Genomic DNA, 56443 nt, shown 5'->3' with positions numbered 1-56443 from the left:
TGGCCATCGCGTTCGACATGGACCTCAAGATCCGGTTCCTCATCAAGGACTCCTGGTTCAAGGGCCCCATCGCTGGACTGATGCGCTCCCTTGGCGGCATCCCGGTCGACCGGAAGGACCCGGCGAGCATCGTCGAGGAGATCCTCACGGCCGTCGAACGGGGCGAGGAGTTCCACCTGGTCGTGACGCCGGAGGGCACGCGCGGCGCCGGCTCGGGCTACTGGAAGTCGGGGTTCTACCGGATCGCGCTCAAGTCCGGATTCCCGGTGACGCTCGGATACGTCGACGGCGTGGCCAAGGTTGCCGGGCTCGGGCCGAGCATCCAGCTCACCGGCGACGTCAGCGCCGACATGGACGCGATCCGCGCGTTCTACGCGGACAAGTCGGGAGTCAACCCGGCCAACCGCACCGAGCCGCGCCTCCGCTCGGAGGACGAACCCGTCTGAGTGCTGGATATTTGTCGATTCCTGTCCGGTATGTCGACAAATACCCAGCACTCAACGTGCTCACGGGGGTGGGGCTGGGGTCAGCGAGTCGAGCACGCGAGCCAGTCCGAACTCCCAGGCGTGCTCGGGGCTGGACGCCGCGTTCATCTCCTCGCCCGCGGCGCCGCCCACCCGCTGGGCCAGCGGGTAGGCGGCGCCCAGGTACTCGGCGAGCCGTCCGGCCCACCGCGCCCAGACCTGCGGCATCTCGTCGGCCCGCGGGTCGCGTCGGCGCGCGCGGGCGGCGGCCCGCACGAAGTCGAGCACGAAGGTGAGCGCGGCGTCGCGGGCGACGTCGTCCAGGGGTAGCGCGTCCAGGGCGTGCAGCTCGTGGTCGTACTTGGCGATGGTGCCGGGACCGAACGCCGTGCGTTCGTCGTCGATCTCCAGCAGCCAGGGGTGCTCGAGGTGGAGGGCCAGGTTCGCGTCGGCGACCCGGCGCACGCGGGTACGCCAGTCGGCGTTGCCATAGGTGGGCAGCGGCATGCGCGCGTAGACGGCGTCGGCCATCAGGACGAGCAGGTCGTCGCGCTCGTTCACGTGCGTGTACACCGACATGGTCGAGATGCCCAGGGCTTCGCCGAGGCGCCGGACCGTGACGGTGGCGAGGCCTTCGGCGTCCGCCAGGGTGCACGCCGCGTCGACGACCGCACCTGTCGTGACGCGCGATCGCGGGCCGCGCGTGCCGCCCTGCGGGGCGGCCGGATGATCGCGCCAGAGCAGGTCGATCAGCTCGCGGGGCATGGGTCTCCAGAATCGGTGTGACAGGCCGGGAACATTCTGCAATCATCCTACGTTGTACGCCGTACAGAGTTAACCCCGACGGAGGAGTCCGCTTGAAGATCACCGAGACCGCCCTGTCCCTCAACGTGCCCGACGTCGCCGCTTCGGCAGAGTTCGCCAAGCAGCACCTCGGCTTTACCGAGACGATGTCGGCGGACGGGTTCGTGGCGCTCACGCACCCCACGGCCGGCGTCAACATCGTGTTCCTGCGGGTCGGCCTGGGCACCTTCAAGCCCGAACGCATCGCCGGGCCGGCCGGCCAGGGCCTGCTCGTCGCGTTCGTCGTGGAGGACGTCGACACCGAGTTCGCCCGCATCTCCGCCGCCGGGGCGGAGGTCGTCACGCCGCCCGAGACCGAACCCTGGGGCGAGCGCTACTGCCAGTTCGCCGACCCCAACGGGATCGTGTGGCAGCTCGTCCACTGGGTGTGACGGACTAGCCCTTTCCCACCCCCCTTTGAGGTCAAGGTTGCTCCGCTCTGAAACGCTTCAGAGCGGAGCAACCTTGACCTCGAAGGAGGGGAAGGGACCGGTGAGGGGGGCGGGCCGGTTAGCCGGGCGCCCAGCCGGACCAGTGGGTCACCCGCACCCTGATCAGCGGGCCGTCCGGCCTGTGCTCGCGGTACTGCGAGTACCGCGCGGCGAGCGCGTCCAGCGCCGCCGCGCGGGGCTCGCCCTCGTGCTCGACGGTCGCGGTGCCGTCGGCCCGCACCCACCACAGCTGCGCCCAGTCGTCGTCGTACCGGTCCACGAGGAGCGCGACCCGCGGGTTCGCGGCGAGGTTCCGCAGGCGCTTCAGGTCGCGCGTGGTCTTTGGCTTGTGGTCGATGGCGACCACGAGCTCGTCACCCGTCGGTGCGTCCGCTCCGGCGTCGGACGGCGCATCGTCCGTGGTGCGGTTCGCCAGGCTGAGCAGGGCGAACGTCACTGGCACAAGGTGCGGCGCACCGTCGGTGTCGGCGGTGGCGAGGTACGCGTGCCGGGCCGCGGCGAACCGGGACCGGCAGGCGTCGAGATCAAGGCGCACGGTCTCATTCTGCCGAAGTGGCCGTCGACCTGGCGCTGGGCGTCGGTCCGATCAGCGATGCTGGGGGCATGAGCGACAACGGACAGCGCCCGCGCCGGGCACGCGACCTCGGCATCGTCGTCGGCCCGCTGGCGACCGGCACCCTGAACGCGATCACCGACGTGCCCGGCGTGCGCGTCGGGCACACGACGATCGTCGACGCGCCGCGCCTCCACACCGGGGTCACCGCGATCGTCCCCGACGCCCTCGGCCCGGACCGGCGCACCCTGCCGTGCGGGCTGTTCGTCGGCAACGGGTTCGGCAAGCTGGTCGGCGCCACACAGGTCGCGGAGCTCGGCGCGATCGAGACGCCGATCCTGCTGACCGCCACCCTCAGCGCGTTCCGGGCGGCAGACGCCCTGGTCACGTACGTGCTCGCGAGCCCGGGCCACGAGGAGACCCGCACCCTCAACCCCGTGGTCGGCGAGACCAACGACGGCCGCCTCAGCGATATCCGCGTCCGGCCCCTCACGGAGGCGCGCGTGCTCGCTGCCCTCGATGGCGCGACGGCCGGCGCGCCCGACGAGGGTTGCGTCGGCGCTGGAACGGGGACCATGGCGCTCGGGTTCAAGGGCGGGATCGGCACCTCCTCGCGGCTGGTTGGCGGCTGGACCGTGGGCGCCCTGGTGCAGTCCAACTTCTCGGGCACGCTCACCGTCCGTGGCGTCCCGATCCCGGCCGACGGCGCGCGGGTGCCGCCGTCCGCTGACGAGCCCGAGGGCAACTCGTGCATGATCGTCGTCGCCACGGACGCGCCGCTGGACGCCCGGCAGCTCGGCCGGGTGGCACGCCGGGCGGTGTTCGCGATGGCGCGCGTGGGCTCGGACTTCGCGAGTGGCAGCGGCGACTACGCGCTGGCGTTCAGCACGCCGCCGGGTGTCTCGTCGTCGGGCAGCGCGGTGGACGCGGCCGAAGGCAGCGTGGCCGAACGCGACCTGGACCCTTTCTTCGCCGCGACCATGGACGCGGTGGAGGAGGCCCTGCTGAACTCGCTGCTGACGGCCACCACGACCGTGGGGCACCGCGGTACGGCGACCGCCGTGCCCCACGACCTGGTCGTGAACCGCCTGCGCGCAGCAGGCGTGCTGCCTCAGCCCTCGGCGGGCGCGCCCGCCTCGTAGTCGGCGGACAGCGTCACGTCGACGTCGATGTCCCGGGGCTGGAGCTCGACCTGCGCGCCGCCGTCGCCGTCGGACATCATCCCTGCGCGCATCGCGTACATCGGGACGTGCCCGCCGCCGCCGTTGCCGCCGCCGCGCAGGCCCGCCTCGAAGATCGCGACGGGCGCGACCGGGCCGAGGCCCAGGGCGTCCGCGTACGACTGCGCGCGCACCGCGGTCTCCTCGGCGGCCTCGATGCGGGCCTCGGCAAGGAGCGCCTTGCGGGTCTCGTCGGTCAGGTTCCAGGTGATCCGGTCGACCTCCACGCCTTCGACGTCCATGACGTCGGCGAGCCAGGTCGACAGCACCTCGAAGTCGCGGAACGTGACCGACAGCCGTGCCGAGGCGCGGAACCGGCGGATCCGCTGCTTGCCGCCCGTCTGGGAGTTCTTGACCCGGTCGTCGTAGACGTACGAGTGCACCGAGTCCGCGTCCCACCGCTCGGCGGCGCCCGTCGAGACGTGCGCCTTGACCTGGTCCACGAGGATGGTGTGGGTCCTGGCCACCTGGTCCACCACGTCGTTCCGGAGGGTGCCCGAGAACGCGACGTGCAGGTTGACGGTGCCCCGCTCCGCGGGATGGGTACGGGTGGCCTGACCTTCGACGGCGATGCGAGTCATACGCGGAGTCTGCCGACTACGCCGCCTCCCGCGCTACCCGTCAGCCGATGGTGCCCTTGCCCACCGCGCCACGGGCCAGGGTCGGCTCGAGTCCGCAGAACTCCCCGTACCGCGCCGCCTCGGCCTCGATCGCGGCCCAGATCCTGGGGGTCGGCTCGTCGGTGAGCTCGACCGTGATCTCCACGCTCTGCGCCTTGAGGACCCGTGACCAGCCGCCGGCGATCATCCCGTCCACCGTCACGAGCCCCATGTACAGCCAGCGGCTCGGCATCTCTTCCCGGGTCAGCGGGGGCCAGCCCTTGAAGTCGTGGCAGAACAGCTCGTCGAACACGGACAGCAGGCGGACCGTGCCCTCCGGAGCGGGTTCCGGCAGGTCGCCGTCGGTCCAGAGGGTCAGGCCGGCCAGCTCGTGGCGTGTCAGCCCGGCGTCGGCCACCGCCGCGCGAGCCGCGGTCTTGGCGAGAGTGGCCCACCATGCGGCGTCCTCCGCGCGGCACGGGCCGTGCCCGCGCACGTACGCGCGCACCAGGTGGATGCGCGCCTCGTCCTCGTCCCAGACCTTCTGCTCCGGGAGCAGCCGGTAGGTGGCCTGCTTGCCCCGCATGGGGCCGCTCGCGACGAGCAGGTCGAGCTCGGCGTGCATCATGATCTGTCCCAGGTGCCAGCTGTCCACCGGCGCGCCCTCTGCCTCGGCGAGCACCACGCCGATCTCCTTGCGGGTCAGCGGGCCGTCCGCCAGGGTGTCGGCGACCACCGCGTGGCGGCGGGGGAGCAGCGAGTGGTCGAAGTCGCGCGGTCGCTCCGCCGACAGCATCGCCCGGCGCACCCGGGGCGCCGTGACGGTCATCAGGGGTGCGAGGTCGCCGGGGGTGACGTAGTGCCAGGTGGGGCGCAGGATGTGCGTGCGCAGTATCGATCCGTCGGCCAGCGCGGCCTGCACCCCGGCGAGCGTTGCCGGTTGCGCCAGCCGCTGCGCCACGCCCCACGCGGAGGAGTGCAGCTCCTGCGACTGGACGGCGCCCAGCCGGGCGACGACGCCGGGGACGCCGCCTCCGTCGTCGGGCGGCCGCAGCACGCCCAGGCCCACCGAGGTGAGCCGGGCGCGCTGGATCTCGCGGATGTCAGACGTAGTAGGCATCGTCGCCACCGTGGCCGGCCGCCCGGGCCCGTCGATGCTTCACCAGGCTTCGGATCAGCAGGATCGCACCGATCACGAACAGGATCATCACGGGGATGATCGCGAGCGGGGCGAGCACGGACAGGAAGCCGAGGCCGATGCTCGTCACGTCCTCCGCGGCGCTGACCACCGGCGCCGCGGTGCCACCGGAGACGGTGTTGGCCACGACCCGGCCACCAGCCTTCGCGGCATGCGTGCCGAGTGCCAGGACGATGCCCGAGACGATCGGGATCCACTGGCCCGACTGCACGAACGTGCTCGGGTCCGTGACCGTCGCCGTCTCCGACATGGAGCCGGCACCGAAGGCGATACCACCGGCGGTGGGCCTGATGACCGTCTGCACCACGTCGTTGATGGAGTCCAGCACGGGGATCTTGTCCGCGACGAACTCCAGCACCAGGAGGACGGTCAGGATCGCCAGGACCCAGCCGTTCTCCAGCCACGCCCAGCTGCCCGGCAGCGTCACGAGGTCCGTGAAGCGTGAGAGCACGCCGAGGAAGATGAGGGGGATCCATGCGTTGAGGCCCGCCGACAGGGCGAGTCCGGTTCCGGTGGCAAGTTCGAGCATGACTCGAAGTGTTCCACGGCACACCGACACTCCGGGGCTCGAAAGTGTCCGGTGTGCCCGATCTGTTATCACAGCGTGTCTGTGAACTGGTGTTCACGGGCACCGCCCTTCTCGGGCGCCCACCCGTTCAGGCCGCTGGTGCGGCCTGAACGGGGGTTCCTGCGTCGTCCGGGCTGGTTTCACCCACACGGGTGTGTGGGCCAGAGCCGTCCCGTCGGCAGGCGTTGTTCACGGGGCCGGCTGCTTGACGGTCCCCGATCCGGACTCCACCACTACCCCCGCCGTCTGTGACGGTGGGGGTGTGGTCCTCGGCCCAGGCGGCGAGGTTGACGGCGGCATTCAGATCCCGGTCTATGACGTGACCACACTCGCGGCACTCGAACGTGCGGTCCTTGAGCGTGAGGTCCTTGCGCAGGCTGCCGCAGGACGAGCAGGTCTTGGACGACGGAAACCACCGGTCCGCGACCACGACCTGTCCGCCGTGCCAGGCCTGTTTGTAGGTGATCTGCCGTTCCAGCTCACCCCACGCCGCGTCACTGACGGCTCGGGCGAGCCGGTGGTTGGCCATGATGCCGGTGATGTTCAGGTCTTCCAGGACCAGCTTGTCGTGGGTCTGGACGAGCTGGTGGGAGACCTGGTGCAGGAAGTGCTGCCGGGTGTCCCGCACCCGGACGTGATGCCGCGCCAGACGCGCGGAAGCCTTGCGGCGGTTCGCGGACCCGCGCTGCTTGCGCGAGACGGCACGGGCCAGACGACGCTGCCGGCGCAGCCTCATGGCCAGCGTCCTCGGCGCCTGGACGCGCAGCGTCTCGGTCCCGTCCCGGGTACCGGCCACGACCAGAGCACGCAGACCCCGGTCCACACCGACCCACCCGGTCTTGTCGTCGGCCGCGTGAGGCGCGTGCTGGACGGCGGGATGCAGGTCGGCAGCCTCTACCGTGATCGAGATCCACCAGCGGTGCACGCCGCGGGTGACGGTGGCCTGCAGGATCCGAGCCCGCCCCATAGCGATCATGCGGCGCAGGCGGCGTGTGTCCTCCCGGACCCCGATGCTGCCGATTTTCGGCAGGGTCACCGACCGTGGACGTGCCTCGGTCCCGACACGGATCGAGGACCGGGTGCCCTTGGTCTTGTTCCGCATCCGGAACGACCCGCCCGTGCGGGACTTCTTCTTGAACCGGGGGTGCTTGATCGGGCGGCCCTTGCGTTTCCCGGACCGGGAGGCGGTCCACGCGGCCAGGCCACGACCGACGTCGACGGCGCCTTCCTCGAGTACCTCCGCCGATACCTCGCCCCGCCAGACCAGCCCGGTCACCTCCTCGGCGACACCCTCACCGGTGACGAGGAACCGCCGTCCGGCCGCCTCCGACCTCTTCCACTCGTTGAGCGCGTTGATCAGGCCGAACCGCGACCACGGCACCGCGTCCCGGGCCTGGTCCACGGCGTCCGTGCCAGCACCGCGACCACTGAGCGCGCGGTGGCGTTCGCGGGCGTCCAGGTGCAGGCGCAGGCACTGGTTGTATGCAAACCTCGCCGCGCCCACGTGCCGCGCGAGCACCACCGACTGCTCGACCGACGGGTCGAGAGCGAACCGGAAAGTGGTGTGCCGAGCCATGACCCGAACGCTACGCGGCACCACTGACATCGACCCGAGCGAGGACACCTGCGAAGTTCACAAACACTCTCTCAGAGTGCAGCACGGGGCGGTGTACCCGGACAGGAGCGCATCACTGATGTCCGTGCGTAACACCTGGAAGATGCAGGCCCCTCGTGCGAGAGTTGCTGCCTTCACCGCACTGGTGCGCTGCCCGGGAGGCACTTGATGGTATGGACGATCTTCGCCGTGGCTTCGGTGGTGCTGCTGGGGCTCTCGGCGGGCGTGTTCTACGGGTTCTCGTCGTTCATCATGAGCGGCCTCGCCCGCGCCTCGGACGAGGCCGCCGGAGCCGGCATGAGCGGAATCAACGAGACGGCACTCCTGCCCGCGTTCATGAGCGTCTTCTTCGGCGCGCTCCTCGTCCCGGCGGGCACCGGCATCTGGGGCCTCGTCGAGGGGCGCGACGGCGGCGCGTGGGTCCTCGCGGGCGCCGCCGTCTACCTGGTGGGCACCTTCGGCGTCACCATGGCCCTGAACGTGCCCCTCAACAACCGGCTCCTCGCCGACCACGACAAGGCTGCGGGCTGGCGCGCCTACTGGCGGCTGTGGACCACCTGGAACCACGTTCGCACGTTCGCGGGCGTCGTGGCGACGGTGCTCGCGGCGGTCGGCCTGCTCTGACCGGTCGGCCTCCGGTGGGGGCGTCGGGGACAATCGAGCACATGCCCGCCATCGACTTTCACCGCACCCTGCCCGGATACCAGCCGACACCGTTGCGGGACGTGCCAGCGCTCGCGAAGGAGCTCGGTGTCGGACGGGTGCTGGTCAAGGAGGAGTCGAGCCGGCTCGGGCTGCCGTCGTTCAAGGTGCTCGGCGCCTCCTACGCGACGGCGTGCGCCCTGGCCGAGCGGTTCGGGCTGCCCGTGGCCACCCTGGACGCGGTGCGTTCCGCCGTCCGAGGCAGCGCCGTCCGGCTGTACGCGGCGACGGACGGCAACCACGGCCGCGCCGTCGCGCACGTGGCGGCCCTGGTCGGTGCCGCAGCGACCATCTATTACCCGCCGGGCATCACGGAGGCCGCCAAGAAGGCGATAGGTGCGGAGGGTGCACAGGCGGTCGAGGTGGACGGAACGTACGACGACGTGGTGGCTCGCGCGGCCGCCGATGCGGACGCGGACCCCGACGCGGTGCTGGTGCAGGACACCTCCTGGCCCGGATACACGACAGTCCCGCAGTGGATAGTCGACGGCTACTCCACGCTGTGCCTCGAGACCGACGACCAGCTCGCCGCCCTCGGCGTCACCGGGCCCGACCTGGTGGTCGTGCCGGTAGGAGTCGGCTCGTTCGCCCAGGCGGTGGTGAGCCACTACCGCAGGTCAGGGGCCGACGGCGGCACGCTGCTCGCGGTCGAGCCCGACCGGGCCGCCGGGCTGGTCGCGTCTCTGCGCAAGGGCAAGCCGGTCACGGCCCCGCCCGGCGAGACGATCATGACCGGCCTCAACTGCGGCACCGTCTCGGCGCTCGCGTGGCCGGTGCTGCGGGACGGACTGGACGGCGCGGTCACCGTCTCCGACGACCAGGCGGCCGCCGCCGTCGACGACCTGGCGCGCCTCGGCGTCGACTCGGGACCCTGCGGCGCGGCGACCCTCGCGGCGGCTCGCCTGGTGCTCGGCCGGTCCGGCTGGCGCGAGGCCATCGGCCTGCGGTCCGACGCCGTGGTGCTGCTCCTGTCGACGGAGGGACGGGCGGCGAACCCCGTTCCCGAGGGCCGGGTCTGACCCCGGTCCGCCCCGACATCACTGCCAGATCGCTGCCAGGAGTGTGCTCGTGTCCGTTCCCCTTCCCGCCGCCCTCGAACCGATCCTGCCGCTGCTGCGCTGTCCGTCCTGCGGAGCCGAGCTGTCGCCCGCCGACGGGGCGCTGCGCTGCCCGCGGCGCCACAGCTTCGACCTCGCCCGGCACGGGTACGTCGGTCTGCTGACCGGCGCACGTGCGACCAGCGGGGACGACGGGCCGATGGCGCGCGCCCGGCGGGACTTCCTGGCGGCCGGGCTGTATGCGCCGGTCCGCGACGCGGTCGCGGAACTCGCCGCCGAGGCGGATCTCTCCGGTCGCCCGGGACGCCGGGGGCGGCCGGCCACGGTGGTCGACGTCGGCTGCGGCACCGGCTACTACCTCGCGGGAGTGCTCGACGCGCTGCCCGACGCCGTCGGCCTGGGCCTGGACACCTCGGCCCACGCGCTGCGCGTGGCGGCCAAGGCGCACGAGCGGGCCGCGGCGGCGACGTGGGACGTCTTCCGGCCGTTCCCGATCGCGTCCGAGCAGGTCGACGTGGTGCTCGACGTGTTCGCGCCGCGCAACCCGGCCGAGTTCCACCGGGTGCTGCGCCCAGGCGGCGTCCTCGTCGTGGTGCGGCCCTTCGGCGGGCACCTGGCCGAGCTGCGCAGCCAGGTCACGCAGATGGTGACCGTGGACCCGGACAAGGAGCGGCGCCTGCACCAGGCCCTGGACCCGCACTTCGAGCCCGCGCGCACGGTGGAGGTCGAGTACGCGACGCCATTGACCCGGCAGGAAGCGGTCGATCTGGTGCTGATGACGCCGAGCGCGCGCCACGTCACGGAGGAGGAGCTGGCCGACGACGGCGAGCTGCCCGAGCAGGTCACGGTGTCGGTGCTGGCCACTGCCTATCGCAGACGGTGACGGCCAGCATCACTCTGGCGAGACTATCCTACTTCAAGTAGGATAAGAGCATGTCTGCTGCAGCTGGTATCGAGAAGCACTCTGTCTCCATGCCTGTGACCACCTCGGAGGGCGTCCGCGCCCGTGCGGGGTCCCGTGGCTTTTCCGCATACGTTGCCGGAGCGGTCGCCCGTCAGCTTGAGCGGGACGCTCTCGACGACGTGCTGCAGAGCATGGAGGCTGAGCACGGTGCGGTCGATGAGGACGAGGTCGCGGTGATCATGGCCAGGCTCGCGCGGTGATCGTTGGCCCGCACTCGATCTTGCTTGACTCCGAAGCGCTCTCCGCCCTGGCCGACGACGGGCGGCAGATGCAAGCCTGGGCAACCGTCGCACGTCGCACGGACTCGACGCTGCACACGTCAGCTGTGACGCTCGCAGAGGTCACCGACGGCACCGCGCGCGACGCTCGGGTCCGCCGTGCTGCTAAGGCCTTGCGAGTGGAGGAAGTCACCGCGGAGATCGGCTACAGCGCGGGTCGTTTGCGTGCAGGTGCAGCTTCATCGCGTCGGAAGGCTCGCGACATGACCGTCGATGCCGTGGTCGCGGCAACGGCGCTAGCCCTTCATGGACCGGTCGTCGTACTGACCACGGACGACGGCGATCTGGACCTCCTCCTCACTGACACCCATGTGAAGGTTGAAAGGGTCGGCAAGAGACAAGCGATGTAAAGCTTTCACTCGGTCAGGCCCAGCTCATTCTGAAGCTCGGCCAGCTCTAGTAGGGCCGACGCTCGACGGGACTGTTCCGCCGTCCGGCCGATGCCGTTGTCTGCGACTCACGGGCCGGTCTCGTCCGGGGCGGACGAGGGGAACGGCGACGGCGACCCGTCGCAGCCGTCCACCGGCACGGTCTCGCCGGACGGCTGCCCCGGTCTTTCCGGCCCGGGCGTCGCTCGGGACGTCGGTGCTGACGACGCGCACTCGCTAGGACCGAAGGTCGGTCCGGTGCTCGGGGTGCTCGTCGGCAGGCCAGGGCCGGGTGTCGGCGAGAGCGAGGCCGGGGCACCTGGCAGGAGTTCGCCAGGTTCGGGCCACAGCAGGGCCGTACCGATTCCCGCACCGCCGAGCAGGGCCACCGTGGCCGCCAGCGCCCACACCGCGGAACGACGGCGGGGGAGCGTCGGCTGCTGTCCGTGCCGGAGGATCTCCACGCCGGACGACGAGGCGTCGTCGGGCTCCGGTTCCGCGTCGGGACGGGACCGGACGCGCACCAGCGCGTCCGAACGCGTGCGAGTCAGATCCAGCTCCAGGTCGACCTGGCTCAAGGCACGCCGCGCGCGGGTCAGGGTGTCTTCCGTCTTTCTCATCAGGTCTCCTGACCTTCGGTCACTGTGCGGTAGGCGGCGCGCAGCCGACGTCGTGCCCGGTGCACCCGGGTGGCGGCGGACGCCGTCGTGCAGCCGAGCACGTGGGCGATCTCAGCGGTGCTCAGCTCCGCGGCGGCCAGCAGCTCGACGACCTCGCGGTCGGCCGGGCGCAGGAGCGCCAAGGCGCGGTGGAGGACGTCGAGCTCGTCCACCAGGCGGGCGTCGTCGGGACCGGGGGCCCTGGGGTGCCGCAGCGTCCGCTCGGCGAGCGCCGTCCGACGCCGCTCGGCCCGGACCTGGTTGGCCAGCACCCGCCGGGCTATGGCGAACAGCCAGGCACGGGGGTCGTCGGGAACCTCGCCCTTGCGCCAGGCGATCGCGAAGACCTCCGCCACGACATCCTCCGCCTCGGACGCGCCGAGTCGGGTTCGCGCGTACCTGTGCACCGCGCGTGCGTGGTCGACGAACAGCGACTCGGTCTGGTCCGGCGTGAGCGGACCGGAGGAGACGTCGCGTGGCTCGGTATGGGTGGACAGGACGTCTCCCGGGGGTGCGGCAGTGGGACGGGTGCGGGCTGCTGTGGGCCTGCGAAACGGTTGGTGTCCGGGAGCGGTCTCGCCATGACACCTGGTCGGTGTCGTCCACGTCACATCACGGCGCTGTGATGGCGCGTGTGGGCGCTCCCGCTGAGCCTTCGACCGGCCCCGTCGGTGCGTTGTCGGCTGCGCCGGACGGGCCGTCGCCCCGTGCGGTTCTGTCAGGCGTTCTTCGCGGCGACCTTCTGCGCCTTCTTGAACGCGCGGACCTCCAGCAGCGCCTCGGCGCTGGTCACGTCTGCGATCGACCGGTGGGAGCCCTCTTCGCCGAACTCGCCCGCCGCCTCGCGCCAGCCCTCTGGCTGGACGTCGCGCTGCTTGCCGAGCAGGGCGAGGAAGATCTTGGCCTTGCGCTCCCCGTAGCCGGGCAGGGCGTTCAGGCGCTTGAGCACCTCGCGACCGGTCGGGGCTCCGCCGTCGGCGCCGGGCGCGGTCCAGATCTTCGCGGCGTCGCCGTCGTACTCCTCGACGATCGTGCGGGCGAGCTCCTGCACACGACCTGCCATGGACCGGCCGTACCGGTGGATCGCCGGGGGAGTGGTCGCCATGGTGGTGAACTCGTCGGGGTCGGCCTCTGCGATGGCGTGCACGTCGAACGAGCCCATGCGGTTGCGGATCTTGGCGGGGCCGGCGAACGCGTGTTCCATCGGAAATTGTTGGTCCAACAACATCCCAGTGAGCAGCGCGAACGGGTCGTCGCTCAGCAGCCTGTCCGTGTCGGGGTCGCCGGTGATCCAGAGCTCGGTAGCCATGAGCCCATTGTGACCCACGTGCTTCGGCGCGCACTCAGGCGATCAGCCGGTCCACTATCTCCAAGGTCTCCGACGTGAAGTGCCCGTCGTCGCGCACCACCAGCGTCCCGCCCAGCCTGTCGAACATGGCCCGTCCCTGGTCGGCGTCGCAGCCGAACTCGTCCTCCACCGAGTTGAGGAACACCAGCTCACGGACGTGCGACCGGATCGCCGCCCAGCCGTACGAGTCCTGCAGCACCGGCTCGGCGTTGTCGTTCGGTGGCGTCGAGTACCCGGCGACGAGCACCGCCTGCGCCACCGTGACGTCCAGGTGTTCGAGGACTGCCAGCAGCAGAGCGGCCCCGCCCGAGTGCCCCACCAGAACGGTGTCCTCGGAGAACGTGTGCGCGGCGAGCACCCTCGGCAGGAACTCGCCGATCGGTTCGACGTTCGTGCCGGGGTGGTGCGGCGTCTCGACGTCGTACCCGCGTGCGCGCAGCCGGCCCGCGAGCCACGGGTACCAGATCCAGCCAGGCTCGGCACCGGTCCCGTGGAAGATGATCGCGTTGCGTCCCATCAGATCTCCCTCGACACGGCTGCCGCCTCGGGCACCACGACCAGGTTGACCTGGTCCAGCACCGGTTCGAACCCGATCGCCGCGTACACCCGGTTCGACACCGGGTTGTCCCGGTCGGTGTAGAGGCAGACCCGGTCACCCGCCTCGAGCGCACGCTGGGCGATCTCGGCGACCATCGCCCGCGCGTACCCGCGCCCACGGTGCTCGGCCGGCGTGTAGACGGGGCCGATCCGGACCACGCCGAAGGCCGGCGGCCGCATGCCCGTCAGGTGCACCGCCTCGCCGTCGACGTCCCACAGCCAGATGGTGCCCTCCTCGATCAGGTCCGAGGCGCCGTGGATCCGCAGCGGCTCGGAGGCTGGCGGGCGCCCTGCCTGGACGTCCGCCTCACTGTGGAACACCGTGAACCACCCGGCGACCAGGTCGAGGTCGTCGAGCGTGGCCAGGCGCGCGCTGCCCGACGGCGCCGGGTCGGGCCGGGCGATCCGCGTCGCCTCCCAGAGACGGTCCGGCCGGCCCTCGTGGACGGTCCCGCCCATCGCGCGCTGCGTCTCCTCTGTGAAGGCCCTGACGGCTGGGACGGAACCGTTTGCCGAGGTCAGGGGCGCTTCTCCGGCCCGGGCGGTGCGGTCCATCGCGGCGTGGGCCAGCAGCCGTGCGGCGTCGTCGGGCAGAGCCGGGACCCAGACCGTGTGCGGCGGCTCGGACATGGTCCGCATCGACACTCCCACGACGACGCCGCTCGCGTCCCGCACGACCGCCCACCACATCGGATGCGCCGGACGTGGCCAGCCCGATGCGAACAACCGCGCGGCCTTGTGCGTCACCGACGCGATGACGCTCAGGACGACGGGCTCGGCCGCCAGCAGGTCACCGGCGACGTCCAGGACTGCCGCTGGATCATCGAAGAACTCGATGCTGTGTGCGCTGGTCATTGCGGAAGCCTGGCACGCGGGGCCCGACCGATCGAGCTGTTTCGCGCGTATCGCGGGCGATTCGCCCGGCGCAGCGGCTAACGGACCAGGCGCACCTCGAGCACGTCCGTGTCCGGGTCGGTGACGGTGACGCCGTCGGGCAGGAAGCCCGCACGCTGGAAGAACTTGCGCGCACGCGGGTTGGTCGCGTACGTCCAGAGCTGGGCCGACGTGCCGGGCGGGAGGATGTTCTCCAGCAGGGCGTGACCGACGTTGGTCCCGTGGAAGTTCGGGTCGACGTACAGCTCGTGCAGCTCGATGGCGCGGGCCGGGGGGTGGCCGAGGTGCGGGCCGGACGGGTTCTTCATCGCGAAGCCGACGATCTTGTCGCCGACCTCGGCGACGAGCGCCTTGTTGCCGGCGGCGAGGATGCGCATCCAGCCCTCCGTGCGGGTCCCGAGCGTCTCGGTTTTCCAGTGCTCTGGCGACAGGAGCTCGCCGAAGACCGCGCGCCGGGTGGTCCAGTGCACCGCGGCGATACCGACGGCGTCGTCCGGGATCGAGGCGCGGATGTGGAAGTCAGACATGAGTCGAACCGTAACCCGACTATCTGACCATCCGTACCTCTGCGAGGTCGGCGGTGCTCGTGTCGACGACCCGCGTACCCTCCATGACGAACCCGTTGCGCTCGTAGAAGCGCCGGGCGCGCGGGTTGTCCTCCGCGACCCACAGCTGCGCGCCGGTCCCGGGCGGCACGACGGCGTCCAGCAGCGCCTGGCCGACGCCGGTTCCGTGGTGGGCCGCCAGGACGTACAGCAGGTACAGCTGCCGGCCACGCATCGGCAGCACGTCCTCCTGCTCGACGGCGTCGCCGGACATCGCGATGCCGACCACCTCGCCGCCCACCTCGGCGAGGACAGGGGCCGCGCCGTTCGCCAGCCACCGCTCCCACGTCGTCGTGCGCCGCTCGAGCGTGGCAGTGGCCCAGAACTCGGGCGGGAGGATCTGCCCGTAGGTCGTGACCCAGGTCGTGTGGTGCACCCGGGCGACGGCAGCGGCGTCGGACAGCTTGGCTGTGCGCAAGTTCACGACGCGAAACATACTCCCGCGCCGGGGCGGTCGATGACACGCGACCGCCGCAGCGACGTCAGGCGGGGTGCAGGGTCCCCACGAGGCAGTCCTCGATACCGACTGCGGACAGGAGCTTCGACGGCACCGAGCCGAGCCAGCCGACCGCCTCGTACGCCGGCACGAGCCGGACGTCCTTGACCAGGTAGTCCGTACCGGTGCGCGTCAGCCGCACGGTTCCGGCACTCATCGTGTTGCGGGCCCAGTCGGTGCCGGAGCCCCACGGCAGCGGCAGCACCGCGACGATCTCCTGCTCGGGCCGGGCCGCGAACGCGACGAGCGGTGTGCTGTACTCCTTCCCGGACTTACGTCCGACGTGGTGCAGCACCACCCACGGCGAAACCTGCCCAGCGATGCGGAGCATCCACGGGTTGACGAACTTTCCTGCCTTGACGACGAGATCAGGTGCGGCCATGGCTCCCATCATGGGTCAGGTACGCGGATCCGTCAGCATGGGGCCCCTGCCCGCATGCCGCCGCAGACCCCGCCGGGCCTCAGCCGCGGTCGAAGGAGAGCACCGGCCGTCCGGTCCGCGGATGCGTCAGCACGTCGACCCGCACCCCGTACACCGGCTCCAGCACCTCGGGCACGAGCACCTCGTCGACCGGTCCCGCCGCGACGACCCGGCCCTGGTCCAGCAGGACCAGGTGGTCGCAGGTCGAGGCGGCGAGGTTCAGGTCGTGCAGGGCTGCGACGACGGTCACGCCGTCCGCCGCGAGGTCGCGCAGCACCCGCATGGCGTGCAGCTGGGCAGCGATGTCGAGGTGGTTGGTCGGCTCGTCGAGGAGGATCAGCCGCGGCTGCTGCGCCAGGGCACGGGCCATGTGCACGCGCTGGCGCTCGCCGCCCGACAGGGTGCCGACCTCACGGTCGCCGAGCTCGGCGGCGCCCGCAGCGGCGAGGGCCGTGTGCGCGGCGGCGCGGTCGGCGTCCGAGTCGCCAGCGAGCAGGGAGCGGTGCGGTATGCGGCCCAGGAGCACGGCGTCCAGCACGGACAGCGGCAGGTCGGTGCCGGCGTCCTGCTCCACGAGGGCGAGCAGCCGGGCGCGTTCGCGGCGCGGTAGCGCGCGCAGATCGGCGCCGTCGAAGGTCGTCGCCGGGTCTGTCGCCGATCCCGGGCCGGACGGCGGCGCGGACGCCCCGGCGTCGGACGGCGACGTGGCGCGCCCCGCCTGCTGCACCCCGGCGAGAACCCGCAGCAGCGTGGACTTGCCCGAGCCGTTCGGCCCCAGCAGCCCGGTGACGGCACCGCCGGGGGCGAGCACCCCGACGTCGTCCAGCACGAGCCGCCCACTGATGTCCCAGGAGACCCGCCCGGCCGCCAACCCCCGTTGAGTGTTGGGTATTCGCCCTGTCGAGGGCGTCTGGGTCGACAAATATCCAGCACTCACCGGTTTCCCTTCCAGAGCAAGAAAGCGAAGATCGGGGCGCCGATCGCCGCCGTGACTATGCCTACCGGGAGCTCGCGGGGTTCGAAGACGGTGCGGGCGAGGGTGTCGGCCCAGACCAGGAACGACGCCCCTGCCAGCGCGGACAGCGGCAGCAGCAGGCGGTGTCGGGCCCCCGTGAACAGCCGCACCGCATGCGGCAGGATCAGCCCGACGAAGCCGATGGACCCGCTCTGCGACACGAGCGCCCCGGTCAGCAGCGCGACGCCGATCAGGAGGATCCAGCGCGCGCGGTTGACGGGCACACCGAGCGCGGCGGCGGCGGTGTCCCCGAAGGTGAACGCGTCGAGCACGGACCCGGTCAGCGCCAGCAGCGTGCCGAGCACGAGGACGGCGCCCCCGGCGATCGCCACCGACGTCCATGTCGCCGACGCGACGGAGCCCATGAGCCAGGACAGGACCTCGCGGAACGCGTCGCCCTTGGCGGACCAGAAGATGACGAACGACACGGCCGCCGCGCAGAGCTGGCTGATCGCGAGCCCCGCCAGCACGGTGCGGGTCGGCGTGATCGTGCCGAGCGCACCCGCCAGGCCGAGCGCGAGCGCCAGCGCCCCGACGGCGCCGGCGAACGCCGCGACCGGCAGCAGCAGCGGGACGCCCGCGAGCAGCACGAGGACCGCGCCCAGCGACGCGCCCGACGACAGCCCCAGCAGGTAGGGGTCGGCGAGCGGGTTGCGCGTGAGCGACTGCATCACGGCGCCGCACACCGCGAGACCCGCGCCCACGGCGGCGGCGGTGAGGATGCGGGGCATCCGCAGCTGCCACACCATGCCGTCGCGCAGGGCCGAGAGCGGCTCCAGGCCGAGCGCGCCGCCCAGCCCGAGGTGGGTCGCCACCGAACGGCCGACCTCGGACAGGGCGAGGTCGGCCGGGCCGATGGTCACCGCGACGCCGATGCTCAGGACGAGCGCCAGCGTCGCGGCGGGGAGGGCGAGCTGCTTCACAGGTCGAGGTCCGCCAGCTGGTCCACCACCGAGGCGACGGCGTCGACGTTCCGGACGCCGGCCTCGGTCGCCGGGAACGGCACCACGACGTAGCGCCCCTCCTTGACCGCCGTCATCTCACGGGTCGCCGGGTTCGACTCCAGCGTCTCGATCTTCGCGTCGGCGGGGTTCCACGCGGCGTCAACGAGGACCAGGACATCGGGGTCGGCCTCGACGACGTTCTCCCAGCCGAGCGAGGTCCAGGTGTCGTGGACGTCGGACGAGACGTTGGTGAGCCCTGCCGCGTCCATGATCATCTGGGGCGCGCCGATGCCGGCGCCCACGTACGGGGTGTCGTCGCCCGAGGACCACCACAGCGCCGTCAGGCCGCGGTCGTCCGGCACTATCGCGTCGAGCGCCGTCCGCTGCTCCTCGACGAGCTGCGTCGCGGCGTCCTCCGCGTCGAACAGGGAGCCCACCTCGGTGATCTCGTCGAACACCGTGTCGAAGGTGAGCGGGTCCGGCATGTACCCGTCCTCCTTGCAGGCAGCGGGGGAGACGTACGTGGCGACGCCGAGCTGGGCGAGCGTCGCGCGGTCGCCCGCCGTCTCCGCGGTCAGGTTGGACTCCCAGCCGGCGTAGACCAGGTCCGGCTCCAGCTCCAGCGTGGCCTCGGAGCCGGGCGCCTCTGCCGCGAACGGCTCCTCGACGGCGGGCACCGACTTCAGCGAGTCCGGCACCGGACCGTCGAGGAACGCCGAGCCGACTATCCGGTCGCCCAGGCCGAGCGCCAGCAGCATCTCGGTGGTCGACGACTTGATGGTCACCACGCGCTCCGGCGGCGCGTCGACCACCGTCTCGAACCCGCAGTTGTCGAGGGTGACGGGAAAGCCGCCCGACGACGGCGTCGTCGCACCCTCGGCGGCGGTCTCACCGGAGGCGGTGGGCGAGCAGGCGGCGAGGGCGAGCGCCGCGACGGCGGCGAGGGCGGGCAGGGCGAACGCACGAGCAGGACGGACGCGGTGGGTATGCACGCGAGGGCTCCAGGGGGTCGACGAACAGCCCACGGCCAGGAACGGTCATGGGGTGAGCAGCGACGCGCCATCTCGCGTCCAGGCGGGAAGCGGCTCACAGCGAGAGCCGCATCGGCGGGCCAAAGCAGGGCCCGCGACCCGGCGTCACGATACACCGGCCGATTCCGGCGGCCCCAGGGGATTCGCTCTCAGCGTCGGACCGGGCCGACCGCGTGCCGCCGTCGAGGTTAGGGTGCGGCCATGAGCGACAGCACCGCCCCCGAGACCCGTCCCGAGACCACGCCGAACCGCCGCGCCCTGGTGACCGGGGCGTCGTCGGGCATCGGGGCGGCGACCGTGCGCCGCCTGCGCGCCGACGGCTGGGACGTCGTCGCGGCGGCTCGCCGAGCCGACCGGCTGGAGGCGCTCGCCGCCGAGACCGGCTGCGAGGTCTACGCCGTCGACCTGACCGACGACGCCGCCGTGACGGCCCTTGCGGCCCACCTCAGCGCGACCGGCGGGCTCGACGCCGTCGTGAACAACGCGGGCGGCGCGTTCGGCCTGGACCGCGTGGAGAACGCCGACGTCGACGACTGGCGCCGCATGTACGAGATCAACGTGCTCGGCACGCTGCGCGTCACCAAGGCCGTGCTGCCCCTGCTGCGCAAGGCGGGCGCGTCCAAGGGTGTGGCCGATGTCGTGAACGTGACCTCGACAGCCGCCCAGGGCGCTTACGAGGGTGGCGCCGGCTACACGGGCGCCAAGCACGCGGAGCACATGCTGTCCCAGACGCTGCGCTGGGAGATCGCCGGTGAGCCGGTACGCGTCATCGAGGTCGCCCCGGGGGCCGTGGCAACCGAGGAGTTCTCGCTGGTCCGGTTCGGCGGCGACGCCGAGAAGGCGGCCGCCGTCTACGACGGCTACACGCCCCTGGTGGCCGACGACATCGCCGACACCATCGCCTGGGCCGTGTCCCGCCCGGACCGCGTCAACATCGACCTGGTGACGATCCGGCCGCGCGCCCAGGCCCACAACTCGAAGATCGTGCGCGGCACCGGGATCTGACCGCCGGGCACATCAGATCGCGCCGAACGACACCGGCGACCCGAGTGGCACCGAGCCGGCCGACGGCCGGGATCCCAACCTCAACGATGTGGACGCAGAGTCATGACCCTCCGCAGGACCACCGCCGCCGTGTTCGCGATCGTGCTGGCCGGCGCGCTGACCAGTTGTTCGATCTCCGGTGGAGACGTGCCCGATCTGACATTCGACGACACCGTGAACGATGCGGTCCTGCAGGTTGCCCGGGACGGTACGACGGTACCGGTGAGCGAGGTGGTCGACGTCGAATGGGACGAGGCTGCGCTCTTCACCGAGGGAGAACCGGTGGAGGCGATCGAGGAGGTCGTCGGCGAGACAGGGCTGAAGGGAAAGCGCTATGTCTCGTCGCCCAACCTGATCGTGCTCCGCAAGGACGGCGAGGTCGTGGGCCTGATCGGCACCAGCGCCGACGTGTTCGACGGAGAGTACAAGGTGCTGCTCGGCTCCGACGCGGTCCTTGCACCCGAGAAGCGTGGCGTCGGACTCGTCGTCCTGACCACGGGGCCCTGACGCCCGGCCGCGCGGCAACGACGCCGAGCCAGGGCTCCTGTCGCACCGGAACCCGTGCCACGCTGAGCGTATGACCCAGGCAACCGAGACCCCCGCGACCCCGAGCGCCGACCGCTCACCGCACGACGCGCTATGGGCCGCCCTCGCCGGCGTCCTCGCCGGTGCCGCGGGCCTGGCCGTCGCGGAGTTCGTCGCCGCCCTCGTCGCCCCCGGTGCGAGCACCCTGTTCGCGGGTGGCGCCGCGGTGATCGACGCCGTTCCCGGCTGGCTCAAGGACTTCGCCGTGCAGGCGTTCGGCACGAACGACAAGGCGGTCCTCCTCGGGACGATGGGCGTGGTGCTGGCCCTCGGAGCGGCGCTCGCGGGCCGGCTGGAGCTGCGCCGGCCGCCGTCGGGCGCGCTGCTGATCGGCGCGGTCGGGGTGGTCGGGGCGACGGTCGCCATGCTGCGCCCGGATGCGACGCCGCTGTGGGCGCTGCCCAGCATCGTCGGGATCGGCGCCGCGGTGCTCCTGCTCCGGTCGGCGATCGCTCGCCTGCGTCCGGTGGCCGACCTCCGGGCCGAGACCGGCACCGTGGTGGACCGGCGTCGTTTCCTCGCGGTCACGGGGATCACCGCGGGTGTTGCGGTGCTGGCGCTGGCGGGTGCGCGCGTCGTGTCGGCGGGCTCGGCGGTGGTGAGCGCCGTCCGCGACAAGATCCGCCTGCCCGCCGCGCGCGAGACGGCGCCTCCGGTGCCCGCGGGCGCCGACCTGGAGCTCGACGGACTGGCTCCCTACGTCACGCCCAACTCCGACTTCTACCGCATCGACACCGCGCTGCGGGTGCCGCAGCTCGACCCGGCCGAGTGGTCGCTCAGGGTGGAGGGCATGGTCGAGGAACCGTTCACCATCACCTGGGACGAGCTCCTCGCCCTGCCGCTCGAGGAGCACCACGTGACGCTCGCCTGCGTGAGCAACCCCGTGGGCGGTGACCTCATCGGCAACGCCCTGTGGCTCGGCTACCCGGTCCGTGCCCTGCTGGAGCGTGCGAAGCCGCAGGCGGGCGCCGACATGGTGCTCTCGCGCAGCGACGACGGGTTCACCGCTGGCACGCCGCTCGAGGTGCTGCAGGATCCGGAGCGCGCCAGCCTGCTCGCGATCGGCATGAACGGCGAGCCGCTCCCCGTCGACCACGGTTTCCCGGCGCGGCTCGTGGTCCCGGGGCTGTACGGGTACGTGTCCGCGACCAAGTGGGTGACGTCGCTCAAGGTCACCACGTTCGATGCCGACCAGGGCTACTGGACCCCGCGCGGCTGGTCCGCGCTGGGACCGATCAAGGTGCAGTCGCGCATCGACGTGCCCCGCGGGTCGGTGGCGGCCGGCGCGGTGACGGTCGCCGGCGTCGCCTGGGCCCAGCACACGGGCATCGGCAAGGTCGAGGTCCGGCCCGACGACGGCGACTGGGTCACCGCAGAGCTCGCCGAGACCGTCGGCACGGACACGTGGCGGCAGTGGCGGGTGTCCCTCGACCTGGACGCCGGCGACCACACGCTCGCGGTGCGGGCCACGGACACCGACCGACTGGTTCAGACCGACGCCGAGGCCCCGCCCGCACCGGACGGGGCCACCGGCTGGCACACGGTAGACGTGTCGGTGGGCTGACCCTCAGGCCCGCGTCGCCATCAGGAGCAGGTAGTCCCAGCCCATGGCGCCGTCGGCGTCCTGGAACCGGGCGGCCAGGTCCAGGAGGGCCTGGTCGAGGGCTGCGGTGCGCTCAGCGTCGTCGGCCACGTTGCGGTAGACCGCGATGGTGGGGCCGTACACGGCCTTGAAGAAGTCGCGGAACTCCGTGCCGGAGGAGAACCGGGCGACGGGCAGCGTGCGCACCTCGGCGTGGACGTCCGTGACGCCGTCGCCGAGCAGGGCGCGCACGTGCGCCTCGTCGCCCCACAGCACCGGCGGCTCGGCGCCGGGCGGCGGGGCCGGCGCGTACGGCTTCATCGCGGCGAACATCTGGCCGATGAACCCGGACGGCGTCCACGCGATGAGACCGATAGTCCCGCCCGGGCGGGTGACCCGGAGCAGCTCGGCGGCCGCCGTCCGATGGAACGGGGCGAACATGACCCCGACGCACGACAGCACGCGGTCGAACGCCGCGTCGTCGAACGGGAGGGCGTGGGCGTCGGCCTCCGCCCACGTCAGCTCGGCGCCGCTCGCAGCGGCCGCGGCCCGGCCGGCGTCGAACAGCTCGGGCGTCAGGTCCGAGGCGATCACGTGCGCGCCGGCGAGCGCGGCGGGGATGGCGGCGTTGCCGGAGCCCGCCGCGACGTCGAGCACGTGGTCGCCCGGCCGCACGCCGGCCGCCTCCACCAGGACGGGCCCGAGGGCGGGGATCACCTCCGCGGCGAGCACGGGGTAGTTGCCGGCCGCCCACAGGGCGCGATGCTTGGTGCGGACGGCGGTGAGGACGTCGGGCGGGACGACGACGGTGTCGGTCATGGGACTGGCTCCTTTTCGGGATGTTCTGGGCCCGGAGGTTCTGGGAGTCCCACTGTCCGCCCGGGAGACACGGACCCTCCAGTGCTGCGTCTGTACCGGGTGAGGTTCTCGTTCTGTACTGGTGCGCCGTCCCGGCCGGGCGTTGACTGGACGCGCGGGGGCCCGGCGAGGAGGCTTCATGACGACGTACGGCCAGTTCTGCCCTGTGGCCAAGGCCATGGAGGTGCTCGACGAGCGGTGGACGCTCCTCGTGGTCCGCGAGCTGCTCGCTGGCAGCACCCGGTTCAACGAGCTGCGGCGCGGCGTCCCGAAGATGTCCCCCGCGCTGCTCGCCAAGCGGCTGCGCTCGCTCGAACGCGGCGGTGTCGTGCGGCGCTACGAGGTGGACGGCCATCCCGGGTACCGGCTGACCCAGGCGGGTGAGGAGCTGCGTCCGCTCGTCGAGAGCCTCGGCACGTGGGGAGCGCGTTGGGTCGGCGGGCTCGGTGAGGCCGACCTGGACCCGCACCTCCTCATGTGGGACATGCGGCGCACGGTGCCCGTCGCGGCCTGGCCGCGCGAGCGCACGGTGGTCGCGTTCCGGCTCGACGGCGTCCCCGCGCCCGTAGCGCACTGGTGGCTCGTGGTCCGCGACGGCGAGGTCGACGTCTGCGACTACGACCCCGGGTTCGAGGCGACGGTGACCGTGTCGGCCGCGCTGCGCACGCTGGTCCGGGTGTGGCGGGGCGACCTGTCGTGGCAGGTGGCGCTGCGCGGCGAGGTCGTGAGCCTGGACGGGCCCGCCGACGCGCGCAGGGAGCTGCCGGTGTGGCTGGGGCAGTCGGCGCTCGCGGCGGTACCGCGGCCGTAGCGAACGGTGCCGTCGGCGATGAGTTTTGGTCGTGTGCGTCGTCGACATGATGAACGCGAGGTGCGAGCCAACGCTTGACCTTAACCATCGTTCAGGTACTGGAGTACTCCCATGAGCACCGATCCGCCCGTCACCGACGCCGACGCCCCGCGTCTCCACCTGTCCGACCCGACCGTCCGGACGTTCGTCCAGCTGCTGATGAACGTGCTGCTCGCGGGGGTCATCAACTTCACGGTGTGGTTCGCCATCACCTTCTTCGTGTTCCTGCAGACCCGCTCGGTCTTCGCCACCGGCGTGATCGCCGGCCTGTTCCTCGTGGCGATGGTCAGCACGGGGGTGTGGTTCGGCAGCCTCGTGGACCACCACCGCAAGAAGACCGTGATGCAGGCGTCCGCCCTGGTCTCCATCACCTTCTACGTGACGTGCCTGGTCATCTACCTCGCCACCCCGGCCGACGAGTGGACGGACCCGGGCAGCGTGCGGCTGTGGGTGCTCGTCGTGCTGCTCATGTGCGGCGTCATCGCCGGAAACCTCCGCTCGATCGCGCTGCCGACGGTCGTCACCGCCCTCTTCGACGAGTCCCTCCGCGACCGTGCCAACGGCCTGGTGGGGACGGTCACAGGCGTCTCCTTCCTCGTGACGTCGGTGATCAGCGGGCTCCTCGTCGCGTTCGACGGCATGCGGACCTGCCTCATCCTGGCGATCGGTGTCCTCGCCGTGGCGCTGGTGCACATGCACTTCATCAAGGTCCCGGAGGTGTTGTCGCACGCGGCGGCCGAGGGGGAGCCGCGGAAGGTCGACCTCAAGGGCACCATGAAGGTCGTCGGACGCATCCCCGGCATGTGGGCGCTCATCGCCTTCACCGCGCTGAACAACGTGCTGGGCGGCGGGTTCATGGCGCTCATGGACGCGTACGGGCTGTCGATGATGTCCGTGCAGGCGTGGGGCTTCGTCTGGGGCGGGCTGAGCGCGCTGATGATCGTGTCGGGCCTGCTCATCGCCCGCACCGGCCTCGGGTCCAACCCGGTACGCACCATCCTCCTCGTCAACCTGGGGTTGTGGGCCGTCACGGTGGTCTTCCCGATGCAGGCGTCGGTGGTCTGGCTCGTCGCGGGGCTGGCGGCGTACATGATCGCGATGCCGTACGTCGAGGCCTCCGAGCAGACGGTGCTGCAGAAGGTGGTCCCGTACGAGCGGCAGGGCCGGGTGTTCGGATTCGCGCAGTCGCTGGAGCAGGCGGCGTCGCCGCTGACGGCGTTCCTGATCAGCCCGCTCACCCAGTTCTTCTTCATCCCCTTCATGCGCGAGGGCGGCACGGGCGCCCGCTGGATCGGCGACTGGTTCGGCACGGGCGACGCGCGCGGGATCGCGCTGGTGTTCATCCTGATCGCGGTGCTCGGCCTGGTGCTGACGGGCTACGCCCTGTCGAGCAAGTACTACCGCCTGCTGAGCCGCCGCTACCAGGAGGCCCCGGGTGACGGTCCGGAGGGCAGCGACCCGGCCGTCGAGCCGGATGCCGAGCCGGCTGCCACCCCGGCAGCCGAGCCGGCCGGCGCGGACGCCGTCCGACCCGTTGCCTGACCACAAGATGACCATGCACCTGCTGCCAGATCCGGGCTCAGCCTGGCAGCAGGTGCATGGTCATCTCGCGCGGGCCGCCCGACGGCGGGACGGCCGCGGCGGGAGCGCCCGGCCGGGCAGCCAGCCCTCCTGGCGCAGGATCTGAGCGACCTCACCGGCGAAGTGGCCGCCGGTCACGTGACCCGGGAAGAACCGAAGGACGATGTTCTGCCCCTCGCTGACCAGCCCGTTCTGCCGCGTCGCGTCATGCCGCACCTGGCGATCCGCCCCGTGGAACTCGTGCGAGTCGATCTCGACGATCAGCCAACGTCCGTCGCCGAGGTACCAGACGAGGTCGGCTCGGCCCAGGAAGCGGCCCCGGGCATCGAAGAAATCACGCTGCAGGTCGTCGGGCGCGATGCCGGCGTCGTGGCACCGCAGCCGTGCGTGGCTCTCGGGCGGTGATTCCGCCCGGCCGTCGGCCAGCGGCAGCAAAGCGATGACCGCGACCGATCCCTTGCGGTTCACCAGCTGACTGCGGATCCTTGCGAGGTCCTCCGTCCGGATCAAGCCCTGGTTCAGCGCGTTGTCCAGGCATGCGACCGCCTGGTCGCGGGTCAGCGTCGGCAGCGCCTGGGCCAGCGCTCGCTCCACCGTCACCACCTTGCGGCCGGAGATCTCGACCGTCTCCAGCCCCGCTGCGTACTGCCGGAACATGATTCCGTCCCGGGACTTGCGCGCGACACCACGAGCAAATGTCGCTTCGGGAAGGATCCGACGAGGAAGCCCTTTGACCCCGTGCAGCGCCAGAGCGCACGCGCCGACCGCGATGGACCGGCGGTTGGCCAGCAGCGCGGTCCAGGCTGACCGGAGCCGGTCCACATCGTAGGGGTGCAGGGTGCTCAGAACGTCGCCGGTGTCGAAGACTCCGCGTGTCACTCGCCGCCACGAGCCGCCGGTGACGAGGTTGCGGCGCCTCGACGGTCCGACGCCGACGGCGTCGCACTGCAGGGACGACACGAGGCCGGCCTGCTCGCGCGCGAGACTCAGCAACCTCGGTGGGACAGGGATCTTCTTCGGCACATGACCAATTAGATACGACGGTGCCTCTTGATGGCCCTTGTTATCCACAGGGCTGGAGGATGACCATGCACCTGCTGCCAGATCCGGGCTCGGCCTGGCAGCAAGTGCATGGTCATCGTCCGCCCACCGGCTGACCGGCGGCGGTCGGTCAGCTCAGGACGAGGGTCGCCGCGAAGGCTTCGACGAATTCCTCGGACGTCTCCGGGGGGAGGTTCAGGCTGATCATGTAGGCGCCCGCGCCGGACGTCGGTTCGAGAAGCAGCATCGTCGGCCCCTTCTCGTCGTCGGCGACGTTGCCCTCGGGCAGGCCCGCAGCCAGGGCGCTGACGTCGTGCGCGGTGGCGCGCCTCGCGCCGGGGACCTCGAGCTGCTCGCCGCCGGGCTTGTCGGCGATGTCCGGCCAGGCCGGGGACTCGGAGCCCTCGTCGTAGTAGGCCATGTAGAAGAACGGCGGCGAGTCGGGGTCCTCGCTGCTGTGCCACATGTCCGAGGTGACCCCCGGCTCGTCCTGCACGGGGCCGCTGGTCACGATCTCGGGCGGCAGGGCATACATGAGGCCCTCCAGCTCGTGCTCGTGCCATCCCCCGGGCAGGTCCGACTGCGAAAGCTCCTGCCGCTCCTCCGCCGACGCCGACGGGTCTGCCGACGCCGACGACGCCGGGGTCCCGCCCGGCAGGAGCACGCCCGGCGCCGTCGGGCCGCCGAGGGCGAAGGCCGCCCCCGCGACGGCCGCGACCGTCAGCACGCCGCCACCGGTCGCGAGGACCGCGCGGCGGGTCCGGGTGTGGCGGATCGCCACGCGCGACATGGCATGGGGATTGGCCACCGTGGGCGCCGTGACGCCGGTGCTGAGGTCGCGCAGGTGCGCCACCCAGCTCTCGTCGACCGGTGTGGTGGTGGAGTGGTCGTTCATGTGTCCTGTCCTTCCGAGAGCAGCTCACGCAGGCGGGCGAGGCCGCGTGCGCCTTGGGACTTCACGTTTCCGATGCTGACGCCGAGCTCCTCGGCGACGTCGGCCTCGGACCGGTCGAGCAGATGGCGCAGCACGACCACCCGGCGCTGGCCGGGGCCGAGCCTGCGCAGCGCACGCACCAGACGCTCCCGCTCGGCGACCTGGTTCCCGCTGTCGAGCGCGGGGGAGCGGCTCGCCTCCTGCGCGACGACGACGTCCTCGGGCGACTGCAGGATCTCGCGCCGGGTGCGCCGCCAGCCGTCGATCCGTGCGGTGGCCAGCACCCGCCGGGCGTACGCGAACGGGTTGCCGTCCTTGAGCCGGGACCAGTGCCGGTAGGTCCGCTCGAGCGCGATCTGGGTGAGGTCGTGGGCACGGTGGTCGTCGCCGCACAGGAGGTAGGCGATGCGGTGCAGCGCGGCCGTGCTCTCGACGGCGAAGAGCCGGAACTGCTCCTCCGCCGACACCCCGGTGCGGACCACCGAGAACTCCGGTGCACCGGCCGGGACGTCTGTGGTGGTCAGGGCGGCTCCGGGCTCCGGCACGGCCCGCAAGGGGGCGCCGACCGCTGTGCCGACCGGCGGACCGGTCGCTTGGCTGATTGCGTTCATGCCCCCTGGACGCACGCGGGGCACTATCGGGTTGCACGCCCTGCACTTTTCCGGTTGCCGCAGCCCGGTACGATTGCCTCATAGGCATCGACCCGGCTATCACCGGTGAGCCTCCGGAAGAACAGGTCACCCTGCCGCCGTCAGGCAGCGGGAACCCCAGTAGAACCGGACGGGTAGGCCCGTCACAGCCGTCAACGAGCGGCCGCACGCGGGAGCGAGCGGCAAGCGGGGTGGTACCGCGGCGCACCCAGGTGCGGCGTCCTCGCAGCAGAAGCACCAAGAAGTCCACCTGCTGCCGAACCGCTGAACCGCCAGGAGCCAGAAGAATCATGGCCTATCCGCTGCACCGTCCGAGCGACGCCACCACCCCCGTGCCCGCATCGCCCAGCCTGCCCGACCTCGAGCGCGACGTCCTCGAGTACTGGGAGAAGGACGACACCTTCCGCGCGTCCGTCGAGGCCCGACCGGCCGGCGAGAACGGCAGCAACGAGTTCGTCTTCTACGACGGCCCGCCGTTCGCCAACGGCCTGCCGCACTACGGCCACCTGCTGACCGGGTACGCCAAGGACGTCGTACCGCGCTACCGGACCATGAAGGGGCAGCGGGTCGAGCGCCGCTTCGGCTGGGACACGCACGGCCTGCCCGCGGAGCTGGAGGCGATGAGCCAGCTCGGGATCAAGACCAAGGACGAGATCGTCGAGCTCGGCATCGACAAGTTCAACGAGGCCTGCCGTTCCAGCGTGCTCAAGTACACCGACGAGTGGCGCACGTACGTGACGCGCCAGGCCCGCTGGGTGGACTTCGACAACGACTACAAGACGCTGAACCCGACGTTCATGGAGTCGGTGCTCTGGGCCTTCAAGTCGCTGTTCGACAAGGGCCTCATCTACGAGGGCTTCCGCGTGCTGCCCTACTGCTGGAACGACCAGACCCCGCTGAGCAACCACGAGCTGCGCATGGACGACGACGTCTACCAGCAGCGGCAGGACCCGGCGGTGACCGTCGGGTTCGCGGTGACGGAGGTGCCGGAGAAGGCGGACGTGCTCCGTACCGGCGACCACCTGCTCATCTGGACCACGACGCCGTGGACCCTGCCCTCCAACCTGCTCGTCATGGTCGGCCCGGACGTCGACTACGCGATCGTCGAGTCGTCCTTCACCGGCAGCCCGCAGCGGTACGTCCTCGCGGAGGCCCGTGTGGACTCCTACGCACGGGAACTTGGCGCCGAGGGCCCTGACGGTGAGCGAGTGGCACCGAACGTCGTCGGACGCCTCAAGGGCAGCGACCTCCTGGGCGCCGCCTACGCGCCGCCCTTCGCCTACTACGAGGGCCACACGGGCGCGCACCGCGTGGTCGAGGCCGACTTCGTCACCACCACCGACGGTACGGGCCTCGTCCACAACGCCGGCGCGTTCGGTGAGGAGGACAAGCAGGTCAGCGACCGCGAGGGCGTGGAGCCGGTCATCCCTGTTGGGGCCGACGGGCGCTTCACCTTCCCCGTCGAGGAGTACGCCGGGCTGCAGGTCTTCGACGCGAACGCGGCGATCATGGACCATCTCAAGGCCCGCACGCGGGGTGCGGCGGACGACGAGGCGGGGCGGACGACGTCGGGCACCGTGCTGCTGCGCCGCGAGCAGTACGCGCACTCGTACCCGCACTGCTGGCGCTGCCGCCAGCCGCTGATCTACATGGGTGTGTCCTCGTGGTTCGTCGAGGTGTCGAAGTTCAAGGACCGCATGGTCGAGCTGAACGAGCAGATCACCTGGGTGCCCGACCACATCAAGCAGGGTCAGTTCGGCAAGTGGCTGGAGAACGCGCGCGACTGGTCGATCACGCGCAACCGCTTCTGGGGCTCGCCGGTGCCGGTCTGGAAGTCGGACGACCCGGCCTACCCCCGCATCGACGTGTACGGGTCGTTCGCGGAGATCGAGCGTGACTTCGGTCGGGTGCCGCAGGACAAGGACGGCAACCCGGACCTGCACCGCCCGTTCGTCGACGACCTGACGCGGCCCAACCCGGACGACCCGACGGGGCAGTCCACGATGCGCCGCGTCGAGGACGTGCTGGACGTCTGGTTCGACTCCGGCTCGATGCCGTACGCGCAGGTGCACTACCCGTTCGAGAACGCCGACTGGTTCGAGCACCACTACCCGGGCGACTTCATCGTCGAGTACATCGGGCAGACGCGCGGCTGGTTCTACACGCTGCACGTGCTGGCCACCGCCCTGTTCGACCGGCCGTCCTTCCAGACGGCGCTCTCGCACGGCATCGTGCTGGGCTCCGACGGCCGCAAGATGTCCAAGTCGCTGAAGAACTACCCGGACGTCAACGAGGTCTTCGACCGTGACGGGTCCGACGCGATGCGCTGGTTCCTCATGTCGTCGCCGATCCTGCGCGGCGGCAACCTCGTGGTCACCGAGGACGGCATCCGCGACGCAGTCCGCCAGGTGCTGCTGCCGCTGTGGAGCACGTACTACTTCTTCACGCTGTACGCCAACGCCGCCGGGGACGGCGCGGGCTACGCGGCGCAGCCGCTGACGCCCGAGCGCGTGGCCGGGCTGCCGGTCATGGACCGCTACCTGCTCGCGCGTACGCGCGGGCTGGTCGCTGACGTGACCGAACAGCTCGACGGCTACGACATCGCCGGGGCCTGCGACACTGTGCGCCAGTACCTTGACGCCCTGACCAACTGGTACGTGCGCACGCAGCGCGACCGGTTCTGGGCCGAGGACGCCGACGCCTTCGACACCCTGTCGACGGCGCTCGAGGTGCTGTGCCGCGTGATGGCGCCGCTGGCACCGCTGCTCACGGAGGAGGTCTGGCGCGGCCTGACCGGTGGGCGCTCGGTGCACCTGGCGGACTTCCCGGTGGTCGAGACCCTGGTGGCCGACGACGCCCTCGTCGCAGCCGTCGAGTCCGCGCGGGCAGTGGTGTCGCAGACGCTGGCGCTGCGCAAGGCGAACAAGCTGCGCGTGCGGCAGCCGCTGCGTTCGCTCGTCGTGGCCGTGGCGGACCCGGACGGCGTCGCGCCGTTCACCGGGCTGATGGCGACGGAGCTGAACGTCAAGGAGGTCCGGCTCATCAGTACCCAGGACGAGGAAGCGAAGCAATTTGGCATTGTCGAGCGACTCAACGTCAATGCCCGTGCCGCGGGTCCACGGCTCGGGCGTGGGGTGCAGGCAGTGATCAAGGCGGCAAAGTCAGGCAATTGGTCCAAGACTGATTCCGGTGTCGTGGTGGTCGCGACTGCAGATGGCGCCGTGGAACTTCTGGAGTCGGAGTACGACTTGGCGGTGGTCGCTGGCGACGCGCCTGGTGCAATCGTTACTTCTGAGGGATCCGCGCCGCCGTTTGCTGTAGCAGTTATGCCTGACGGCGGTTTCGTCGTCCTCGATCTCACGCTCGACGAAGCGCTACGTGCCGAGGGATACGCCCGTGACGTGGTGCGCGACGTACAGGACGAGCGCAAGGCCGAGGGCCTGCAGGTCGCCGACCGGATCGCGCTCGACCTGACGGTTCCGGCCGAGTGGGTGACCGCTGTCGAGGAGCACCGCGAGCTGATCTCCCGCGAGACGCTGGCGACATCGCTCACGGTGACCGCCGGGACCGCCGGGGCCGAGCGGACGGTATCGGTGACGAAGGCCTGAGCCGTTTCCGCGAAGTAGAGCGCCTGTCCGAGTCTGCCTGAGTGTGTCAGGGAGACTCGGACAGGCGCTCTACTTCGCGGAAACGCAGTCAGCTGTCGAGGCGCGCGTCCCAGGCGTTCAGGATGTCCACCATCGGGATGCCGTACACGTACGAGAAGCACCGGGTGGACACCGACGTCTTACCGCAGCTGCGCTGGTTCGAACCGCCGTCGATCATGCCGCGGGCGTAGGCCCGCCCGTTGCTGACCGCGTAGATCGGGCCGCCGCTGTCGCCGCCGCCGACCACCACGCCGCCGTCGTCCCGGCTCGCCCGGAACCCGTGGCAGGTGCGCTCACCGCAGCTCCACGCGACGTTGGTGGCGCGGATCCGGGCGCCGCAGTGCTCACCGGTCACCGCCCCGGAAGCGCAGATGACCTGCCCGACGGCGGGCCGCTGCACCCCGGCGATCGGGAACCGGTAGCGCGAGTTGGCGGGCGACGCGTTCCACGGACCGCCGAACACCGCCGCGTGCGTTGCCTTCGGGGGGTCGAATGGTGCGATGGCCTGGGCATCGATGGCCGGGGAGTGGTGCGTGACCTTGCCCAGCGGCTGGCCGGCGCCGTCGCGGACGAACGACCCGACGCCCTCGTTGCAGTGCGCGGCGCTGATGATCCGGTGCCGTCCCGCGGAGTCGATGATCGGGAAGCCGGTCGTGCAGTAGTCGGTCCCGTCCGGCGTCGCCATGGCTCCGCCGGCGTGCCACGGAGCGCCGTCGTCGCGCCGCGTCGTTCCGGTGGGATGGACCTCGGTGTTGACGACCTCTATCCGGACCGGCACTCCCGCGGCCCGCTGGAGCTTGCCCGCGAGCCAGCTCGTCCGGGCGGGGCTCGAGCCGTGCCCGACCTCGGCGACGAGGCCGGCGTAGTTCTCGGCAGGGAGGGCGGCGATCACGACGTCGGGACCCTGCAGCGCCCGCTGGCTGTCCATCAGCCGGGTGCTCGCCACCCGCAGGTCGGCCTCGCTGAGGGCCGCCTGCCTGACGTCCACGGTCACTCCGTCGGGCGCTTGCGCCTCCAGCTCGCTGATCGACGGCGGGACCTCGCCCTTCCAGGAGACGGTCACCTCCGCGGAGCCGTAGTCGACGGCGACCCCTGCGAAGCCCGGGACCGACGCGAGCTCCGTGGCGGCGTCGGCCGCATGGTCGACCGCGGGCTGGAGGGCTGCCTGTTTCTCCGGGGAGAGTTGCTCGGTCTTGGTCGTCTCAGCCTGACTGACGGCGGTAGTGGCAGCCGTTGACGGCACGGTGAGCGCGGTGGCCAAGGCCATCGTTCCGATGATGATCGCGCGCTGTACCGTGCTGCTTCGCGTCATGCTGCCGATTCCCCCTGATGGACCGCGCACCGCCGGCCGACGGTGCCGTGACATCGTTCTTCACCGGGTGAAAGGCCGCAACACGTCCCGTGATGTGCGCGACACCGAAGGGGACGTCTGCTCCGATCAGGAGTTACTTGTGGAACTGAGGGGCGTCAGTAGTATGGGAAGTGCGATGGGCAATAGCCCTGAGAAGTGAGCCCGGGAGCCTGCCCGATTAGGCGGGTGGCCCGGGCTTCGCGCTGTCTAGCGCGGGTCGGACGAATGACGGCGCGCATCGATCTGCTCACTGATGAGTGGTGTCACTCGCTGCTTCCACGCACTGCCGTGCTGCCAGCACCAGGCAATCGCGTCTGCGGCCCAGAGCAAGGCATCCTCGTGCCGGTCGCGGTGCTCGTAACGTACGGCGGTCTTGTTGAGCTCCTCGAACAGCCAGCGACGGTCGTCGCGTTCGACCGTCTGGTCTCGTTCAAGGACGATCAGTGCAGCTTCGAGCATCACCGCTTGTCGGGCGAGAGCACGGATCGACGCCTCGCGGGGACGCTTCTTGGGGTCGGTGCGGTTCGTGATGATCATGGCATTCGCATCGTGAACTGTCAGAGCGTCGATCACGGCTGCTCGCTGAGCATTGTTCGCCTTGTGGAAGTGAATGCTCCGGCTTCCGCGTGCGCGTAGGTTACGCAGCGAGGCGCGCAGCTTGTGCACGTCGCGCGGTGGGACGAACACCACGGCGAGGACGTAGCCGCGGGCTTTGGTCTCATCGACATACACGTTGCTGCCCAGCGGAATCTTGTTCGCCTCGATCGGCTCGGGCTCTGTCACGGTTCTGATCCTTGAACGAATGAAATGACGAGAAGGCGAGCCCCTCGCAGGGGTCTCGCCTTCTCGTAGGTTTTCAAGGACCCTACCCAGGTGCAGAGGAGTTGTCGCGACGAGCTGATTGAGATCGAACAAGGCAGCGACGGCACGAACCCCGTCTCGGTGTTCGCTTCCAACTCATCCGACCTGGCATTCATACGTTCGCCAGCGCGACGCTGCTATCGAGCGATCACCGTGGTGCGCCGCCCATACGCCAGAGCTTCCTCCAGTCCTTGACGTATTTGGTGGTCGTGAAGTCGTCCGTGTCAGTGTCGTCGAACGCGTTCGTCACGTACCGGACGCGGTCCTCGCTGGCCGGTCCAGCTGACACCTCGACGAGCGCGAGGCGGTGCGTTTCGCCGAGGTTCTTCGCGTGGATTACCTCGTTCTTCGTGACCGTGAAGTCGTCGGCACCCACGATCCGTCCCTTGACCTCGATCTGGACCACAGTTCCGTCGGTGCGTACGGACCGGATGTCGAACCCGGGATTGTTCGGTGGCATCTCGAAGGGCTCCGCGTCCAGGCCACGCTCGGCGGTGAGCACGGCGTCGACGGCACGTTGTTCCACGCGGGCCGTGTCCTTGGGGTGGTGCGGAGCTTCCCGACCTTCCCTGCGTGCTCTGGCCGGATCCATACCGGCAGGAATGACGAGCGCCGAGCCGCGGATGTGCGGGACCTGAGCCGTCAGCTGCTTCTCCAGGTCGAGCGAGGCCATGCGGTTCGCGAGGCGTTCCTCAAGATCTCGGGCTCTCCGGTAGGCAGTCTCGGGGCGCATCCGGGCGGATCTGCCCGTCGCGAGCAGGTCCTTCAGCCGGGCTGACTCGCCGTCCCAGTGGCTTATCTCGGAAATCAGTCGAGAACGCACCGCGGCATACGTCTTCGCCACGCGTCCGGCTACAACTTTCAGTACTCCCTCGAAGTGTGCAGGCAACGTGTTCTCAGTAGCCCATTCCAGGGCGAACTCCTCGGCGCCACGATTGAGCCAGGGCTCGCTGTTGGCGGTCTTCGCGATCGTCGAAACCCGCTGTGGCAGTGGTTCGTAGTCGAGGTACGGCGCCGGTCCTCCCGGACGAGCGAGGCCGTCGGGGGTGAGCTCGGTATAGGCGAACCGCCGGGAGATGGTTGCGCCGTGCCCGTTGTTGATCGACTCGGTGGTCGCGACGAGCAACCACGGCTCGGTCGCCTCGGAGTCTGCGTCGAAGAGCACAGTGCCCTGTTCGAGGGTGGGGCCGAGGTCTTTGATGGTGAGGTCGACGACGGCGTCCAGCAGCGGGTGACCTGGGGCGAGAAGCTCCGCCAGCGGGCGGCCCGGTTGGCGGATCTCGCCGCGTTCGAAACACACCCGTTCGTACCGGTCCAGGACGTGCTGGGCACCCGTGCCCGTGTCTGCGCGACGCAGACGTTCTGGAACGCGCGTGATCTCGTAGCGGCCGGCCTCGCGTCCGGTGATCCTGCCGCCCAGACGCTTGAACGCGGCGTGAAAGAACGCCCTCAGATAGTGCGGTTGAAGCCGCCGAGCCTGTGCCAGCTCAAGCTGCCGAGCAATCTCCGCCGAGTCCGCGAGCGTCAGAGTCTCGACGTTCAGGGCTCGTTGGGCCAGCAGTTGCTCCAGCCCGTCACCAACGGCGGCATCGATCACCTCTTCCAACCTGGCGCGCACGTCCGGCCGGTCGCCGTAGCGGATCGCCTCGAGGAGCAGCTGGCGCAAGGGCTGGTTCTCGAACGCCTCACCGAGGACGTCGAACACCTGCCCGCCGAAGTCCTTGCGCTGCCGTTCCACCTTGGTGAGCAGCCGATCGAAGACGTCACCCTCACGTGTCCCAGCGGCGTACAGGTTCCACAGGTGGCACGTCTCGGTCTGTCCGATGCGATGGATGCGTCCGAACCGTTGCTCGATCCGGTTGGGGTTCCACGGCAGGTCGTAGTTGACCATCAGGTGCGCTCGCTGCAGGTTCAGTCCCTCACCGGCCGCATCGGTGGCGACCAGGACCCGTACGTTCCGGTCCTGGGTGAACCGTTCGGTCGTGTTCCGGCGTGCGTCGCGGGGGACTCCACCGTGGATCGACACCACGGCACCGGGGTCGCCGAACAACATGGCGACCTGGCGAACCAGATACGTCAGCGTGTCCCTGTGCTCCGTGAAAACGATCAGCTTGCGCGGCTCCCCGCCGGGCGTCGTCACCACGCCCTGCTCGGTGAGGATCGAGCGCAGCTCGGTCCACTTGCGGTCGGTTCCCGACAGGCGAACTCGCCGTGCCAGGTCGACCAAACTGTCCAGAGTGACGATCTCTGCCCGTAGCTCCGCTACGGTGCGGGCCGCGGTCGCCGCGTCGAGCACCTCGTCCTCGAGGTCCTCCAGCTCGGCCGCGTCCAGGTCGTCGAGCCGGTCGTCGATCGTCTGGTCGTCCCAGCCCACGGTACGTGCTGACGGCACGACCGCGGCTCGAGTCCCGGAGACACCGATCTCGTCGACGCGGGACTGCAGGCGGTCGCGCCGTCGCTCCAGGCTCCGCAGGATCGCCTCCGGGCTCGATGCCAACCGCCGCTGCAGCACTGTCAGGGCGAACCCGACGGTGCTGCGGCGCTGCCCGTCCAAGGTCAGCCGGTCGGCACGGCCCATCTCCGTGCCCACGTAGGTGGTCACCGCCTCGTAGAGCTCGCTCTCACCCGCGGAGAGGTCATAAGGCACTGTGTAGGCCCGCCGCTCGGGGAACAGCGGTCGGCCGTCCATCGTGAGCAACTGTTCCTTGAGCATGCGGCGCATCAGATCGTCAGGGCTCGGCAGCGCTTCGTCGCCGCGTGGGCGACCTTCGAACCGATCAGCATCCAACAGGGCGAGGAAGAGCTGGAACTGGTCAGCGTGCCCCGAGTGCGGCGTCGCGGTCATGAGCAACAGGTGCCGGGCTACGTCGCCGAGCACCTTTCCGAGCTGGTATCGCTTCGTCTGCTTGAGCTCTTGGCCGGACCAGCTCGCCGACATGCGGTGTGCCTCGTCCACGATCACCAGGTCCCACTCGGACCGTTCCAGGGCATCCAGCAGTCCCTGATGGCGGGAGAGTTGGTCCATGCGAGCGATCAGGCGCGGGTACTTTGCGAACACATCTCCCGGTGTCCTGGCCGCGTCGACCGCCGACTTGGTGAGCACCTCGAACCGTAGGTCGAACTTCTGCACCAGCTCGTCCTGCCACTGCTCGACCAGTGATCCGGGAGCCACGATCAGGCACCGTTCCAGGTCGCCCCGGAGGTCGAGCTCCTTGATGTACAAGCCGGCCATGATCGTCTTGCCTGCGCCGGGATCGTCCGCGAGCAGGAACCGCAGCGGTGTGCGGGGCAGCACCTCTGAGTACACAGCCCTCAGCTGGTGGGGGAGCGGGTCCATGTCGGACGTGGACACTGCGAGCATGGGATCGTGCGACGCCGCGTACCGGATGCGAAGGGCCTCCGCCGCAAGGCGCCAGTCCGCGGGATCCGCGTCGAAAGCACGCCCGGCAGGCAGTTCGATGTTCAGACGTGGCTCGTCCGATCGCCGCAGGACGGCGTCCCCCGTCACGCCGCTCGACTCTCGATAGGTCAGCTGCATCGCCGACCGTCCGATCCACCGTGTGGCGATCACGGTGACCGGACTCCCGGTCACACCTCCTACCCGGACTCCCGGCACGAGGGCGTCCAACCCTGTGGTGAGTACGGGTTCGGCAGCAGAGGGCGTCGTGTCGGTCACTCGCTCTCGAAGCCCTTCTGGTCCAGTCCCAGCGTCTCCGCGTTCTCCCGGACGGTACGGATCGTGTGCTCCGGAAACCCGCCCGGGTTCGTGGCCTGGATATCCACGGTGATCTCGATCGCCGTACCCTCCGCCGCGGTCAACGCGCTGATCAGCTCCTCGCGGAGCAGGTTCCAGTCCTTGACGTAAGTGACGGGGTCGAGAGTCTTGGTCCCGTAGAACCTGCGCAGCATCCCGCCGGGACGGCCACTCGCCCCGTGTTCGACGTCCGTGTCGTCGCCCTGACCGTCCGGTTCGCCCCGGGACACCGCGGGTCGGGGAATGGCTCCGGTGTCGCTGGGCGCGCTTCTGGTCGCGGGCAACAGCGCATATGCCGTGGCGGCGGTCGACGTCTCCTCGGCACGTTGAGTCGTCGCTCTGTCTGGCCGAACCAGGTACCAGGTGTCCGGAACGATCGCCGGTTCAGGAACGTCGCCAGGAATCCAGAGGCCGATGTAGCGCCCCGTGGACTCGTCCAGCCCGGCGGCAAGGGCGAACCCCTCGTCCTGCCACATGAAGGACCCGGATACCGCGAGCACCGCGTCTTCGAGGACCGAGCGTGAGGTGAGGCGCTGCAGGTAGGGGTACTCGGTGTACCAGGACCACAGGTCGCCCATGCACACGTGACCGTTTGCCCAGGCGTTCGATAGAGGACCGGTCAGGCGCATGTGCAGCAGAGCGAGCCCGAGCTGGCGCACCAGGAGACCCTCGGACGTGATCTTCTCCGCGACCCGCTCGGCCAGCGTGCCGCGACCCTCCCCGATGCGGATGAAGTGATTCTCTGGATGCCCGGACGCCTCCTGCACAGGGACCAGGGCCGCGGTGAAGGTGGAGCGAAGGCGGACGTCGACCGCGGCCTTGAGCCGTGCGACCCGCGTCCTCGCCTGGTTGGCCTGCGGAATCGTCAGCGCGAGCGACTCGGGGTCGTCGGCGATCGAACGCCAAGCCATGTACTCGCGGATTACGCCGTCCAGGTCGGGCATACGTCCGGCGTCGGCGCAGACCATGACCAGCATGTTCCGGTGACGGCGCTGGGTCGTGCCGGACCGGGTGAGCAGCTCCGCAGCGAAGGTCGCGGCCGACGACGCCTTCTCGTGGGACCACATGAAGCGGGGGTGCAGGACTGCCAGCCGCAGCCCGCCGTCGTCCGGTACCTCGGCGGTGTCCTGGACCCCGCCGTGCACGCCGGCGAACGTGTCCTTGGTCCGAGCATCGGCATGCAGCAGGTCGGTGATCTCCGCGTGAACGTCGGCCTCCAGGTAGCCGGCTGCACGCTCGGTGGCCAGACGTGCCACGGACGCGGATCGGTCGTACCAGAACCGGTCACCGTCCTCGTAGAAGTAGGTGGCGCGCTGGCCCAGCAGCTCGCGGGCGTCGCCGATATGGCTGAGAGCGTCGCCGGGCACCGCGGTGCCGAGTCGTACGTGCTGCTTGTCCAGACCGCGGTGCGCGGTGCCGACGGTGCCGATGGACCCGACGAACACCGTCCGGGCGATTCTGCGAGTCAGCGCCCGGTTGCCGAACGAGGGGCGTTCGGCGTCGATCGCCGCGGGGGTCGAGGTCTCTCCGTCGACGTCGGCCTCGACCACCGTCTTCCAGGAGTCGTCGAGGAGCTTGGTGATCTCACCGGTCACCTCTGGTGTGCCGATCGGTACGGTGCCGGGCGTGATCAAGGGCGACCGGTCGTCGGATACCCACAGTGCGTGGATGACGTGGCTCATGAGCTGCAGCACGCCGCGGGTGCGCTGGAACTTGGGGAGCGTGGACCAGTCCTCGTAGAGGCGGTCGAAGAGCTCGGGGTGCACGGGATACGCCGCCCGGACGCGAGCCTCGTAGCCGCTGGTGGTCGTGTCCGAGGGGAACATTCCGCCGTTGTCCCGGTAGAACTTGATGTACTGCTTGGAGACGGCGGCGATGTCGGCCAGCGCCGCGGCGTCGGGCTCCTCGAAGAGGCGACGGCGCACGATCTCGAACGACTCCACGTTGTTCGCCGGCCGCCAGTCGTCGGCGGTGCGCCCGATGACCTGCTGGAGCCGTTCCAGCGCCGCTGTGCCGTTGGGCCCGCCGACCTCCAGCGCTGACCCGCCGCCTCCGTTGTCCAGGGTGTCCGACGCCGGGATGGAGACCACCAGCATCATCCCGGGTGTGGTCTTGGCCAGCTCGGTGAGGTGCTGGGCGAAGGTGAACTGGGCCTCGAAGGTGCCTGCGGGCAGGTCGTCGCGGCCGACCAGCAGCCGGGCGTAGGCCACCCACTCGTCGATGAGCACCAGGATCTTGCTGCCCGACGCGATCGTGTCCTGAACGAGGCTGCTGAGGGCTTCACCCGCCGGTACGCCGAGCTCGTCGGAGTTTCGGACCCGCTCGTAGGCGGCGAGTCGGTCGGCAGGGTCGGGGCCGCCGAGCTGCCAGGCGAGCTCACCCCACAGAGTCCGGATCCCGGGGCGTCCGTTTTTGGTGTTGGGCTCGCCGGAGGAGAGCCAGGTGCCCACCAGGGCGACGCGTCGGACGTCGAGGTCGCCCAGTGGATCTACGTCGTCGGAGAACTCCGCATCGGGCAGCGCCTCGTGGACCAGGTCCTGTATGCCCTGGGTCAGGCCGCGCGACGGCGTCCGGGAGAACAGGTGGTACAGCGCGAGCATGGAGTGGGTCTTGCCGCCGCCGAACTGCGTCTGCAGGTTCACCACCGGACTGCCTGACTGCCCGGCCAGCCGTTCCACGGCGCGGCGCAGCAGCTCGTTCAGCCCGCTGGTCAGGAATGTGCGCGCGAAGAACTGGGCGGGGTCGGTGTACTCGGGCGCGTCCTGGGCGGTGCCGGTGGCGACCGCGTGCAGGTCGGCCGCGAACTCAGAGGAGGAGAACCTGCCGGTGAGCACGTCCCGGTGCGGTGTGACCACCTCGCGCCACGGCTTGATGGTGGTCCCGGCCACGGTGGCGGTCGCGGCCACCGCTGTGGTCCGCTGCCGCAGGACGTTGCGGGTCTGCTTCTCGAACACCTCGCGCTGGTGCATCTGCCGCAGTTCGGCGACGGCCGCGGCGTCATCGACGGCGCCGATGGCCTGCAGCAGCCGCTCAGCGGTGTCGAGGATGCGGTGCGTGTCGTCGCTGGACAGCTTCTCGCCGTGGAACGTTGCGTTGGATGACTCGCGGAGTTCGGAGGCTAGGGCCGCCTGGGCACGCGACAGGTCGTTCCGGAATACCTGCCAGCGCTCGGTGATGACTCGCAGCAGGAACCGTACGTCGTCTCGCGAGTGCGTCCGGGTGGAGCCGAACTTGGCCGATTCGGCGGCAGACATGAGCTCTACCCAGTCCTTGCCTGCGGGGACCTGGGTCCTCATGCGCATGTCCACCCATGGCGCGATGCCGGACTGCAGGTGGTCCAGCCCGCGCATCGCCTTCTCGCGGTTCGTCAGGGTGGTCATCAGTGGTCCCCCTCGGTATCGCGCACGGTTTCGAAGTCGAAGCCGCCCTGAACGGGCGCGGACTGGATGGTGCGGGAGGCGGCGACCATGTCGGCCCAGGCTCCGCCGATGCCGTTGAACAGGCCGGCGGTCGGCGCGTCCTTGGTCTCTAGGAGCTCGTAGAGGCGCAGGGCGAGGCGTTGGATGTCCTCCAGCGAGATATGGGCGCTGGGATGGTCGGTGATCGAGGCCATGAGCTTGGCCGCTCCCGCGCGCCCGTCCGTGGCATACGCGCGGGCCAGTTGGCAGGTCGCTTCCCAGAGGGAGATCCGGTCGTCGCGGGACGGATTCCACGCGGAGTCGAGCTCCTGTGGCTTGACCAGGGCGACCCTGTTACCTCGGGAGGTGATGACGCCGCCGCGGGCGACGCCTTCCACGCTGATGCCGAGCGGCACTGCCAGGGATTCGGCGTCGCCGTACGGTCGGGTGGACCAGCCGTAGGACGCGAGCCAGTCCAGGCAGAAGCGGGTATCGGCGTCGAGGTCGCCGTCTTGCTCGGACTCGAAAGCGTCGAATGTTCGATTGATGAGGGCCAGAGCGGTCTTTACTGGCATGGGGGTGCCGTCTGCTTCCAGCACCCGGCTGTATCGGGAGTAGACGGCCATGCCGGGGCCGAGGATGGTCTGCCGCAGGTCGGCAGGGGCGATGGCACCTTCGCGGATCTTGGGTAGAGCGCTTTCTAGTGCCGGGCGAAGTGCGGCGAGGAATCCTGAGCGATCCGTTGCGGGAGCGCTCGCCTCGCGAGGGCGAAGCGCCAGGACGATGGAAGAGGCGAGGGCGTTGGTGCCGCTTGCGATCATGCGATTGGCCATCTCGGAGCGAACTGGCCACGTAGCGGTGATGCTCCAGCCCTGGCGGATCATCCCTTCAAGGAACGTTGACCAGCCTGTGCTGGCGACACCTTCTTTCTCTAGTTCGGCCTGCTTGAACGCGTAGAAGACGGTGATCGGGTAGTCCCGGTTTGCCGACTCACGCGCGCGGCCGAAAACGTGCTCAAACCCGGTCTCGAAGAATCTCTCTGCGGCCTTCTTACCGCCGTGTCGGTACGGGTTAGCGACTAACTCCTCGGCCTTGGGGACCAGCATGGTGCCGAAAAGGTCGGGGTAGATCGGGCGCAGCGCGCGACGGAGCCATACATAGAAAAAATCTGAGAGGTCGCTGTATCCAATGTTGTCGTAGTAAGGCGGATCGGTGCTTATGACGACTCGGTCATAGGACCTAGCGCTGGCGTCTGCTTGCGTGACCGAGGTGTCTGCGCTCCCGACAAGTTTCTCGATACTCTCGGCCGTCCAGAGTAGTGAATTGGTGAACGAGCCTGTGTTGTTTCCCAGTGCTGCAACCTCGGAGTAGTCCCACAGCATCGGCAGCGCCTGGCGCGAGAATGTCGAGCTGGTCGATTCGCGGGACACGTACCAGTTCACGAGCGTGGAATTCCTGTCAGTCATCTTGCTGACGATGGCTCCGAGGTAGGTAGCAACCGCGTCGGCATAAGCCTCCGCGCCGCTGCCGTCATCGACCAGACGGTTGCCGGCGGGAAGACCCACGTTGCGAGCGTCCTTGAGTACGTGTTCGCGAGCCTCGGTCACTAGGTCACTGAACGTGGTAAGTGCAGTGAGTTGGCGATTTGTGAACAAATCTACCCACTCGGTCAGGCCATATGTGTAGACGTTGATGCGGCCTGGCCAGTTGAAGATCGGACCAGGTGGCGTGTCGTTGGGCTTAGGTATAGAAGCGGCTTCGGCCTGTCTTTCGCTCGGTGCCAAGTAGATCCGTTGTCGCTTGCCCTCCGCGACCACGGCCATGAGCTGTGCGCCCACGCGCTTTGCTCGGCCTTCAGAGCGTATATATCTAAACTCAACTGCGGTGTCGCAATTTATGCACGTGGCACCATGGCGCCCGACAGTGCCGTCGTCGGCCCCTCGGGGTGCCCTTTCTTGGTCGTGCCCGATCGTGAAAATTACGCTCTTTCCCGAGGCCGCCGAGGCATCGTCGACCACCGACGCGACGACGTAAGCTTCCTTGCCCTTCTTCTTCCCGAGCCACCAGGAACGCACCAGCGGCATTCGGATGCCGCACGCAGGGTTAGGACACGTGACGGCACGAGCCCAGATCCAGGCGATGACGGTCGCCTCAGTGTGCTTGCCGGTGGGGGTGCCATTGGCGGCCAATACGGGGACCTGCGCCTTGGGGTACAGGTGGCCGATCCGTTCGGCAGCACGGTCCCGCATCCAAGCGCCATAGCGCCGCACGTCCTCCGCCAGTCCGGTAGCGCGCGGCCACCCGGTGGTGCGCTGCTCAGCGTCGGGGGAGACCGGTGCCTGCCCGGCGAACTTTGGCGGGATCTCGATAAGTGCCTTGTTGATCAGAACTGCCACGGGGTTCAAGTCGCTTGCGTGCGCCTCCAGGCCCAGGCGCTGTGCCTCCAGCGGGATCGTGCCGCCGCCGGCGAACGGGTCCAGGATCACCGGCGGGTTTCCGCCCGTGGACCTCATGATCTCGGCGTGCGCCTCGGCGTAGAGGCGTTCATCGCCGATGTTCTCCCACTTCACCAGCCGCCGGATGATCGCGTGCAGGCGCTCGCGCTCAGCCTTCTGGCTCTCCTCGTCTGGGAACGCCGGGTCGTCGATCGGATCGTCCACGAGCTGGGCGAACAGCACCGCGCGAGCCGCTGCGAGCGGCCGACGGGCCCACCACAGGTGCAGCGTAGAGGGGTGGCCGTGACGGATGGATTTCTCGCGCGCCGACTCGGCGTTGATCTCTTCGAGCGGAATCGAGACTTCGATGAGCTTGCGGCGCCAGTGCCCCTGCTCGGTCATTTGGCCACGATATGGCGATTTGACTGACGTAAGCGGGTGAACTTACGATATATGGGTTAAATGTGTCATGAAATATTAATGCATAGACATTGGCTAGGTCGATGCTGGCGTAGCCCGATGTAGCGCACCGCCTCCGATTTAGGGCTCGCCACTCGCATACAGGTCCGCCGCATCAACCAGTACAAGACTCTCGTCCGTCTCCGCGCGCTCACGAAGCTCCGGCGTGAATCCGGCCGCGCTGACGCACAGCACGCGTGCGGTCTCGGCGCCGGGCTTCCCCTGCGCGCTGAGCAGCGAACGGACATGGGCAAGTCGGTCGACATGGCCTCGGCCCATCACGTCGCCCCACTTGACCTCGCCGATCGCCAGGAGCGGCCGAGATCCGTCCCTGTCGTTGTGCCCGAAGGCGGCGACGTCGATCTCATGGCTGGTTCGAGCCGCAGGATCATTGACCACACCTGCCCCGACAAGGTTTGGTAGGTCGCTCAGCAGGTCTTCGGGCGCGAGGTGTCTGACCCAGTGGCGCACCACGTGCTCGAAGTGAGGTCCGAGCACGTTGCCGGTGAAGCGGCGTTGCGCTGCGCGCCACAAGCGCGAGGCATCGCGGGTGTGCTCCAGGTCGGACCAGATGGGGCGCATGACGGCGTGATGGAAGGTGATGAGCGGTTCGGCGATCCGGAAGTTCGTTCGGTTGCCGCGGAACACATCGGGCTCGTGAACGATGAGCCCGCAGTCTTCGAGGATCGTCAGGGGGTGGGCGAGATCCCCGGACTTGCGTCCGAGATAGGACGCGATGTGACCCCGCGTCGTGTTCCCGGAGGCGATCGCTGCCAGCACGGAGTGGTAGACGGCGGTGTCGCGCAGGTCAGGCTCGTCGGCCAGGAGATAGCGGGCCTCGCGGAAGAGCGGACTCGTCGGCGAGAGAACCGTGCGAACCGCCCACGGGTCGAAGTCGTCCGGGCCCTGAGGTGTGTCATCGCGAGCAAACTCTCGTCGATAGGCCGGGGTTCCCCCGACGATCGCATTCACCTTCAGGGCGGTCACGGGGTCCTCGACGGCCCAGAACTGGGCGGCGAGTTGGTGGTCGAGTGTCGGTACGACCAGCTCGAGGGCGGCTCGCCCGCGCAGAGGGGCGCCGCCGCTGAGCAGCTTGCCCATGAACGACATCGCTGAACCGCAGAGGAGCAGCCGCGTGCGGCTCTCGTCACGCTCCTGGCGCAGTGGCGCCAGCGCGTTCTGGATGATCGAGGGCAGGCGCGGGTTGGCGCGTACCAGGTAGGGGAACTCGTCGATCACGACTGGTGTGGCACCGTCTCTGCCCAGTGTGAGCAGCACGTCCACCACTTCGCTCCAGTCGCGGAACGTCAAGGGTGCGGGAGCCCCGAGGTGGTCCGCCAGAGCCGCGCCGATGAGCTGCAAGGACTCGGCGTCCGTGGCTTCCTCGGCTGCGAAGTAGAACCCGCCTGTCGCCTGGCACAGCGCGCGCAGCAGGAAGGTCTTGCCCTGGCGTCGCCGGCCGGACACGATGCCGAGCGATGCGCCGCGGGTCGAGTCTTGGACGAACGCGCTCAGAGCGGCCCACTCGCGATCGCGGTCGAACATCTCGGCAGGTCGGCGCAGGTCTGACATGGGAGCCTCTTTCATAGGTGTACTTATCATAACTGTACTTATGAAAGTCTCGCAGCGCTGTGTCAGCCCCTGGGTGTGCGATGCGCGGCGAGCTCAGGCCGACGGCGGAACGAACGCTGTCTCGGTCGCCACGTCCAGCACGTCCAGCGCGATGGCCACGTAGGACTGGGTGCCGATCATGAGGCACCCGCCGCCCAGTGTGCGCGCCGCCTCGACGCCGAGAGCGAGCGCGGTCCGCGCGTCCAGCACCTTGTCGTACAGGGCCTCGGCCTTCGTGAACGTCAGGTAGTCGTCCGCTCGTGAGGGGATCACCCGCTCAAACCCGCGCAGCTCGGCGAAGCACGCCGCGACGTCCTTGGTGTCCGGGAAGCTGGCCACCACCGTGTCGAGGCGGCCGTGCCACCGGAGGTAGTCAGCCACGGTGGCGGCGACGCCCTCGGGCGAGATCGCGCCGTCGACCATCACGGGCACACTGCCGAGCGTGTGCCGACTCAGCCGGCCCGGGACCCGCACACTCGCCAGCGCGGTCGAGGCGCGGGCATCACCGACGTGCCAACCCAGAGCGGAGGCCACCGCTCGGGCCGCCGTCTCCCCGGCCACGGCATTCAGCCGGGTGATCGGCGCAAGACCTGCCGGCGCTGACGTCGGCGAGTCCGCGGTCACGGTCACCAGCTCGGCGCCGAACCTCGCGGCCGTCTCCTCGACGATCGCCGTCACCTCGGCGTCCTGCGCGACCGTCACGATCGTCCGCGTCCCGGGGCCTACGACGCCGAGCAGGTCGCGCGCCACGTCGTCGAGCGTGGGGCCCAGCAGCTCGCCGTGCTCGTAGAACACCTTCGTCACCGCGACGACGAGAGGCTCGAACAGGCTGATCTCGTCGGATCGTCCGCCGAGTCCCTCCTCCAGCACGAGTACGTCAGCGCCTCGCGCGGCGGCCCAGGCAGCACCCGTGATCGTGAACGACCCGGTGGGTGACAGGTACCCGTCGCCCGTCGGCGGGACCGACATCCGAGCTCGGGCCAGCGCTTGGGAGACCCGCTCGTACTCGTCGAGCGAGATGGCCTGGCCGTCGAACCGCATCCGTTCGCGGTTCGTCCGCAGGCCGGGGGAGGAGACCAGCCCCACGTGGGCCCGACGGCTGTTCTCGACCAGAGACGCGGAGAGTGTCGCGGCTGCGTGCACAGCCGTCGTTCCCTTGCCCTTCGAACCCACCACCGCGAGCACGGGAGGTGTGGCGTCCCACGTGCCCATGGCCTGGCCCACCGCGCGAGCGCGAGCCAGGGACCGGCGCGTGCCGGGCTGCTTGGTGCTCCACTCCTGGAAGAAGGGTGCGTCTCCGGGAAGGTGCTGGGCGGTCACCCGCCTACCTTCTCACCGCCTCGACCGGCTCCAGAACCGTGTGTCTCGACAGGGCCTGGCATCTGCTCGACCCAGTTCTTGTCCACTCGTGCTCGGCTCCGAGGTTGCGGGATGCGCAGGCGGGCGAGCGCGAACACCGACATCACGGCTGTGCCGAGCCCGAGGGCAGGCCAATGCGGATCGGGCAGGGCAGCACCGGCGAGCACCAGGCTCGCCAGCGGCACGACCAGTGAGTTGAGGTTTCGCACCAGTACGGGCCGCAGGCGGCGGCGGACCGTCACGACTGTCGCGACCGGCGCGCCCAGCTGGTCGCGCAGACGCGTCGACATGCGGACCGTCGTGTGTGGAGAGATCCCGTCCGGCAGGTCCGGCCAGAGCCGGTTGACCCGCTGCACCTTCTTCATCGCCTCGGTGAGGGATCCGGTCATCGGCGGGTCGTGGTCCGCGACGGCGAGCGCGACCACTTCGCGGCCACCCCACCGGACCAGCACCTGCTGGCCCGACTCGACACCGATGCGGTCGAAGACCGCCGGGTGCAGCGTGACGATCGGCGCCCCGTCGTCGCCGGCGTGTGCCTGGATCACCCGGGCCGAGAACTCGGGCGCGCGGAAGAGCGCGCGCCACAGCCGTTCCATGGCGCTGTCCACGGCTTCGCTCGCCCGTTGGACCCGCTTGGCGGGTAGGTGATGCCTGATCACTGCCGGCTCTGCGGCGACCAGCGCGACGACAGGGTTGTCCGTCGCGCCGTCCGAGGCGGTGAGGAGCCGAAGCTGGTAGGCGAGCCGGACGGTGCCCGGCCGGACATGATCGCGCGGCACCGCATGTACCCACGCTGTGACGCCATCCTGCACCAGCAGATAGGTGCCCGGTTTGATGTCCTCCGGGTTGACCTGTACCTCATCCGCGCCCGGCATGTCATCGACCAGGGCTGAATAGGTCCGCAGCTCTGTGATCGCTGGCACCCGCAGCGAGACCGACATGGCACCGCTCACGGCGGCGCGCAGCCGGCGGCTCACACCGACCTGGCTGGGGGAGATGTCGCGGGCCGACTCCGGGATCCCGTCGGCATCCGCGCTCCAGGCCCACGCCACGGTGGCGTGGTGGTCCGCGATGACCGTGACGGGCACCGGTCCGTTCGTCCCGGCGAGCAGGTCCCGGTGCACGACGGCGGTCGGCAGTCCGGAGGCGATCTTGACCGGCACTGTCGTCAGGTCGGACGGCGTGGGCGAGGCAAGCCGTCCGATCGCGGTGACCAAGGCTGTGATGAGACCAGAGAGCGCCAGCCCCTTCCCCGACGGAGGTCGCAGGTGCGCTCCGATCTCCACCTGCACCGCCGGGATGCCGAGCTCCTGCGCGAAGGCCGTGACCGTGGTCGGCCGCATGGCGTCGAAGACAGCGTTCGTGGTGACACGCAGGCCGCTGGTGCTCAGAGCGGTGACGACTGCGGAGGGAGCCGGTCCCGTGCCCGTACCGAGGTCGACGTCGGACTCCGTACGACTCCGCATGCCGTGCAGGTCGATGACCACGGTAGGCCGTAGGTCGGCCAGCCGTTCCTTGAGCGGGTGCTCCTCGTCGTAGTTCGCGTCCCCGGGTGTGGCCAGCGCGACGAGTGCCGTGCAGCCGGTCACCTGAGCGAGCAGGAGGGCGAGGCCGCCCGTGCCGCGGTCCGCGACCTTCTGCGCCCCGGCACGCTCATGGTTCGTCGCATGCGCGGCGGTCACCACCACGTGCGGGTGCGTCGACCCGGTGATCTCGAGCAGACCTCGTGTCGGCTCCGACACATTCCCCGCGATCGACGAAGGCCAGGGTGGGCCTCCGCCGTCGTACCCGTCCTGGCTGAAGATCTGCTCCAAAGCCAGCCACCGGGCCACGAGACCATCGGCCGTGTCCGCCGTCTGCTGCTCGTCCGACACCTGCTGAGCCCCCGCACGAGATCGGCAACGTTGATTCCGGAACCCTATCCTCGTCACGTGGACGAAGCCTTTGAAGCAGTACGCCGCGAGATCGCGGCACGAGCCCCTGAATTCGACATCGACCCCACCATGGCCCGCGTCGAGCGCGTCCTGGAGCTGCTCGGCGACCCGCACCGCGCCTACCGGACCGTCCACGTCACCGGGACCAACGGCAAGTCCTCCACCGCCCGCATGGTCGAGCGCCTCGTCCGAGAGCACGGCCTGCGCACCGGCCGGTTCACCTCCCCGCACCTCACGAGCGTCACCGAGCGCATCGCCGTGGACGGCGAGCCGCTCACCCAGGAACGCTTCGTCGAGGTGTTCGAGGACGTCGCGCCCTACATCGGCGTCGCCGACCGCGAGTCCGAGGAGAAGGGCGGGCCGCGCCTGAGCTTCTTCGAGGTGCTCACCGTCATGGCGTTCGCCGCGTTCGCGGACGCGCCGGTCGACGTCGCGATCATCGAGGTCGGCATGGGCGGCGCGTGGGACTCCACCAACGTTGTCGACGGCGAGGTCGCCATCATCACGCCCATCGCCATGGACCACGAGCGCTGGCTCGGCTCCACCCTCGAGGAGATCGCCACCGAGAAGGCCGGGATCATCAAGGACGGCGCCGTCGCGGTGATCGCGGACCAGCGCGACGACGCCTTCGAGCCCATCCTCGCCCGGGCACGGAGCGTCAACGCCCATCTCATCCGTGAGGGCGTCGACCTCGAGGTGGTGGACCGGCGCATCGCCGTCGGCGGACAGCTCATCGACCTGCGCACGCCCGCCGGCGTCTACACCGAGATCTTCCTGCCGCTGCACGGCGCCCACCAGGCCCACAACGCGCTGCTGGCGCTCGCGGCCACCGAGGCACTGATGAGCGGTGGGCGTGCGCTCGGGGCGGAGATCGTCGAGGCGGCGTTCGGCGACGTCGATGCTCCGGGCCGGCTCGAGGTCGTGCGGACCAGCCCGACCGTGGTGGTCGACGTCGCGCACAACCCCGCGGGCGCGGAGGCCCTGGTGGATGCGCTCGAGGAGTCGTTCAACCTCGTGCACATCGTGGCGGTCGTGGCGGTCATGGCGGACAAGGACGCCGAGGGGCTCCTGTCCGTGCTGGAGCCCACGGTCGCGGAGATCGTGGTGACCCGGAACTCCTCGGAGCGGTCGGCGAGCCCGGAGGACCTCGCGGTGGTCGCGCGGGAGGTGTTCGGCGAGGAGCGAGTGCACCTGGCCAACCGCCTCGACGAGGCGCTGCAGCTCGCGGCCGACCTGGTCGAGGCCAACGACAAGCACGGCGGCGGCGTCGGCACGGGCGTGCTCGTGACCGGATCCGTGGTCACGGTCGCGGACACCCGCATCCTGGTCGGCCGCGGCTGACCGATCGTCGCGCCCACAACGAAGGCGGCGGGTGCTGTACTCGTGGCGACGTTCTGGTGTTACATGAACTACAGGGGACTCGTGTGCGGGCCCGGCGTCAGCGCCAGGCCGAACGGCCCCGCGAGGAGGTCGCCGTGAAGAAGCTGCTGAACGATCCCGCCGATGCCGTAGCCAACTCCCTGGCCGGTTTTGCGCTCGCCCACGCCGACCTGGTCCGGCTCAGTACGTCGCCGGTGTTCGTCGTCCGTGCGGGCGGCGCGGTGACCGGCAAGGTAGGCCTGGTCAGCGGCGGTGGTTCGGGGCACGAACCGCTGCATGCGGGCTTCGTCGGCGACGGCATGCTCGACGCCGCCGTGCCCGGCGCCGTGTTCACCTCACCGACCCCGGACCAGATCCTGCCCGCGATCCAGGCGGCCGACGGCGGAGCGGGCGTGCTGACGATCGTCAAGAACTACACGGGCGACGTGCTCAACTTCGAGACGGCGGTGGAGCTCGCGGAAGCAGAGGGCATAGCGGTCGCCTCCGTGCTCGTGAACGACGACGTAGCCGTCCAGGACTCCCTCTACACCGCCGGCCGGCGCGGGGTGGCCGGGACCGTCGCCGTCGAGAAGATCGCCGGAGCCGCCGCCGACCGGGGCGCCGACCTCGCCGGGGTGGCCGCCGTCGCCGAGCGCGTCATCGCGAACGTGCGGTCCATGGGGGTGGCCCTGGCCGCGCCGAGGGTGCCGCACGTGGGTCGTCCGAGCTTCGACCTGGGCGACGACGAGATAGAGGTGGGGATAGGGATCCACGGCGAGCCGGGTCGCCGTCGGGTCCCCGCAGCCGACGCCGATACGGTCACGGAGATGCTGCTCACGCCCGTCGCGGACGACCTCGCCCTGGCCCGCGGCGAGCGAGTGTTGCTGTTCGTCAACGGTATGGGCGGCACTCCGCTGTCCGAGCTCTATGTGGTCTATGGTCGGGCGCGGCGCCTTCTCGAGGAGCGCGGCGTGACCGTTTCCCGTTCGCTGGTGGGCAACTACGTGACGTCCCTCGAGATGCAGGGGGCATCGGTCACCGTCCTCCGTCTGGACGACGAGCTGGAGGCACTCTGGGACGCGCCGGTGACCACTGCGGCACTCCGGTGGTAGCTCCCTGGCAATGAGACTGGCGATGTGACACGAAGGGTTCCGGACATGGCGTTGGACGCGGACTGGGCCGAGCGATGGGTTCGCCGCACGGCGGATGCGATCGCGGACGCGAAGGACGAGCTCACCGAGCTCGACCGGCAGATCGGCGACGGCGACCACGGCGAGAACCTGGACCGGGGCTTCAAGGCGGTCGTCGCACGGCTCGACGACGCCGCGGCCGAGCCGGGGCCGGCCGGCGAGCGGACGGTCGGCGACGTCCTGAAGCTCGTCGCGACCACGCTGATGTCCACGGTGGGCGGCGCGGCGGGCCCTCTGTACGGCACGGCGTACCTGCGGGCGGCCAAGGTGTCGGGCCGGGTGCAGATCGACCCGCCCGCGATAGTGGCCGTGCTCGAGGCCGCGCTCGAGGGCGTGTCCTCGCGCGGTAAGGCGACGGTGGGGGAGAAGACCATGGTCGATGCCTGGCATGCGGCGGTGGACGCGGCGGAGGCCGCGGCGAACGACGGCGGCTCCGAGCTGGACGTCCTGCGGGCCGCTGCGGAGACCGCGGACAAGGCGGCGACCGCCACGATCCCGATGATCGCGACCAAGGGCAGGGCCTCCTATCTCGGTGAGCGCAGCGCCGGGCACGAGGACCCGGGCGCGCGGTCCACCGCGCTCGTGCTGGGCGCGGCGCTGGCCGCCGCCCTCTCGGGACCGACGTCGGCCGACCCCCGCAGCGCGGCATGACGGCGCGCGTTGCACTGGTCCTGGTCTCCCACTCCGCAGAGCTGGCCCGCGGCACGGCCGAGCTCGCGGCGCAGATGGCGCCCGACGTCCTGATCCGCGGTGTGGGTGGTGGGCCCGACGGCGGGCTCGGCACCTCGCTCGACGCGGTCCAGAAGGCGCTCGGGGACGTCCTGACGACGCTCGCGGACGGCGCGGGCGGCGGCGTCGTGGTGCTCGGCGACCTCGGATCGTCCGTCCTCACGGTCGAGGCGGCGCTGGAGCTCGACGAGTCCCTGACCGAGCACGTGGTGCTGGCGCGCGCACCGTTCGTCGAGGGCGCCGTCGCCGCGGCGGTGACGGCCCACGGCGGTGCGGACCTGGCCACGGTCCTGGAGTCGGCGAACGCTTCGGTCCGGATGTTCGCACCGGTCGAGGCGGCGCGGTCGCCCGAGGCGGGCGGTCCGCCGTCGGACGGCGAGGCGGGCGGCGCAGCGGGCGGCGAGTCGGAGCGCTCGCGCACCGTCACCGTGCGCAACCCGCTCGGCCTGCACGCACGGCCGGCCGCGCTGGTCTCGCGCAAGGTGGCCGAGCTCGGTGCCACCGTGACCATCGACGGGGTGGACGCCTCCAGCGTGCTGCAGCTCATGGCGCTGGGCGCGACGCAGGGCCGTGAGCTGCGCGTGGAGGCGACAGGGGAGCGGGCCGCCGAGGCGGTGGCCACGGTGGTGGAGATGATCCACGCCGGCTTCGGCGAGGTGTGACTGCCGTCTCAGCTTTTTGCAGTTGATGAATTTTTGCGTGGGGTGCAAGAATTGAGGCATGGCCCCCACCACCCCTTCGCGTGCCGGTACCGCGCCCGCTGACGCCGAACCGCGCCCGGACGTGCGCGAGCTCGCCGCCGCTCCCGAGGGGACGCCCGTCGAGCAGGGGCTGCGCGAGCGGAAGAAGCGCGCCCGGCGTGCCGCCCTGATCGACGCGGCGCAGCTGCTCGTCGCGGAGCACGGCCTGGACGCCGTCACCGTCGAGATGATCAGCGCCGAGGCGGGCGTGTCGGCGCGCACCTTCTTCAACTACTTCGAGTCCAAGGACGACGCGGTGCTCGGCGCGGAGGACACGGGCCTGTCCGAGGACGTCGTCCGGACGTTCGTCGACGGCGGCCCCACCGGCCGGCTGCTGTCCGACCTGGAGGCCCTCTGCGCCTCGCTGCTCACGCCGCATGCGGAGGCGCACGCCCGGGTGCGGCGGGCCATGGACCTCATGCAGCAGGAACCTCGTCTGCTCCAGCGCCACGTGATCTGGATGGACCGGCACAAGAAGCAGCTCGTCGAGCTCTTCGAGGCCCGCCGTGCCGTCAAGCCGTTCAGCACGGACAACGAGCTGCTGACGATGCTCGTCCTGCTCCTGCTCCGGACCGCGCTCGTCGCCTGGGAGCACGCCGAGTACGCCGGCAACCCCGCCGACCACCTGCCTTCCGCCGTCGCGCAGCTGATCGACGTCGTCGCGCGCGACCTCGACTCCTGATCTTCCGCCCGCACTCGGCTACCCCCAGCTCTACCTGATCCCCAGAAAGGCACCATCCATGAGCCACGCCGTCACCACGGCGCCGGACAAGCCGCTGGTAGTTCTCAACCAGCGCACGATCTGGCTGATCTTCGGGGCCCTGATGGCCTCGATGTTCCTGTCCTCCCTGGACCAGACTATCGTCGGCACCGCCATGCCCACCATCGTGGGCGAGCTCAACGGCGTGGAGCACCAGGGCTGGGTCATCACCGCCTACATCCTCGCCATCGCCATCGCGATGCCGCTCTACGGCAAGTTCGGTGACCTCTACGGGCGGCGCTGGCCGTTTCTCGTCGCGGTCGCGCTGTTCGTCGTCGCCTCCATCGGTGGCGGCATGGCGCAGACGTTCGAGTCGCTGGTGGCCTGGCGGGCCGTGCAGGGCCTCGGCGGCGGTGGCCTGATGATCCTGTCCCAGGCGATCATCGCGGACATCATCCCGGCGTCCGACCGCGGCAAGTACATGGGCCCCATGGGCGCCCTGTTCGGCATCTCCGCCGTCGCGGGACCGCTGCTCGGCGGCTGGCTCACCGACGGTCCCGGCTGGCGCTGGACCTTCTGGATCAACGTGCCCATCGGCATCGCCGCGTGGGTCATCGCGTACTTCGCGCTGAAGCTGCCCTCGCACCGCTCCAACCGGCCGACCGACTGGGGCGGCATCCTCACGATGGCGCTGGGCACCACCGGCATCGTCCTGCTGACGAGCTGGGAGTCGCTCGGCAACGACGGCTACGACTGGTCCGACCCGATGCTGCTCGGCCTGCTGATCGGTACGGCGGTCGTCGTCGGCCTGTTCGTGCTCATCGAGAACCGCGTGTCCGAGCCGCTCATCCCGCTGCGGCTGTTCAAGAACCGGACGTTCACCATCACCACGCTCATCGGCCTGGTGCTCGGCATGGGCATGTTCTCCGCCATGTCGATGCTGCCGACGTTCCTGCAGATGTCGAGCGGCGCAGGTGTCACCGAGTCGGGCCTGCTGATGCTGCCGATGATGGCCGGCGTGATGCTGACCTCGATCGCCTCCGGTATCGCGATCTCGAAGACCGGCCGCTACAAGATGTTCCCGGTCGTCGGCCTGGCCGTCACGATCCTCGGGATGGTCTGGCTGACCACGCTGCGGAGCGACATGCCGCTGTGGCTGTTCGGCGCGATGATCTTCGTGCTCGGCGCCGGTATGGGCCTCATCATGCAGACCATCGTGCTCGCCGTGCAGAACTCGGTGGACCCGCACGAGCTGGGCACCGCGACGTCGTCGAACAACTTCTTCCGCGAGATCGGCGCCGCGGTGGGTACGGCGGCGTTCACCACGGTGTTCACGTCGCGCCTGTCGGAGAACCTGCAGGGCGTCTTCGCGGATCTTCCGGAGGGCAGCGCGCCCGCCGGCGGCGGCTCGGGCCTGACCCCCGGGATCGTCAACCAGCTCCCGGAGCCGCTGCGCACCGACGTCGTCGACGCGTTCGCGAGCTCGCTCGCCCCGGCCTTCTGGTACCTCGTGCCGCTGGTCGCCGTCGGCCTGGTGCTCGCGCTCTTCCTCAATGAGGTCAAGCTGTCCAACGAGGCAGGCATGATCGCTCGCGGTGAGGCGGTCATGGAGGACGCCGCCGGGGACGCCGCAAAGGGCGCCGCCGGGGACACTGCCGAGGGTGCTGCCGAGGGCTCCGCGGAGGGCAAGGGGACGGATACCCTGGTCCGGTGAGCAAGGATCAACCAGCCCCCGGTGACCGCATCAAGCCCAAGAAGTCCGCGCTGGTGCAGTTCACGTCGACCACGCTCCTGCTAGAGGTCTTCCTCGTGATCTTCGCGACGCTGGCGGTGTGGGGCCTGCGCGACTCGGAGTTCGGCCGCGGGCCGCTCCAGATCGAGTCGAGCGCGGCGATCTGGGCGCTGGGCGGTGTCCTGGCCGTGGTGCTCGTGATCCTGTCCCGTGCCCAGGGCTCGGCCGCCGGCCGGGCGGCGGGCACCGTCGCGCAGATTCCGGTGCTCGCCATGGGCCTGCTGGTGCCGATGATGTTCCTGGTCGGCGGGGTCTTCGTGGTGCTGTGGATCTACGCCCTGCGCCTCGGCGCCCGGGTCGACAGGGAGCGTGCGGAGTACGACGCGGCCCACCCCGAGACGGCCCCGAACGCGGGCTGAGCCGCAGCCCGATCGACCATGCACCTGCTGCCACGCCGGGTCCCGGTCTGGCAGCAGGTGCATGGTCATCTCACGGGGCGAGCGCGGATAGGGTTGTTCCATGACCGACGTCGCAGAGAAGACCCTGCCCACGGAGGCCTCGACGCAGCCCGTGGCCGAGCGCACCCTCGTCCTCGTCAAGCCGGACGGCGTCCGTCGCGGCCTGTCCGGCGAGATCCTGCGCCGCATCGAGGCCAAGGGCTACACGCTGCGGGCCGTGCAGCTCAAGGACGCCACCACCGAGCTGCTCGCCGCGCACTACGCCGAGCACGAGGGCAAGCCGTTCTACGCCCCGCTGGTCGAGTTCATGATGTCGGGCCCGGTCCTGGCCGTCGTGGCCGAGGGCCAGGGCGTCATCCCCGGCTTCCGCTCGCTGGCGGGCGCCACGAACCCGACCGACGCCGCCCCCGGCACCATCCGTGGTGACCTGGGCCGCGACTGGGGCACCAAGGTGCAGCAGAACCTCGTGCACGGCTCGGACTCGACGGAGTCCGCGGCGCGCGAGATCGCCCTCTGGTTCCCGGAACTGGGCTGACCCGCTCCACCCCTTGCCGAAGTAGTCGTCCGGCGAAGTAGACGTGCAGCGAGGTAGTCGGCCGGTACACGCTGGCTGACCGAGCTCGATCACGAAGACCCCTATGGCGATCAGGACGATGCCTGCGGTCATCCGCCAGGTGAGCCTCTCCTGGAAGAAGACACGCGCTCCGAC

52 protein-coding genes (1 of these 52 cut by a window edge) are annotated in these 56443 nt (G+C 70.2%); 23 read left to right on the top strand and 29 right to left on the bottom strand.

Annotated features, from left to right (window positions below; all coding sequences use genetic code 11):
* A protein-coding gene (locus AB0F70_RS16735) for a 1-acyl-sn-glycerol-3-phosphate acyltransferase (protein ID WP_357450244.1) crosses the window boundary here: on the top strand, window positions 1-446 show its 3' portion. Its footprint begins 142 nt before the window's first position; the window shows 446 of its 588 coding nt (coding positions 143-588); the start codon falls outside the window, past its left edge; its stop codon occupies window positions 444-446.
* A 60-nt stretch (window positions 447-506) separates the two neighbouring features.
* Here AB0F70_RS16735 and AB0F70_RS16730 read toward each other — a convergent pair whose 3' ends face one another.
* The gene (locus AB0F70_RS16730; protein ID WP_357450241.1) at window positions 507-1229 is read right to left on the bottom strand and encodes a TetR/AcrR family transcriptional regulator C-terminal domain-containing protein; all 723 of its coding nucleotides are present in this window, start codon (window positions 1227-1229) and stop codon (window positions 507-509) included.
* 92 nt (window positions 1230-1321) lie between these two features.
* Here AB0F70_RS16730 and AB0F70_RS16725 point away from each other — a divergent pair, with 92 nt between their 5' ends.
* Window positions 1322-1699 (top strand): VOC family protein, encoded by a 378-nt coding sequence (locus AB0F70_RS16725; RefSeq protein WP_357450238.1) that lies wholly within the window; start codon window positions 1322-1324, stop codon window positions 1697-1699.
* Window positions 1700-1817: 118 nt separating this feature from the next.
* Here the strand turns inward: AB0F70_RS16725 and AB0F70_RS16720 are convergent, their stop codons facing one another.
* On the bottom strand, window positions 1818-2294 hold the full coding sequence (locus AB0F70_RS16720) for a TIGR03668 family PPOX class F420-dependent oxidoreductase (protein ID WP_357450235.1): 477 nt from the start codon (window positions 2292-2294) through the stop codon (window positions 1818-1820).
* Window positions 2295-2362: 68 nt separating this feature from the next.
* On the opposite strand from AB0F70_RS16720, the gene AB0F70_RS16715 reads away from it, so the two are divergent.
* The gene (locus AB0F70_RS16715; RefSeq protein WP_357450232.1) at window positions 2363-3454 is read left to right on the top strand and encodes a P1 family peptidase; all 1092 of its coding nucleotides are present in this window, start codon (window positions 2363-2365) and stop codon (window positions 3452-3454) included.
* Here the strand turns inward: AB0F70_RS16715 and AB0F70_RS16710 are convergent.
* The 4 genes from AB0F70_RS16710 to AB0F70_RS16695 form a co-directional block, all read right to left on the bottom strand.
* Entirely contained in the window at window positions 3424-4113 is a 690-nt protein-coding gene (locus tag AB0F70_RS16710; protein WP_357450229.1) for an SIMPL domain-containing protein, read from the bottom strand. The two genes, AB0F70_RS16715 and AB0F70_RS16710, sit on opposite strands and share 31 nt — an antisense overlap.
* A 40-nt stretch (window positions 4114-4153) precedes the next feature.
* Complete coding sequence (locus tag AB0F70_RS16705) at window positions 4154-5251, bottom strand: winged helix DNA-binding domain-containing protein (RefSeq protein WP_357450226.1); 1098 nt, start codon at window positions 5249-5251, stop codon at window positions 4154-4156.
* Window positions 5235-5858: a DUF4126 domain-containing protein gene (locus tag AB0F70_RS16700; protein WP_357450223.1), complete on the bottom strand. Its 624-nt coding sequence runs from the start codon at window positions 5856-5858 to the stop codon at window positions 5235-5237. The genes AB0F70_RS16705 and AB0F70_RS16700 overlap by 17 nt, the downstream gene beginning before the upstream one ends.
* A 127-nt stretch (window positions 5859-5985) precedes the next feature.
* Window positions 5986-7473 carry an RNA-guided endonuclease TnpB family protein gene (locus AB0F70_RS16695; RefSeq protein WP_357450220.1) on the bottom strand — a complete coding sequence of 496 codons (1488 nt, stop codon included), beginning with the start codon at window positions 7471-7473 and terminating at the stop codon, window positions 5986-5988.
* 207 nt (window positions 7474-7680) lie between these two features.
* On the opposite strand from AB0F70_RS16695, the gene AB0F70_RS16690 reads away from it, so the two are divergent.
* From AB0F70_RS16690 to AB0F70_RS16670, 5 genes are read left to right on the top strand one after another with little or no spacing between them, the layout of a single operon-like run.
* Window positions 7681-8136: an anthrone oxygenase family protein gene (locus AB0F70_RS16690; protein WP_357450217.1), complete on the top strand. Its 456-nt coding sequence runs from the start codon at window positions 7681-7683 to the stop codon at window positions 8134-8136.
* A 41-nt stretch (window positions 8137-8177) separates the two neighbouring features.
* A complete protein-coding gene (locus tag AB0F70_RS16685; RefSeq protein ID WP_357450213.1) occupies window positions 8178-9233 on the top strand; it encodes a diaminopropionate ammonia-lyase in 1056 nt (351 codons plus the stop codon).
* A gap of 49 nt (window positions 9234-9282) precedes the next feature.
* Window positions 9283-10155 (top strand): methyltransferase domain-containing protein, encoded by an 873-nt coding sequence (locus AB0F70_RS16680; RefSeq protein ID WP_357450210.1) that lies wholly within the window; start codon window positions 9283-9285, stop codon window positions 10153-10155.
* A 50-nt stretch (window positions 10156-10205) separates the two neighbouring features.
* Window positions 10206-10436 carry a CopG family transcriptional regulator gene (locus AB0F70_RS16675; protein ID WP_357450207.1) on the top strand — a complete coding sequence of 77 codons (231 nt, stop codon included), beginning with the start codon at window positions 10206-10208 and terminating at the stop codon, window positions 10434-10436.
* Window positions 10433-10864, top strand: a complete 432-nt coding sequence (locus tag AB0F70_RS16670) for a PIN domain-containing protein (protein WP_357450204.1) — start codon at window positions 10433-10435, stop codon at window positions 10862-10864. Before AB0F70_RS16675 ends, AB0F70_RS16670 begins: the two co-directional genes overlap by 4 nt.
* Before the next feature lie 107 nt (window positions 10865-10971).
* Here the strand turns inward: AB0F70_RS16670 and AB0F70_RS16665 are convergent, their stop codons facing one another.
* From AB0F70_RS16665 to AB0F70_RS16615, 11 genes are all read right to left on the bottom strand, one after another.
* Complete coding sequence (locus AB0F70_RS16665) at window positions 10972-11502, bottom strand: hypothetical protein (protein ID WP_357450200.1); 531 nt, start codon at window positions 11500-11502, stop codon at window positions 10972-10974.
* On the bottom strand, window positions 11502-11948 hold the full coding sequence (locus tag AB0F70_RS16660; RefSeq protein ID WP_357450440.1) for an RNA polymerase sigma factor: 447 nt from the start codon (window positions 11946-11948) through the stop codon (window positions 11502-11504). Before AB0F70_RS16660 ends, AB0F70_RS16665 begins: the two co-directional genes overlap by 1 nt.
* Window positions 11949-12259: 311 nt before the next feature.
* Entirely contained in the window at window positions 12260-12850 is a 591-nt protein-coding gene (locus tag AB0F70_RS16655; RefSeq protein ID WP_357450198.1) for an HhH-GPD-type base excision DNA repair protein, read from the bottom strand.
* A gap of 34 nt (window positions 12851-12884) precedes the next feature.
* Window positions 12885-13406 (bottom strand): alpha/beta fold hydrolase, encoded by a 522-nt coding sequence (locus AB0F70_RS16650; protein WP_357450195.1) that lies wholly within the window; start codon window positions 13404-13406, stop codon window positions 12885-12887.
* Complete coding sequence (locus AB0F70_RS16645; protein ID WP_357450192.1) at window positions 13406-14341, bottom strand: GNAT family N-acetyltransferase; 936 nt, start codon at window positions 14339-14341, stop codon at window positions 13406-13408. The genes AB0F70_RS16650 and AB0F70_RS16645 overlap by 1 nt, the downstream gene beginning before the upstream one ends.
* 77 nt (window positions 14342-14418) lie before the next feature.
* Window positions 14419-14907 (bottom strand): GNAT family N-acetyltransferase, encoded by a 489-nt coding sequence (locus AB0F70_RS16640; RefSeq protein ID WP_357450189.1) that lies wholly within the window; start codon window positions 14905-14907, stop codon window positions 14419-14421.
* Window positions 14908-14926: 19 nt separating this feature from the next.
* Complete coding sequence (locus AB0F70_RS16635) at window positions 14927-15409, bottom strand: GNAT family N-acetyltransferase (RefSeq protein WP_357450186.1); 483 nt, start codon at window positions 15407-15409, stop codon at window positions 14927-14929.
* Window positions 15410-15467: 58 nt separating this feature from the next.
* A complete protein-coding gene (locus AB0F70_RS16630; protein ID WP_357450183.1) occupies window positions 15468-15863 on the bottom strand; it encodes a nitroreductase family deazaflavin-dependent oxidoreductase in 396 nt (131 codons plus the stop codon).
* A gap of 79 nt (window positions 15864-15942) precedes the next feature.
* The gene (locus tag AB0F70_RS16625) at window positions 15943-16773 is read right to left on the bottom strand and encodes an ATP-binding cassette domain-containing protein (RefSeq protein ID WP_357450180.1); all 831 of its coding nucleotides are present in this window, start codon (window positions 16771-16773) and stop codon (window positions 15943-15945) included.
* A 62-nt stretch (window positions 16774-16835) separates the two neighbouring features.
* Window positions 16836-17840 carry a putative F420-0 ABC transporter permease subunit gene (locus AB0F70_RS16620; RefSeq protein ID WP_357450177.1) on the bottom strand — a complete coding sequence of 335 codons (1005 nt, stop codon included), beginning with the start codon at window positions 17838-17840 and terminating at the stop codon, window positions 16836-16838.
* Window positions 17837-18853: a putative F420-0 ABC transporter substrate-binding protein gene (locus AB0F70_RS16615; RefSeq protein ID WP_357450174.1), complete on the bottom strand. Its 1017-nt coding sequence runs from the start codon at window positions 18851-18853 to the stop codon at window positions 17837-17839. The genes AB0F70_RS16620 and AB0F70_RS16615 overlap by 4 nt, the downstream gene beginning before the upstream one ends.
* 240 nt (window positions 18854-19093) lie before the next feature.
* Here AB0F70_RS16615 and AB0F70_RS16610 point away from each other — a divergent pair, with 240 nt between their 5' ends.
* The 3 genes from AB0F70_RS16610 (at window position 19094) to AB0F70_RS16600 (ending at window position 22085) form a co-directional block, all read left to right on the top strand.
* Complete coding sequence (locus tag AB0F70_RS16610; RefSeq protein ID WP_357450171.1) at window positions 19094-19897, top strand: SDR family oxidoreductase; 804 nt, start codon at window positions 19094-19096, stop codon at window positions 19895-19897.
* Between the two features lie 102 nt (window positions 19898-19999).
* On the top strand, window positions 20000-20443 hold the full coding sequence (locus AB0F70_RS16605) for a hypothetical protein (protein ID WP_357450168.1): 444 nt from the start codon (window positions 20000-20002) through the stop codon (window positions 20441-20443).
* 70 nt (window positions 20444-20513) lie between these two features.
* On the top strand, window positions 20514-22085 hold the full coding sequence (locus AB0F70_RS16600; protein WP_357450165.1) for a molybdopterin-dependent oxidoreductase: 1572 nt from the start codon (window positions 20514-20516) through the stop codon (window positions 22083-22085).
* 3 nt (window positions 22086-22088) lie between these two features.
* Here the strand turns inward: AB0F70_RS16600 and AB0F70_RS16595 are convergent, their stop codons facing one another.
* Window positions 22089-22922 (bottom strand): methyltransferase domain-containing protein, encoded by an 834-nt coding sequence (locus tag AB0F70_RS16595; protein WP_357450162.1) that lies wholly within the window; start codon window positions 22920-22922, stop codon window positions 22089-22091.
* Window positions 22923-23100: 178 nt separating this feature from the next.
* On the opposite strand from AB0F70_RS16595, the gene AB0F70_RS16590 reads away from it, so the two are divergent.
* Window positions 23101-23772, top strand: coding sequence for a helix-turn-helix domain-containing protein (locus AB0F70_RS16590; RefSeq protein WP_357450160.1), 672 nt, complete (start codon window positions 23101-23103; stop codon window positions 23770-23772).
* A gap of 111 nt (window positions 23773-23883) precedes the next feature.
* Window positions 23884-25353, top strand: a complete 1470-nt coding sequence (locus tag AB0F70_RS16585; protein ID WP_357450157.1) for an MFS transporter — start codon at window positions 23884-23886, stop codon at window positions 25351-25353.
* 60 nt (window positions 25354-25413) lie between these two features.
* On the opposite strand, the gene AB0F70_RS16580 is transcribed toward AB0F70_RS16585, so the two are convergent.
* From AB0F70_RS16580 to AB0F70_RS16570, 3 genes are all read right to left on the bottom strand, one after another.
* Entirely contained in the window at window positions 25414-26415 is a 1002-nt protein-coding gene (locus tag AB0F70_RS16580; protein ID WP_357450154.1) for a hypothetical protein, read from the bottom strand.
* A 148-nt stretch (window positions 26416-26563) separates the two neighbouring features.
* A complete protein-coding gene (locus AB0F70_RS16575; protein WP_357450151.1) occupies window positions 26564-27328 on the bottom strand; it encodes a hypothetical protein in 765 nt (254 codons plus the stop codon).
* Window positions 27325-27978 (bottom strand): SigE family RNA polymerase sigma factor, encoded by a 654-nt coding sequence (locus tag AB0F70_RS16570; protein ID WP_357450148.1) that lies wholly within the window; start codon window positions 27976-27978, stop codon window positions 27325-27327. The genes AB0F70_RS16575 and AB0F70_RS16570 overlap by 4 nt, the downstream gene beginning before the upstream one ends.
* A gap of 329 nt (window positions 27979-28307) precedes the next feature.
* Between AB0F70_RS16570 and ileS the strand changes: the two genes are divergently transcribed.
* Window positions 28308-31625, top strand: coding sequence for an isoleucine--tRNA ligase (gene ileS / locus AB0F70_RS16565; protein WP_357450144.1), 3318 nt, complete (start codon window positions 28308-28310; stop codon window positions 31623-31625).
* A gap of 88 nt (window positions 31626-31713) precedes the next feature.
* Here ileS and AB0F70_RS16560 read toward each other — a convergent pair whose 3' ends face one another.
* The gene (locus AB0F70_RS16560; protein ID WP_357450141.1) at window positions 31714-32931 is read right to left on the bottom strand and encodes a hypothetical protein; all 1218 of its coding nucleotides are present in this window, start codon (window positions 32929-32931) and stop codon (window positions 31714-31716) included.
* Between AB0F70_RS16560 and AB0F70_RS16555 the strand changes: the two genes are divergently transcribed.
* On the top strand, window positions 32918-33175 hold the full coding sequence (locus AB0F70_RS16555; RefSeq protein ID WP_357450138.1) for a hypothetical protein: 258 nt from the start codon (window positions 32918-32920) through the stop codon (window positions 33173-33175). The two genes, AB0F70_RS16560 and AB0F70_RS16555, sit on opposite strands and share 14 nt — an antisense overlap.
* Before the next feature lie 47 nt (window positions 33176-33222).
* Here AB0F70_RS16555 and AB0F70_RS16550 read toward each other — a convergent pair whose 3' ends face one another.
* The 7 genes from AB0F70_RS16550 to AB0F70_RS16520 form a co-directional block, all read right to left on the bottom strand.
* On the bottom strand, window positions 33223-33798 hold the full coding sequence (locus AB0F70_RS16550; RefSeq protein ID WP_357450135.1) for a hypothetical protein: 576 nt from the start codon (window positions 33796-33798) through the stop codon (window positions 33223-33225).
* Between the two features lie 226 nt (window positions 33799-34024).
* A complete protein-coding gene (locus tag AB0F70_RS16545; RefSeq protein ID WP_357450132.1) occupies window positions 34025-37468 on the bottom strand; it encodes a helicase-related protein in 3444 nt (1147 codons plus the stop codon).
* 80 nt (window positions 37469-37548) lie between these two features.
* Window positions 37549-41010: a Swt1 family HEPN domain-containing protein gene (locus AB0F70_RS16540; RefSeq protein WP_357450129.1), complete on the bottom strand. Its 3462-nt coding sequence runs from the start codon at window positions 41008-41010 to the stop codon at window positions 37549-37551.
* Window positions 41010-43865 carry a DUF1156 domain-containing protein gene (locus tag AB0F70_RS16535; protein WP_357450126.1) on the bottom strand — a complete coding sequence of 952 codons (2856 nt, stop codon included), beginning with the start codon at window positions 43863-43865 and terminating at the stop codon, window positions 41010-41012. The genes AB0F70_RS16540 and AB0F70_RS16535 overlap by 1 nt, the downstream gene beginning before the upstream one ends.
* Window positions 43866-44003: 138 nt before the next feature.
* Entirely contained in the window at window positions 44004-45494 is a 1491-nt protein-coding gene (locus AB0F70_RS16530) for a hypothetical protein (RefSeq protein ID WP_357450123.1), read from the bottom strand.
* 93 nt (window positions 45495-45587) lie between these two features.
* Window positions 45588-46853, bottom strand: a complete 1266-nt coding sequence (locus tag AB0F70_RS16525) for a hypothetical protein (protein WP_357450120.1) — start codon at window positions 46851-46853, stop codon at window positions 45588-45590.
* The gene (locus AB0F70_RS16520) at window positions 46850-48766 is read right to left on the bottom strand and encodes a hypothetical protein (RefSeq protein WP_357450117.1); all 1917 of its coding nucleotides are present in this window, start codon (window positions 48764-48766) and stop codon (window positions 46850-46852) included. The genes AB0F70_RS16525 and AB0F70_RS16520 overlap by 4 nt, the downstream gene beginning before the upstream one ends.
* A 57-nt stretch (window positions 48767-48823) precedes the next feature.
* Here AB0F70_RS16520 and AB0F70_RS16515 point away from each other — a divergent pair, with 57 nt between their 5' ends.
* The 8 genes from AB0F70_RS16515 to ndk all read left to right on the top strand — a co-directional run bounded on the left by AB0F70_RS16515 (window position 48824) and on the right by ndk (window position 56269).
* Window positions 48824-50167 carry a folylpolyglutamate synthase/dihydrofolate synthase family protein gene (locus AB0F70_RS16515; protein WP_357450113.1) on the top strand — a complete coding sequence of 448 codons (1344 nt, stop codon included), beginning with the start codon at window positions 48824-48826 and terminating at the stop codon, window positions 50165-50167.
* A 134-nt stretch (window positions 50168-50301) separates the two neighbouring features.
* Window positions 50302-51297 carry a dihydroxyacetone kinase subunit DhaK gene (gene dhaK / locus AB0F70_RS16510; protein WP_357450110.1) on the top strand — a complete coding sequence of 332 codons (996 nt, stop codon included), beginning with the start codon at window positions 50302-50304 and terminating at the stop codon, window positions 51295-51297.
* 45 nt (window positions 51298-51342) lie between these two features.
* Window positions 51343-52026, top strand: coding sequence for a dihydroxyacetone kinase subunit DhaL (gene dhaL / locus AB0F70_RS16505; RefSeq protein WP_357450107.1), 684 nt, complete (start codon window positions 51343-51345; stop codon window positions 52024-52026).
* Window positions 52023-52766 carry a dihydroxyacetone kinase phosphoryl donor subunit DhaM gene (dhaM, locus tag AB0F70_RS16500; RefSeq protein WP_357450104.1) on the top strand — a complete coding sequence of 248 codons (744 nt, stop codon included), beginning with the start codon at window positions 52023-52025 and terminating at the stop codon, window positions 52764-52766. The genes dhaL and dhaM overlap by 4 nt, the downstream gene beginning before the upstream one ends.
* A 58-nt stretch (window positions 52767-52824) precedes the next feature.
* Window positions 52825-53526: a TetR/AcrR family transcriptional regulator gene (locus tag AB0F70_RS16495; protein ID WP_357450101.1), complete on the top strand. Its 702-nt coding sequence runs from the start codon at window positions 52825-52827 to the stop codon at window positions 53524-53526.
* Window positions 53527-53584: 58 nt separating this feature from the next.
* On the top strand, window positions 53585-55258 hold the full coding sequence (locus AB0F70_RS16490; RefSeq protein WP_357450098.1) for an MDR family MFS transporter: 1674 nt from the start codon (window positions 53585-53587) through the stop codon (window positions 55256-55258).
* Complete coding sequence (locus AB0F70_RS16485; protein WP_357450094.1) at window positions 55255-55695, top strand: DUF4233 domain-containing protein; 441 nt, start codon at window positions 55255-55257, stop codon at window positions 55693-55695. The genes AB0F70_RS16490 and AB0F70_RS16485 overlap by 4 nt, the downstream gene beginning before the upstream one ends.
* Before the next feature lie 100 nt (window positions 55696-55795).
* Entirely contained in the window at window positions 55796-56269 is a 474-nt protein-coding gene (gene ndk, locus AB0F70_RS16480) for a nucleoside-diphosphate kinase (RefSeq protein ID WP_357450091.1), read from the top strand.
* Window positions 56270-56443 lie beyond the last annotated feature (174 nt).

It is taken from the genome of Promicromonospora sp. NPDC023805 (assembly GCF_040639635.1).
In the GTDB taxonomy this organism is placed as follows: Bacteria; Actinomycetota; Actinomycetes; order Actinomycetales; family Cellulomonadaceae; genus Promicromonospora.
Note: the sequence above shows the minus strand (reverse complement) of the source record. Positions and strands in the feature narration are given on the sequence as shown.

What these genes read in the sequence shown, in the direction of transcription:
- AB0F70_RS16655 (WP_357450198.1), bottom strand. Translation starts at nt 12,850, where the DNA reads ATGGCTACCGAGCTCTGGATCACCGGCGACCCCGACACGGACAGGCTG.
- AB0F70_RS16605 (WP_357450168.1), top strand. Translation starts at nt 20,000, where the DNA reads ATGACCCTCCGCAGGACCACCGCCGCCGTGTTCGCGATCGTGCTGGCC.
- AB0F70_RS16690 (WP_357450217.1), top strand. Translation starts at nt 7,681, where the DNA reads ATGGTATGGACGATCTTCGCCGTGGCTTCGGTGGTGCTGCTGGGGCTC.
- AB0F70_RS16575 (WP_357450151.1), bottom strand. Translation starts at nt 27,328, where the DNA reads ATGAACGACCACTCCACCACCACACCGGTCGACGAGAGCTGGGTGGCG.
- AB0F70_RS16600 (WP_357450165.1), top strand. Translation starts at nt 20,514, where the DNA reads ATGACCCAGGCAACCGAGACCCCCGCGACCCCGAGCGCCGACCGCTCA.
- dhaM (WP_357450104.1), top strand. Translation starts at nt 52,023, where the DNA reads ATGACGGCGCGCGTTGCACTGGTCCTGGTCTCCCACTCCGCAGAGCTG.
- ndk (WP_357450091.1), top strand. Translation starts at nt 55,796, where the DNA reads ATGACCGACGTCGCAGAGAAGACCCTGCCCACGGAGGCCTCGACGCAG.
- AB0F70_RS16540 (WP_357450129.1), bottom strand. Translation starts at nt 41,010, where the DNA reads ATGACCACCCTGACGAACCGCGAGAAGGCGATGCGCGGGCTGGACCAC.
- AB0F70_RS16705 (WP_357450226.1), bottom strand. Translation starts at nt 5,251, where the DNA reads ATGCCTACTACGTCTGACATCCGCGAGATCCAGCGCGCCCGGCTCACC.
- AB0F70_RS16560 (WP_357450141.1), bottom strand. Translation starts at nt 32,931, where the DNA reads ATGGCCTTGGCCACCGCGCTCACCGTGCCGTCAACGGCTGCCACTACC.
- AB0F70_RS16630 (WP_357450183.1), bottom strand. Translation starts at nt 15,863, where the DNA reads ATGGCCGCACCTGATCTCGTCGTCAAGGCAGGAAAGTTCGTCAACCCG.
- AB0F70_RS16570 (WP_357450148.1), bottom strand. Translation starts at nt 27,978, where the DNA reads ATGAACGCAATCAGCCAAGCGACCGGTCCGCCGGTCGGCACAGCGGTC.
- AB0F70_RS16640 (WP_357450189.1), bottom strand. Translation starts at nt 14,907, where the DNA reads ATGTCTGACTTCCACATCCGCGCCTCGATCCCGGACGACGCCGTCGGT.
- AB0F70_RS16490 (WP_357450098.1), top strand. Translation starts at nt 53,585, where the DNA reads ATGAGCCACGCCGTCACCACGGCGCCGGACAAGCCGCTGGTAGTTCTC.
- AB0F70_RS16595 (WP_357450162.1), bottom strand. Translation starts at nt 22,922, where the DNA reads ATGACCGACACCGTCGTCGTCCCGCCCGACGTCCTCACCGCCGTCCGC.
- AB0F70_RS16715 (WP_357450232.1), top strand. Translation starts at nt 2,363, where the DNA reads ATGAGCGACAACGGACAGCGCCCGCGCCGGGCACGCGACCTCGGCATC.
- AB0F70_RS16700 (WP_357450223.1), bottom strand. Translation starts at nt 5,858, where the DNA reads ATGCTCGAACTTGCCACCGGAACCGGACTCGCCCTGTCGGCGGGCCTC.
- ileS (WP_357450144.1), top strand. Translation starts at nt 28,308, where the DNA reads ATGGCCTATCCGCTGCACCGTCCGAGCGACGCCACCACCCCCGTGCCC.
- dhaL (WP_357450107.1), top strand. Translation starts at nt 51,343, where the DNA reads ATGGCGTTGGACGCGGACTGGGCCGAGCGATGGGTTCGCCGCACGGCG.
- AB0F70_RS16645 (WP_357450192.1), bottom strand. Translation starts at nt 14,341, where the DNA reads ATGACCAGCGCACACAGCATCGAGTTCTTCGATGATCCAGCGGCAGTC.
- AB0F70_RS16685 (WP_357450213.1), top strand. Translation starts at nt 8,178, where the DNA reads ATGCCCGCCATCGACTTTCACCGCACCCTGCCCGGATACCAGCCGACA.
- AB0F70_RS16710 (WP_357450229.1), bottom strand. Translation starts at nt 4,113, where the DNA reads ATGACTCGCATCGCCGTCGAAGGTCAGGCCACCCGTACCCATCCCGCG.
- AB0F70_RS16535 (WP_357450126.1), bottom strand. Translation starts at nt 43,865, where the DNA reads ATGACCGAGCAGGGGCACTGGCGCCGCAAGCTCATCGAAGTCTCGATT.
- AB0F70_RS16665 (WP_357450200.1), bottom strand. Translation starts at nt 11,502, where the DNA reads ATGAGAAAGACGGAAGACACCCTGACCCGCGCGCGGCGTGCCTTGAGC.
- AB0F70_RS16675 (WP_357450207.1), top strand. Translation starts at nt 10,206, where the DNA reads ATGTCTGCTGCAGCTGGTATCGAGAAGCACTCTGTCTCCATGCCTGTG.
- AB0F70_RS16585 (WP_357450157.1), top strand. Translation starts at nt 23,884, where the DNA reads ATGAGCACCGATCCGCCCGTCACCGACGCCGACGCCCCGCGTCTCCAC.
- AB0F70_RS16695 (WP_357450220.1), bottom strand. Translation starts at nt 7,473, where the DNA reads ATGGCTCGGCACACCACTTTCCGGTTCGCTCTCGACCCGTCGGTCGAG.
- AB0F70_RS16590 (WP_357450160.1), top strand. Translation starts at nt 23,101, where the DNA reads ATGACGACGTACGGCCAGTTCTGCCCTGTGGCCAAGGCCATGGAGGTG.
- AB0F70_RS16730 (WP_357450241.1), bottom strand. Translation starts at nt 1,229, where the DNA reads ATGCCCCGCGAGCTGATCGACCTGCTCTGGCGCGATCATCCGGCCGCC.
- AB0F70_RS16650 (WP_357450195.1), bottom strand. Translation starts at nt 13,406, where the DNA reads ATGGGACGCAACGCGATCATCTTCCACGGGACCGGTGCCGAGCCTGGC.
- AB0F70_RS16495 (WP_357450101.1), top strand. Translation starts at nt 52,825, where the DNA reads ATGGCCCCCACCACCCCTTCGCGTGCCGGTACCGCGCCCGCTGACGCC.
- AB0F70_RS16610 (WP_357450171.1), top strand. Translation starts at nt 19,094, where the DNA reads ATGAGCGACAGCACCGCCCCCGAGACCCGTCCCGAGACCACGCCGAAC.
- AB0F70_RS16530 (WP_357450123.1), bottom strand. Translation starts at nt 45,494, where the DNA reads ATGTCAGACCTGCGCCGACCTGCCGAGATGTTCGACCGCGATCGCGAG.